This is a genomic window from Nonomuraea sp. NPDC050733 (genome assembly GCF_040654215.1).
Lineage (GTDB): Bacteria > Actinomycetota > Actinomycetes > Streptosporangiales > Streptosporangiaceae > Nonomuraea.
This window is the reverse complement of record NZ_JBFAHO010000012.1, coordinates 116,026-171,713: the sequence shown is the minus strand read 5'-3', so window position 1 is coordinate 171,713 and position 55,688 is coordinate 116,026. Positions and strand designations below refer to the sequence as shown.

General features: G+C 72.9%; 54 protein-coding genes and 2 pseudogenes (2 of these 56 only partly in view). 27 read left to right on the top strand and 29 right to left on the bottom strand.

Annotated elements, in window-relative coordinates; all coding sequences use genetic code 11:
* Positions 1–165: the final stretch of a histidine kinase gene (locus tag AB0H64_RS21545; protein ID WP_357627025.1), read on the top strand. The gene continues 1,047 nt to the left of window position 1, outside the view; only the last 165 of its 1,212 coding nucleotides appear in the window; its start codon lies off the left edge, out of view; the stop codon is at positions 163–165.
* Positions 162–845: a response regulator transcription factor gene (locus AB0H64_RS21540; protein ID WP_357627022.1), complete on the top strand. Its 684-nt coding sequence runs from the start codon at positions 162–164 to the stop codon at positions 843–845. The genes AB0H64_RS21545 and AB0H64_RS21540 overlap by 4 nt, the downstream gene beginning before the upstream one ends.
* A gap of 70 nt (positions 846–915) precedes the next feature.
* Here AB0H64_RS21540 and AB0H64_RS21535 read toward each other — a convergent pair whose 3' ends face one another.
* The 8 genes from AB0H64_RS21535 to metH form a co-directional block, all read right to left on the bottom strand.
* Positions 916–1,908, bottom strand: a complete 993-nt coding sequence (locus tag AB0H64_RS21535) for a dipeptide ABC transporter ATP-binding protein (RefSeq protein ID WP_357627096.1) — start codon at positions 1,906–1,908, stop codon at positions 916–918.
* 68 nt (positions 1,909–1,976) lie between these two features.
* Positions 1,977–3,011, bottom strand: coding sequence for an ABC transporter ATP-binding protein (locus AB0H64_RS21530; RefSeq protein WP_357627020.1), 1,035 nt, complete (start codon positions 3,009–3,011; stop codon positions 1,977–1,979).
* Positions 3,008–4,027, bottom strand: coding sequence for an ABC transporter permease (locus AB0H64_RS21525; protein WP_357627017.1), 1,020 nt, complete (start codon positions 4,025–4,027; stop codon positions 3,008–3,010). Before AB0H64_RS21525 ends, AB0H64_RS21530 begins: the two co-directional genes overlap by 4 nt.
* Positions 4,028–4,120: 93 nt before the next feature.
* Positions 4,121–5,884, bottom strand: coding sequence for an ABC transporter substrate-binding protein (locus tag AB0H64_RS21520; RefSeq protein ID WP_357627014.1), 1,764 nt, complete (start codon positions 5,882–5,884; stop codon positions 4,121–4,123).
* A gap of 56 nt (positions 5,885–5,940) precedes the next feature.
* Positions 5,941–6,939 (bottom strand): ABC transporter permease, encoded by a 999-nt coding sequence (locus AB0H64_RS21515; protein ID WP_357627012.1) that lies wholly within the window; start codon positions 6,937–6,939, stop codon positions 5,941–5,943.
* A 312-nt stretch (positions 6,940–7,251) separates the two neighbouring features.
* A complete protein-coding gene (locus AB0H64_RS21510) occupies positions 7,252–7,764 on the bottom strand; it encodes a cellulose synthase (RefSeq protein ID WP_357627010.1) in 513 nt (170 codons plus the stop codon).
* 151 nt (positions 7,765–7,915) lie between these two features.
* Complete coding sequence (locus AB0H64_RS21505; RefSeq protein ID WP_357627009.1) at positions 7,916–8,560, bottom strand: HAD family phosphatase; 645 nt, start codon at positions 8,558–8,560, stop codon at positions 7,916–7,918.
* Between the two features lie 67 nt (positions 8,561–8,627).
* On the bottom strand, positions 8,628–12,095 hold the full coding sequence (gene metH / locus AB0H64_RS21500) for a methionine synthase (RefSeq protein WP_357627006.1): 3,468 nt from the start codon (positions 12,093–12,095) through the stop codon (positions 8,628–8,630).
* Between the two features lie 226 nt (positions 12,096–12,321).
* Between metH and AB0H64_RS21495 the strand changes: the two genes are divergently transcribed.
* Positions 12,322–13,176 (top strand): PAC2 family protein, encoded by an 855-nt coding sequence (locus tag AB0H64_RS21495; protein WP_357627003.1) that lies wholly within the window; start codon positions 12,322–12,324, stop codon positions 13,174–13,176.
* 251 nt (positions 13,177–13,427) lie between these two features.
* Complete coding sequence (locus AB0H64_RS21490) at positions 13,428–13,916, top strand: hypothetical protein (RefSeq protein WP_357627000.1); 489 nt, start codon at positions 13,428–13,430, stop codon at positions 13,914–13,916.
* Between the two features lie 104 nt (positions 13,917–14,020).
* Here the strand turns inward: AB0H64_RS21490 and AB0H64_RS21485 are convergent, their stop codons facing one another.
* Entirely contained in the window at positions 14,021–14,767 is a 747-nt protein-coding gene (locus AB0H64_RS21485; RefSeq protein WP_357626999.1) for a CbiX/SirB N-terminal domain-containing protein, read from the bottom strand.
* A 47-nt stretch (positions 14,768–14,814) separates the two neighbouring features.
* Entirely contained in the window at positions 14,815–15,984 is a 1,170-nt protein-coding gene (locus AB0H64_RS21480; protein ID WP_357626996.1) for a uroporphyrinogen-III synthase, read from the bottom strand.
* A gap of 294 nt (positions 15,985–16,278) precedes the next feature.
* On the opposite strand from AB0H64_RS21480, the gene AB0H64_RS21475 reads away from it, so the two are divergent.
* Complete coding sequence (locus AB0H64_RS21475) at positions 16,279–16,764, top strand: peptide deformylase (protein WP_357626994.1); 486 nt, start codon at positions 16,279–16,281, stop codon at positions 16,762–16,764.
* Here the strand turns inward: AB0H64_RS21475 and AB0H64_RS21470 are convergent.
* The 3 genes from AB0H64_RS21470 to AB0H64_RS21460 are packed head-to-tail and all read right to left on the bottom strand — an operon-like array spanning position 16,700 to position 18,528.
* The gene (locus AB0H64_RS21470) at positions 16,700–16,984 is read right to left on the bottom strand and encodes a WhiB family transcriptional regulator (protein ID WP_310709023.1); all 285 of its coding nucleotides are present in this window, start codon (positions 16,982–16,984) and stop codon (positions 16,700–16,702) included. The two genes, AB0H64_RS21475 and AB0H64_RS21470, sit on opposite strands and share 65 nt — an antisense overlap.
* 30 nt (positions 16,985–17,014) lie before the next feature.
* A complete protein-coding gene (locus AB0H64_RS21465; RefSeq protein ID WP_357626992.1) occupies positions 17,015–17,938 on the bottom strand; it encodes a glycosyltransferase in 924 nt (307 codons plus the stop codon).
* Positions 17,935–18,528 (bottom strand): HAD-IIIA family hydrolase, encoded by a 594-nt coding sequence (locus AB0H64_RS21460; protein ID WP_357626990.1) that lies wholly within the window; start codon positions 18,526–18,528, stop codon positions 17,935–17,937. The genes AB0H64_RS21465 and AB0H64_RS21460 overlap by 4 nt, the downstream gene beginning before the upstream one ends.
* Before the next feature lie 172 nt (positions 18,529–18,700).
* Here AB0H64_RS21460 and AB0H64_RS21455 point away from each other — a divergent pair, with 172 nt between their 5' ends.
* From AB0H64_RS21455 to AB0H64_RS21410, 10 genes are all read left to right on the top strand, one after another.
* On the top strand, positions 18,701–20,332 hold the full coding sequence (locus AB0H64_RS21455) for a carbamoyltransferase C-terminal domain-containing protein (RefSeq protein WP_357626987.1): 1,632 nt from the start codon (positions 18,701–18,703) through the stop codon (positions 20,330–20,332).
* On the top strand, positions 20,329–21,339 hold the full coding sequence (locus AB0H64_RS21450; RefSeq protein ID WP_357626985.1) for a glycosyltransferase: 1,011 nt from the start codon (positions 20,329–20,331) through the stop codon (positions 21,337–21,339). Before AB0H64_RS21455 ends, AB0H64_RS21450 begins: the two co-directional genes overlap by 4 nt.
* Positions 21,336–22,349 (top strand): glycosyltransferase family 9 protein, encoded by a 1,014-nt coding sequence (locus tag AB0H64_RS21445; protein ID WP_357626983.1) that lies wholly within the window; start codon positions 21,336–21,338, stop codon positions 22,347–22,349. Before AB0H64_RS21450 ends, AB0H64_RS21445 begins: the two co-directional genes overlap by 4 nt.
* Positions 22,346–23,578, top strand: a complete 1,233-nt coding sequence (locus AB0H64_RS21440; protein WP_357626981.1) for a glycosyltransferase — start codon at positions 22,346–22,348, stop codon at positions 23,576–23,578. The genes AB0H64_RS21445 and AB0H64_RS21440 overlap by 4 nt, the downstream gene beginning before the upstream one ends.
* Positions 23,579–23,581: 3 nt before the next feature.
* On the top strand, positions 23,582–24,130 hold the full coding sequence (locus AB0H64_RS21435) for an SIS domain-containing protein (protein WP_357626978.1): 549 nt from the start codon (positions 23,582–23,584) through the stop codon (positions 24,128–24,130).
* Positions 24,127–25,461 carry a PfkB family carbohydrate kinase gene (locus tag AB0H64_RS21430; protein WP_357626975.1) on the top strand — a complete coding sequence of 445 codons (1,335 nt, stop codon included), beginning with the start codon at positions 24,127–24,129 and terminating at the stop codon, positions 25,459–25,461. The genes AB0H64_RS21435 and AB0H64_RS21430 overlap by 4 nt, the downstream gene beginning before the upstream one ends.
* Positions 25,462–25,536: 75 nt before the next feature.
* Positions 25,537–26,211, top strand: coding sequence for an SDR family oxidoreductase (locus AB0H64_RS21425; protein WP_357626972.1), 675 nt, complete (start codon positions 25,537–25,539; stop codon positions 26,209–26,211).
* Positions 26,202–27,086, top strand: a complete 885-nt coding sequence (locus AB0H64_RS21420; protein ID WP_357626969.1) for a glycosyltransferase family 9 protein — start codon at positions 26,202–26,204, stop codon at positions 27,084–27,086. The genes AB0H64_RS21425 and AB0H64_RS21420 overlap by 10 nt, the downstream gene beginning before the upstream one ends.
* Positions 27,083–28,045, top strand: a complete 963-nt coding sequence (locus tag AB0H64_RS21415) for a UDP-glucuronic acid decarboxylase family protein (RefSeq protein WP_357626966.1) — start codon at positions 27,083–27,085, stop codon at positions 28,043–28,045. Before AB0H64_RS21420 ends, AB0H64_RS21415 begins: the two co-directional genes overlap by 4 nt.
* 29 nt (positions 28,046–28,074) lie before the next feature.
* A complete protein-coding gene (locus AB0H64_RS21410) occupies positions 28,075–28,614 on the top strand; it encodes an isochorismatase family cysteine hydrolase (RefSeq protein WP_357626963.1) in 540 nt (179 codons plus the stop codon).
* Between the two features lie 28 nt (positions 28,615–28,642).
* On the opposite strand, the gene mshC is transcribed toward AB0H64_RS21410, so the two are convergent.
* The 5 genes from mshC to AB0H64_RS21385 are packed head-to-tail and all read right to left on the bottom strand — an operon-like array spanning position 28,643 to position 32,604.
* Positions 28,643–29,866 (bottom strand): cysteine--1-D-myo-inosityl 2-amino-2-deoxy-alpha-D-glucopyranoside ligase, encoded by a 1,224-nt coding sequence (gene mshC / locus AB0H64_RS21405; RefSeq protein ID WP_357626960.1) that lies wholly within the window; start codon positions 29,864–29,866, stop codon positions 28,643–28,645.
* A gap of 10 nt (positions 29,867–29,876) precedes the next feature.
* Positions 29,877–30,575, bottom strand: coding sequence for an NRDE family protein (locus AB0H64_RS21400; protein WP_357626957.1), 699 nt, complete (start codon positions 30,573–30,575; stop codon positions 29,877–29,879).
* 23 nt (positions 30,576–30,598) lie between these two features.
* Entirely contained in the window at positions 30,599–31,363 is a 765-nt protein-coding gene (locus AB0H64_RS21395; RefSeq protein ID WP_357626954.1) for an SCO1664 family protein, read from the bottom strand.
* Positions 31,360–31,908: a DUF3090 domain-containing protein gene (locus AB0H64_RS21390; protein ID WP_310709007.1), complete on the bottom strand. Its 549-nt coding sequence runs from the start codon at positions 31,906–31,908 to the stop codon at positions 31,360–31,362. The genes AB0H64_RS21395 and AB0H64_RS21390 overlap by 4 nt, the downstream gene beginning before the upstream one ends.
* A 9-nt stretch (positions 31,909–31,917) precedes the next feature.
* Positions 31,918–32,604, bottom strand: a complete 687-nt coding sequence (locus tag AB0H64_RS21385; protein ID WP_357626952.1) for an MSMEG_4193 family putative phosphomutase — start codon at positions 32,602–32,604, stop codon at positions 31,918–31,920.
* Between the two features lie 64 nt (positions 32,605–32,668).
* On the opposite strand from AB0H64_RS21385, the gene AB0H64_RS21380 reads away from it, so the two are divergent.
* Complete coding sequence (locus AB0H64_RS21380) at positions 32,669–33,616, top strand: aldo/keto reductase (protein ID WP_310709005.1); 948 nt, start codon at positions 32,669–32,671, stop codon at positions 33,614–33,616.
* A 132-nt stretch (positions 33,617–33,748) separates the two neighbouring features.
* Entirely contained in the window at positions 33,749–34,642 is an 894-nt protein-coding gene (locus tag AB0H64_RS21375; RefSeq protein ID WP_357626949.1) for a hypothetical protein, read from the top strand.
* An 89-nt stretch (positions 34,643–34,731) separates the two neighbouring features.
* Here AB0H64_RS21375 and fabI read toward each other — a convergent pair whose 3' ends face one another.
* Positions 34,732–35,496, bottom strand: coding sequence for an enoyl-ACP reductase FabI (gene fabI / locus AB0H64_RS21370; protein ID WP_357626948.1), 765 nt, complete (start codon positions 35,494–35,496; stop codon positions 34,732–34,734).
* A 1-nt stretch (position 35,497) separates the two neighbouring features.
* Entirely contained in the window at positions 35,498–36,193 is a 696-nt protein-coding gene (gene fabG / locus AB0H64_RS21365) for a 3-oxoacyl-ACP reductase FabG (protein ID WP_310709002.1), read from the bottom strand.
* Between the two features lie 77 nt (positions 36,194–36,270).
* Between fabG and AB0H64_RS21360 the strand changes: the two genes are divergently transcribed.
* Both AB0H64_RS21360 and AB0H64_RS21355 read left to right on the top strand, forming a co-directional pair.
* Positions 36,271–37,767, top strand: a complete 1,497-nt coding sequence (locus AB0H64_RS21360; protein ID WP_357626944.1) for a TldD/PmbA family protein — start codon at positions 36,271–36,273, stop codon at positions 37,765–37,767.
* A gap of 68 nt (positions 37,768–37,835) precedes the next feature.
* Positions 37,836–39,191 carry a metallopeptidase TldD-related protein gene (locus AB0H64_RS21355; RefSeq protein ID WP_357627094.1) on the top strand — a complete coding sequence of 452 codons (1,356 nt, stop codon included), beginning with the start codon at positions 37,836–37,838 and terminating at the stop codon, positions 39,189–39,191.
* 67 nt (positions 39,192–39,258) lie between these two features.
* Here AB0H64_RS21355 and AB0H64_RS21350 read toward each other — a convergent pair whose 3' ends face one another.
* Entirely contained in the window at positions 39,259–39,471 is a 213-nt protein-coding gene (locus AB0H64_RS21350; protein WP_310709000.1) for a dodecin, read from the bottom strand.
* A gap of 99 nt (positions 39,472–39,570) precedes the next feature.
* On the opposite strand from AB0H64_RS21350, the gene AB0H64_RS21345 reads away from it, so the two are divergent.
* Positions 39,571–39,885, top strand: coding sequence for a DUF3099 domain-containing protein (locus AB0H64_RS21345; protein ID WP_310708999.1), 315 nt, complete (start codon positions 39,571–39,573; stop codon positions 39,883–39,885).
* A 314-nt stretch (positions 39,886–40,199) separates the two neighbouring features.
* On the opposite strand, the gene AB0H64_RS21340 is transcribed toward AB0H64_RS21345, so the two are convergent.
* The gene (locus AB0H64_RS21340) at positions 40,200–40,457 is read right to left on the bottom strand and encodes a DUF6457 domain-containing protein (RefSeq protein ID WP_357626941.1); all 258 of its coding nucleotides are present in this window, start codon (positions 40,455–40,457) and stop codon (positions 40,200–40,202) included.
* Positions 40,458–41,132: 675 nt separating this feature from the next.
* Positions 41,133–41,456 (bottom strand): annotated as a pseudogene (locus AB0H64_RS21335) (NTP transferase domain-containing protein); the annotation flags it as partial.
* A 41-nt stretch (positions 41,457–41,497) separates the two neighbouring features.
* On the opposite strand from AB0H64_RS21335, the pseudogene AB0H64_RS21330 reads away from it, so the two are divergent.
* Positions 41,498–41,791 (top strand): annotated as a pseudogene (locus AB0H64_RS21330) (LysE family transporter); the annotation flags it as partial.
* Positions 41,792–41,794: 3 nt separating this feature from the next.
* On the opposite strand, the gene moaA reads toward AB0H64_RS21330, so the two are convergent.
* Complete coding sequence (moaA, locus tag AB0H64_RS21325; RefSeq protein WP_357626937.1) at positions 41,795–42,784, bottom strand: GTP 3',8-cyclase MoaA; 990 nt, start codon at positions 42,782–42,784, stop codon at positions 41,795–41,797.
* Between the two features lie 182 nt (positions 42,785–42,966).
* Here moaA and AB0H64_RS21320 point away from each other — a divergent pair, with 182 nt between their 5' ends.
* Together AB0H64_RS21320 and AB0H64_RS21315 are read left to right on the top strand one after the other, a co-directional pair.
* Positions 42,967–43,644 (top strand): GNAT family N-acetyltransferase, encoded by a 678-nt coding sequence (locus tag AB0H64_RS21320; RefSeq protein ID WP_357626935.1) that lies wholly within the window; start codon positions 42,967–42,969, stop codon positions 43,642–43,644.
* 43 nt (positions 43,645–43,687) lie between these two features.
* Positions 43,688–44,842 carry an RtcB family protein gene (locus AB0H64_RS21315; protein WP_357626932.1) on the top strand — a complete coding sequence of 385 codons (1,155 nt, stop codon included), beginning with the start codon at positions 43,688–43,690 and terminating at the stop codon, positions 44,840–44,842.
* A 162-nt stretch (positions 44,843–45,004) separates the two neighbouring features.
* Here AB0H64_RS21315 and AB0H64_RS21310 read toward each other — a convergent pair whose 3' ends face one another.
* Positions 45,005–47,944 carry a CBM35 domain-containing protein gene (locus tag AB0H64_RS21310; protein WP_357626930.1) on the bottom strand — a complete coding sequence of 980 codons (2,940 nt, stop codon included), beginning with the start codon at positions 47,942–47,944 and terminating at the stop codon, positions 45,005–45,007.
* Between the two features lie 203 nt (positions 47,945–48,147).
* Between AB0H64_RS21310 and AB0H64_RS21305 the strand changes: the two genes are divergently transcribed.
* Positions 48,148–48,720: a hypothetical protein gene (locus AB0H64_RS21305; protein WP_357626928.1), complete on the top strand. Its 573-nt coding sequence runs from the start codon at positions 48,148–48,150 to the stop codon at positions 48,718–48,720.
* 188 nt (positions 48,721–48,908) lie between these two features.
* Positions 48,909–50,417: an alpha-N-arabinofuranosidase gene (locus AB0H64_RS21300; RefSeq protein WP_357626925.1), complete on the top strand. Its 1,509-nt coding sequence runs from the start codon at positions 48,909–48,911 to the stop codon at positions 50,415–50,417.
* A 4-nt stretch (positions 50,418–50,421) separates the two neighbouring features.
* On the opposite strand, the gene AB0H64_RS21295 is transcribed toward AB0H64_RS21300, so the two are convergent.
* The gene (locus AB0H64_RS21295; protein WP_357626922.1) at positions 50,422–51,462 is read right to left on the bottom strand and encodes a LacI family DNA-binding transcriptional regulator; all 1,041 of its coding nucleotides are present in this window, start codon (positions 51,460–51,462) and stop codon (positions 50,422–50,424) included.
* A 205-nt stretch (positions 51,463–51,667) separates the two neighbouring features.
* On the opposite strand from AB0H64_RS21295, the gene AB0H64_RS21290 reads away from it, so the two are divergent.
* Together AB0H64_RS21290 and AB0H64_RS21285 are read left to right on the top strand one after the other, a co-directional pair.
* On the top strand, positions 51,668–52,333 hold the full coding sequence (locus AB0H64_RS21290; protein ID WP_357626919.1) for an AAA family ATPase: 666 nt from the start codon (positions 51,668–51,670) through the stop codon (positions 52,331–52,333).
* Entirely contained in the window at positions 52,330–52,866 is a 537-nt protein-coding gene (locus tag AB0H64_RS21285) for an NUDIX hydrolase family protein (RefSeq protein WP_253776635.1), read from the top strand. Before AB0H64_RS21290 ends, AB0H64_RS21285 begins: the two co-directional genes overlap by 4 nt.
* 106 nt (positions 52,867–52,972) lie before the next feature.
* Here AB0H64_RS21285 and AB0H64_RS21280 read toward each other — a convergent pair whose 3' ends face one another.
* The 3 genes from AB0H64_RS21280 to AB0H64_RS21270 all read right to left on the bottom strand — a co-directional run.
* A complete protein-coding gene (locus tag AB0H64_RS21280) occupies positions 52,973–53,452 on the bottom strand; it encodes a hypothetical protein (protein ID WP_357626916.1) in 480 nt (159 codons plus the stop codon).
* A 162-nt stretch (positions 53,453–53,614) separates the two neighbouring features.
* Entirely contained in the window at positions 53,615–54,892 is a 1,278-nt protein-coding gene (locus tag AB0H64_RS21275; RefSeq protein WP_357626914.1) for a hypothetical protein, read from the bottom strand.
* Between the two features lie 69 nt (positions 54,893–54,961).
* Positions 54,962–55,688: the 3' end of an AMP-dependent synthetase/ligase gene (locus AB0H64_RS21270; RefSeq protein WP_357626912.1), read on the bottom strand. Its footprint extends 1,109 nt past the window's final position; 727 of the gene's 1,836 nt are visible here — the last part of the coding sequence; its start codon lies beyond the right edge, outside the window — the gene reads right to left on this strand; its stop codon occupies positions 54,962–54,964.

The following is a 55,688-nucleotide window of genomic DNA, read 5'->3' as shown; positions in this document are numbered from 1 at the left end:
GGCGGATCGGGAGCGGACGGCGGACGGGGCGCGGACGGGAGCGGGCATGGATTGGTGGGGATTCGCGAGCGTGTGGCGCTCTATGGTGGAATCCTCAGCATCGGCCCGAGGCCAGGGGGCGGTTTCGAGGTGCGGGCGAGGTTCCCGCTGAAGGACGGACAATGACGATCAGAGTGCTGCTGGTGGACGACCAGCCGCTGCTGCGCACAGGGTTCCGCCTGATCCTCGAGGCCGAGCCGGACATCACGGTCGTGGGGCAGGCCGGTGACGGCAAGGACGCCCAGGACCAGACGCGGGCCCTGCTGCCGGACGTGGTCCTGATGGACATCCGGATGCCGGGGGTCGACGGGATCGAGGCGACCCGGCGGATCGTGCGGGAGGCGGCGCCGGGGGCGCACGTGCCGAAGGTGCTGGTGCTGACGACGTTCGACCTCGACGAGTACATCGTGGAGGCGCTGCGGTCGGGGGCGTCCGGGTTCCTGCTGAAGGACGTGCCGCCGGACGAGCTGGTGCAGGCGATCCGCGTGGTGGCGGCGGGCGACGCGATCGTCGCGCCGAGCGTGACGCGGCGGCTGCTGGACCGGTTCGCGGCGCGGCTGCCCCCGGCCTACGAGCAGCCGGCCCCGGCGCGGGTGGACCGGCTGACGGAGCGCGAGCTGGAGGTGCTGCGGCTGATCGCCAAGGGCATGTCCAACGCGGAGATCGCGGCCAAGCTCGTGGTGAGCGAGACGACGGTGAAGACGCACGTGGGCAACGTGCTGACGAAGCTCGGGCTGCGCGACCGGGTGCAGGCCGTGGTGCTCGCGTACGAGACCGGGCTGATCACTCCCGGGGCCCTGTCCTAGCGGGCGTGGACGACCGCCCGCCCCCGTCGGGCGGGGAGGCGGCCGGGGAGGCGGGCGGTGCGGCCGTGGGTCAGGCCGTGACCGGATCGTCCTTGCCGGCGGCGGGCACGTCCGGGGCGTTCTCCGGGAAGTGGCAGGCGACGCGGTGTCCGGTGGCCAGCTCCGCCAGCGGCGGCTCGACCTTCTTGCAGATGTCCTGCGCCTTCCAGCAGCGGGTGTGGAAGCGGCAGGCGGGCGGCGGGTTGAGCGGGCTGGGCACGTCGCCGGTCAGGCGGATGCGCTCGCGCCGGGCGCGTCCGCGCGGGTCGGGCACGGGCACGGCCGACATCAGGGCGTTGGTGTACGGGTGCATGGGCGCCGCGTACAGGCTCTTGCGGTCGGCGATCTCGACGAGCTTGCCGAGGTACATGACGGCCACGCGGTCGCTGATGTGGCGGACCACCGACAGGTCGTGCGCGATGACCACGTAGGTGAGGTCCAGCTCGTTCTGCAGGTCCTCCAGCAGGTTGACGACCTGGGCCTGGATGGACACGTCCAGGGCCGACACCGGCTCGTCGGCGATGATGAGCTTCGGCTTGAGCGCGAGCGTGCGGGCGATGCCGATGCGCTGCCGCTGACCGCCGGAGAACTCGTGCGGGTAGCGGTTGTAGTGCTCGGGGTTGAGGCCGACGAGTTCGAGGATCTCCTGGACGGCCTTCTTGATGCCGTTGTCGGTCTGGACGCCCTGGATGCGGAACGGGGCGCCGACGATGGCGCCGACCGTGTGGCGGGGGTTCAGCGACGAGTACGGGTCCTGGAAGATCATCTGCATGTCGCGCCGGAGCGGGCGCAGCCTGCCCTGGCTCATGTGCGTGATGTCGCGGCCCTCGAACAGGACCTGGCCGGCCGTGGGCTCCAGCAGCCGGGTCACCAGGCGGCCCGTGGTGGACTTGCCGCAGCCGGACTCCCCCACCAGGCCGAGCGTCTCGCCCTTGTAGACGTCGAAGCTGATGCCGTCGACGGCCTTGACGGCGCCGACCTGCCGCTTGAGCAGGCCTTTGGTGATGGGGAAGTGCTTCTCCATGTCCCGGACGGACAGGAGCGGGTCGCCCTGCCGGGCGGGCTCGGTCGCGGGCAGGGTCTGTGGCTCGCTCACTGGGTCTCCAGCACTGGCTTGATCTCGGTCTCCCACAGGGTGCGCCGCTCGGCCGGGCTCATGTGGCAGCGCACGAGGTGGCCGCCCTCGGTCTCGGCGAGCGCCGGCACCTCCGTGTCGGCCCTGCCGCCGGTCCGCTCCGCGTACGGGCAGCGCGGGTGGAAGGCGCAGCCGGGCGGCACGTTGATGAGCGACGGCGGGCTGCCCTTGATCGGGAGGAGCCGCTCGGTGGGCTCGCGGTCGAGGCGGGGCATGGATCCCAGCAGACCCCAGGTGTAGGGGTGCTCGGGACGGTAGAAGATGTCGTCGGCCGTGCCGTACTCGATGCACTTGCCGCCGTACATGACGAGGATGTCGTCGGACAGCTCGGCGACCACGCCCAGGTCGTGGGTGATGATGATGAGCGCGGAGTCGAACTCCCGCTGCAGGTCGCGCATGAGGTCGAGGATCTGGGCCTGCACGGTGACGTCGAGCGCGGTGGTCGGCTCGTCGGCGATGAGCAGCTCGGGGTCGCACGAGAGCGCCATGGCGATCATGGCGCGCTGGCGCATGCCGCCGGAGAACTCGTGCGGGTAGGCGTCGACCCGGCGGGACGGCTCGGGGATGCCGACGCGGCCCAGCATGTCGATGGCGTGCTTCCTGGCCACGGACTTGGAGACGCTGTGGTGGATGCGGTACGCCTCGATGATCTGGTTGCCCACGGTGTAGAAGGGGTGCATCGCCGACAGCGGATCCTGGAAGATCATCGCCATCTTCTTGCCGCGCAGGCCGCGCACGTGCTCCTGGGAGGCGCCGACCAGCTCCTCGCCGTCGAGCCAGATCTCGCCGGAGATGTTCGCGCCCCTGCCCTTGTGCAGGCCGAGGATGCCGAGGCTGGTGACCGACTTGCCGGAGCCGGACTCGCCGACGATGCCGAGCGTCTTGCCGCGTTCGAGGCTGAAGGTCAGCCCGTCCACGGACCTGACCAGGCCGTCGTCGGTCGGGAAGTGGATCTTCAGGTCCTTGACGTCGAGGAAGCTCTGGGGGCTCACGACAGCCTCACTCTCGGGTCGACGACCGCGTACAGAAGGTCGACGATCAGGTTGGCCAGGATGACGAACAGCGCGGCCAGGAGGGTGACCCCCATGACCTTGGGCAGGTCCTGGTTGGTGATGGCGTCGATGGCGTACTTGCCGAGGCCGTTGAGCGAGTAGGCGCTCTCGGTGAGGACGGCGCCGCCGATGAGCAGGCCGAAGTCCAGACCGAAGATCGTGATGATCGGGGTGAGCGCGGCGCGCAGGCCGTGCTTGGTGATGACCTTGCGCTCGATCAGGCCCTTGGCGCGGGCCGTGCGGATGTAGTCCTCGTTCATCGTCTCGAGCATGCCCGCCCGGGTGAGCCGCGCGTACCCGGCGGCGAACAGGAAGGCCAGCGTGATCCACGGCAGCAGCAGGCCGTAGGCCCACAGCACCGGCGAGTCGTTGAACGTGACGTAGTAGCCGCCCTGCGCCGCCCAGGCGAACGGGTTGCCGTAGGAGAAGAACTGCAGCGACAGCAGCGCCGTGAAGAAGATGGGCAGCGAGACGCCCGCCAGGGCGATGACCATGGCCGCCCGGTCGAACAGGGTGCCTCTTCGCAGGGCCGACAGCACGCCGATGCCGACGCCGAGCAGCACCCAGATGACGGCGGCGCCGACGGCCAGCGACAGCGTGATCGGCAGGCGGTCCATCAGATCGGGGAAGACGGGCTGGCGGGTGATGAACGAGTAGCCGAGGCAGGGGGCCGGGCACCGCTCGACGCCGGCGCCGTAGTCGTAGTCGGCTCCGGCGACGATGCCCTTGACGTACCTGCCGTACTGCACGATCAGGGGATCGTTGAAGCCGAGGCGCTCGGCGGCCAGCTTGGCGGTCTCCTCCGTGGCGGTGCGGCCGACGTAGCGGCTGGCCATGCTCTCGGGGGTCGCGCCGGCCAGGCGCGGCACGAGGAAGAAGATCGCGAAGGTGGCCATGCTCACGATCGCGAGCATGATCACCGCGCCGATCAGGCGCCTGATGATGTATGTGAACACAGTGCCCGGCCCGGTGGCCGCCCGGAGGTTCTCTCCGGACGGCCACCTGCGGCCTTCACCTGCCTTACTACTCGGTATCCGGCACGAAGGTGACTACTGGACGCCCATCGCCACGTAGTCGTACATCTGCTGACCGTCGTTGATCAAGACGTTGGTGAGACCCTTGCCCCGGACGAGCAGCGACTTGGCCACGATGCCAGGCAGGATGACCGACTCCTCCATGACGCGCTTGTCGATGGCGGCGTAGATCTGCTCACGCTTGGCCGGGTCGGCCTCCTGGAGCACCTGGTCGAACATCTTGTCGACCTCGGGGATGCGGACCGAGAGGTTGGACGAGCCACCGCCCTCGCGGATGACGCGGCTGTCGGTCATCTGCTGGAGGAAGCCGTAGCCGTCAGGCCAGTCGGAGCCCCAGCCGTTGATGGCCAGGCCCAGGTTCTCCTTCACCACGAACGACGGCTTGCCGGCGTAGAGGGAGAAGTAGTCCTTCAGCGGGTACGGCTTGAGCGTCACGTTGATGCCGACGCGGGCCAGCGACTCCTTGAGGCCCTCCGCCGTCTTCTTCTCCTTGTCACGCTCGGCGCGGTAGGAGATGTTCGTCTCGAAGCCGTTCGGCTGACCGCACTTGGCCAGGTACTCCTTGGCCTTGGCCAGGTCGCCCTTGCCCTCGGGGCTCGGGTACAGGTCGAACTTCTGCGAGCCGGGGATGCCCGGGGGCAGCAGGTGGGTCGCGATCTCGCCACCCGTGGTGCCGCCGTAGGCCGCCACGTAGCCGGTCTTGTCCGCCGCGTACTGCACGGCGATGCGGCAGTCCTTGTTGTCGAACGGCTTGACCGTCGGGTTGATCGAGGTGTACCAGAGCCGCTGGATCGTCGGGTTGTCCGTACGGGCCTTCAGCGCCGGGTCCGGGAGGATCTTGCTGAGCGCCGCCGGCTGGACGCCGGTGCCCTCGACGGCGACGTGCAGGTCGCCGGAGATCACCCGGTTGTCGATGTCGTCGGCGTTGACGTTGGTCGACACCTCGTAGCGGTCGGGCAGGGCCGGCCGGTTCGGGTCGGTCGCCGCGTCCCACTGGTCGTTGCGGACCAGGGTGAAGCCCTTGCCGATCTCGTTCTTCTCGAACTTGTACGGGCCCGAGGAGATCACGTGCTCCTGGTACTTGGTGCCCGTGTCCTTGGCCTGCGGCACCGGCATGGTGACCGACATCTGGGTCAGGTAGTCGAAGCCGCTGAAGGGCTGCTTCAGGTGGAAGACCACGGTCTTGTCGTCCGGGGTCTCGACCGCCGAGCTGAAGTCGGCGCCCTTCGACTTGTACGGGCCCTTGTAGTCCTTCGGCCAGTCGAGCAGATCGTTGAGGTACGTCGGGCCGTTCGGGAAGGTCTCGCGGTCGAAGGAGCGGGCCACGCCGTAGGCCACGTCCTTGGACGTGATCGGGGTGCCGTCCTCGTACTTGAGGCCGTCGCGCAGGGTGTAGGTCCAGGTCTTGAAGTCAGCGCTCGGCTTGCCCAGCTCCTTGGCCAGGTCCGGCACCGGCTTGGCGCCCTCGGCGCCCGGCTTGCCGGGGAACATCGTCAGCGCCCGGCCGTACAGGCGGATGAAGTTCCACGAGTAGCCGTAGTAGGTGTCGGCCGGGTCCAGCGAGTCCCAGTCGCCGGAGTTGGCCAGCTTGATGGTGCCGCCCTTCTTGGTGGAAGGGTTGAACACCCCCGTCAGCGCGGCGTCGGCCTTGTCGGCGGCGGCGGGCTGGCCTGGCTCACCGGACGACTGAGGCGTGGTGCTGGTGCCTCCGCAGGCCGCCAGGCCCATGGCGAGTGCCACGGTGACCGCGGACACCCCCAGTGCGGGCTTTCTTCTCATCTCTTACAACACCCCTTGTTGTTCGGAGCCAGGGAAACAGCGGTTGGTCAGCGGGCTCATCGGCTGCCGCGCGGGTCGAGTGCGTCGCGCAGCCCGTCGCCGAAGAGGTTGAAGGCCAGCACGGTGATGAAGATGGCCAGGCCGGGGAAGATCGCGTAGTGCGGGACGGTGTAGATGCGCGCCGCCTCGGCGAGCATCCCGCCCCAGGTCGGCGTCGGGGGCCGCACGCCCACGCCGAGGAACGACAGCGCCGCCTCGAACAGGATGTTCGTGGGGATCAGCAGCGTCGCGTAGATGAGGATGGGGGCCATCAGGTTCGGCAGCAGCTCGCGGAAGATGATGTACGGGCCGCGCGCGCCGAGGCTGCGGGAGGCGTCGATGAACTCGCGCTCGCGCAGCGACAGCGTCTGGCCGCGGATGATGCGCCCGATGTACGGCCAGTTGAAGAAGCCGATGATGAAGATCAGCAGCGAGACGCGCAGCGTGTCACCGGTGAGCCCGAACGCCTTGTCGGGCACCACGCCGGCCAGCGCGATGGCGAACACCAGCAGCGGGAAGGCGAGGAAGACGTCCATGGCCCGGCTGATGAGGCTGTCGACCCAGCCGCCGAAGTAACCGGCGACGACGCCGAGGACGGTGCCGATGCCCACCGACAGCAGGGTCGCGAGGAAGGCGATGAGCAGCGAGATGCGGGCGCCGTAGAGGATGCGGCTGAAGATGTCGCGTCCCCAGACGGGGTCGACGCCGAACGGGTACTCCCAGCTGATCCCGCCGAACTTGTCCTTGGGGATCTGCGTGGTCTGGTCGATCATGTCGCGGTGGAACTCGAGCGGCGGGTGACCGAACCAGGCCACGAGCACCGGCGCGAAGACGGCGACCAGGATGAGGAAGACGATGACGCCCGCGCCCACCATGGCGATCTTGTCGCGTTTGAGGCGCAACCAGGCGATCTGACCGAGCGATCGGCCCTGGATGGCCCTGCGCTCCGTGCCGGCCAGGACCGCTTCGGGCGAGGCCTGTGCGGCGGATTCGGGCACGTCGAGCGGTGCGGTCATGCGCCCTCCCGACGTCGCGCCGGGCGGCGCTCCGAGAATCGCGTGGCCGAGGAACTGCGCATGCGGTTCATGCCCCCTGGGTTGCAGACGACGAGGTCCGAGCCGGACACCGTCCGGTCTGGTGGCATCCGTGACATGAGACCGCACGTCGCGGCCCCAGGGTGCAGAATCTATGCCTTGAGCTGCGCTGACCAGCCCCCCGCGGGCCTATGTGGCTCAACTGTGATTGACGCGAAACTCATTCGTATTGATCTTGAATGGAATGTCAGCGCGCCATCGCGATTCTGTCGCGGATCTGTGACACAAGCCTAGTCACTTGATGCCGCGGCGCCGAAGGATGTCCTCGATGTCAGAGAAGTCGTCGTCGCTCTTGCGCTTCGCGGGGGCCTCGACCGCGGGCTTGCCCGCCTGCGCGGGCCGCCCTCCGGCGACCTCCGGGGCCTCCGCCGGGCCCGTCGCGGCCCGCCCCGTCACCTCTTCCTGGCGTGCCTTGCGGCCCTTGCGCGCGCCGCCCTCACGGGCCAGCACACGGCCCCTCATCACGCCGGAGACCACGAACAGCACCACGGACAGCCCGGCCACCGCGACACCGGCCCATACCAGCGGGTTGAGCACCAGGCTCGTGACGAACCCGACGACCGTCGCGCCGATCGTCCACAACGCCTGCAACGCGCCGGTCAGGTACGCGGCCAGGGGCAGCAGCGCCCACGCCGCCGCGCGCATGCCCGCCGCCGCGCCCCTGCGCCGGAAGGCCAGGAAGCTGAGCACCAGCCCCGCGATGGTCAGTCCGGCGCACAGCGCCATCCACGGGATCTGTTCAAACATTCCGGCCGCCGCCCCTCGTCTCGACTACGCCTTCCATCCTGGCACGCGGACACCGGCCGGGCGCTCCTCCGCGAGGACCACTTCCCCCTTAGGGGAAGGGGCCGGAGATCTCAGGGACACCCCTCGGGGCCCCCGTGGCGGCCGGGGAGGCTCAGGCGGGGACGAGGGCGCGCAGGTCGGCGATCGTGACCTGGGTCAGCGAGGAGACCACCAGGCGGCCCGGGGCGGGCTCGACGGGCAGGACGCTCGGCACGGCGACCACCGCGCAGCCGGCCGCCGTGGCGGCCGCGACGCCCGTGGGAGAGTCCTCCAGCACCACGCACCGCACCGGCTGCACCCCGAGCAGCCGCGCGGCCGTCAGGTACGGCTCCGGGTCGGGCTTGGTACGGGTCACGTCGTCGGCCGTGACGACGGCGTCGAAGCGGTCGCGGCCGACGGCCTTGAGCACGGCGTCCGCGATGTCCTTGAGCGACGAGGTGACCAGCGCCACCGGGACGCCCTCGGCGCGCAGTCCGTCGAGCAGCTCGGCCGCCCCCGGCATGACGTGCACGCCCTCGGCCAGCGCGCCGACCATGCCGTCGACCATCCACTGCCACAGGGTCTCGGGCGGGACGTCCGCCCCCGAGACCTCCAGCATGTAGGCGACCGTGCGCTCCATGGAGCCGCCCACGAGGTGCGCCTGGTGCTCGGCGGTCCAGACGGCGCCGAGCCGGGCCATCACGCCGGTCTCGATCTCCAGCCACACCTTCTCGGTGTCGACGAGGAGGCCGTCCATGTCGAAGAAGGCGGCTTGCATGCGGCTCCGATCGGTCGCTGACGGGCGCCGGCCGGCCCGGCGCGGGGCCGGGCCGCCGGCTGGGGCGTCAGACGTTGAAGTACTTGGCCTCGGGGTGGTGGGCGACGAGGGCGGAGGTGGCCTGCTCGGGGTGGAGCTGGAACTCCTCCGACAGCGTGACCCCGATGCGCTCCGGCGAGAGCAGCTCGAAGAGCTGCACCTGGTCCTCCAGGTTGGGGCAGGCCGGGTAGCCGAACGAGTAGCGGCAGCCCTCGATGTTGACCTTGAGCATGTCGTCCAGCGACTCCTCGCCGCCGATGCCCAGCTCCGCCCGGACCCGGGCGTGCCAGTACTCGGCCAGCGCCTCGGTGAGCTGGACCGATAGGCCGTGCAGCTCCAGGTAGTCGCGGTAGGCGTCCTTGGCGAACAGCTCGGCCGTCGCCTCGGAGATCTTGCCGCCCATCGTGGCCACCTGGAACGCCACCACGTCCGTCTCGCCCGACTCGCGCGAGCGGAAGAAGTCGGACAGGCACAGGTGACGGTCACGGCGCTGGCGCGGGAAGGTGAAGCGGGTGCGCTCATTGCCGGCGTCGTCCAGGATGATCAGCGAGTCGCCGTCGCTGACGCACGGGAAGTACCCGTAGACGACGGCCGCCTCCAGCAGGCCCTCGGTCTGGATGCGGTCGAGCCACATGCGCAGCCGGGGCCGGCCCTCGGTCTCGACCAGCTCCTCGTAGTCGGGGCCGTCGCCGCCGCGGGTCGGCTTGAGCCCCCACTGGCCCAGGAACAGCGCGCGCTCGTCGAGGAAGGCGGCGTACTCGGTCAGCGAGATGCCCTTGACGATGCGGTCGCCGTGGAAGGGCGCCGTCGGCACGCGGTTGTCGGCGGCCACGTCGGAGCGGGCGGGCAGCTCCTCGACGGGGGTGCGCTGGAGCACGGCGCCGGTCTTGACGCGGCGCTCGCGCAGCGGCGGCAGCGTCGCGCCGGCCACGCCGCGCTTGACGGCCATGAACGAGTCCATGAGCCGCAGCCCCTCGAAGGCGTCGCGGGCGTAGCGCACCTCGCCCTCGAACAGCTCGGCGAGGTCCTGCTCGACGTAGGCGCGGGTGAGCGCGGCGCCGCCCAGCAGCACCGGGTACTTCTCGGCCAGGCCCCTGGAGTTCATCTCCTCCAGGTTCTCCTTCATGATGACCGTCGACTTCACCAGCAGGCCGGACATGCCGATGACGTCGGCCTTGCTGTCGTCGGCGGCCTCCAGGATCGCGGAGACGGGCTGCTTGATGCCGAGGTTGACGACCTGGTAGCCGTTGTTGGACAGGATGATGTCGACGAGGTTCTTGCCGATGTCGTGGACGTCGCCCTTGACGGTGGCCAGCACGATGCGGCCCTTCGTCTCGCCCTCCACCCGGTCCATGTGCGGCTCCAGGTAGGCGACGGCGGCCTTCATCACCTCGGCCGACTGGAGCACGAACGGCAGCTGCATCTGGCCGGAGCCGAACAGCTCGCCGACGGTCTTCATGCCGTCGAGCAGCACCTCGTTGATGATCTCCAGGGCGGGCCGCTGGTCCAGGCCGGCGTCGAGGTCGGCCTCCAGGCCCTTGCGCTCGCCGTCGATGATGCGCCGCTTGAGCCGCTCCCACAGCGGCAGCGCGGCCAGCTCCTCGGCCTTGCCGGCGCGCACGGCGGCGGCGTCGACGCCCTCGAACAGGTCCATGAACCGCTGCAGCGGGTCGTAGCCCTCGCGGCGCCGGTCGTAGACCATGTCGAGCGCGACCTGGCGCTGCTCGTCGGGGATGCGGGCCATCGGCACGATCTTGGAGGCGTGGACGATGGCCGAGTCGAGGCCGGCGTTGACGCACTCGTTGAGGAACACCGAGTTGAGCACCATGCGCGCGGCCGGGTTGAGGCCGAAGGAGATGTTGGACAGGCCCAGCGTGGTCTGCACGCCCGGGTAGCGGCGCTTGAGCTCGCGGATGGCCTCGATGGTCTCCAGGCCGTCGCGGCGGGTCTCCTCCTGGCCGGTGGCGATGGGGAAGGTCAGGCAGTCGACGATGATGTCCTCGACCCGCATGCCCCAGTTGCCGACGAGGTCCTCGATGAGGCGGGTGGCGATGCCGACCTTCCGCTCGGCGGTGCGGGCCTGGCCCTCCTCGTCGATGGTGAGCGCGACCACGGCCGCGCCGTGCTCGCGGACCAGCCGCATGATCTTCTGGAAGCGGGAGTCGGGGCCGGCGCCGTCCTCGTAGTTGACGGAGTTGACGGCGGCGCGCCCGCCGAGCATCTCCAGGCCGGCCTGGAGCACGGCCGGCTCGGTGGAGTCGAGCATGATCGGCAGCGTGGAGGCGGTGGCGAAGCGGAAGGCCAGCTCCCGCATGTCGCCGGCGCCGTCGCGGCCGACGTAGTCGACGCACAGGTCGAGCATGTGGGCGCCGTCGCGGGCCTGGTCGCGCGCCATCTCGACGCAGTCGTCCCAGTGGCCCGCCAGCATGGCCTCGCGGAACGCCTTGGAGCCGTTGGTGTTGCACCGCTCGCCGATCGCGAGGTAGGAGGTGTCCTGCCGGAACGGGACGCTCTGGTACAGCGAGGAGGCGCCGGGCTCCGGGTGGGGGCGGCGGGTCACGGGCTCGCGGCCGCGCACCCGCTCGACGACCTGGCGCAGGTGCTCGGGCGTGGTGCCGCAGCAGCCGCCGACCATCGACAGGCCGTAGTCGCGGGTGAAGGCGTCGTGGGCGTCGGCCAGCTCCTGGGCGCTCAGCGGGTAGTAGGCGCCGTCGGAGGTCAGCACCGGCAGGCCGGCGTTGGGCATGCAGGACAGCTTCAGGCGGGAGTGGCGGGCGAGGTAGCGCAGGTGCTCGCTCATCTCGGCGGGGCCGGTGGCGCAGTTGAGGCCGATCACGTCGACGCCGAGCGGCTCGATCGCGGTCAGCGCGGCGCCGATCTCGGAGCCGAGCAGCATCGCGCCGTTGGTCTCGATCGTCACCTGGGCGATGACCGGCACGTCGCGGCCGGAGTCCTCGGCGGCCCGCTTGGCGCCGACGACGGCCGCCTTGACCTGGAGGAGGTCCTGGCAGGTCTCGATGATGATCGCGTCGGCGCCGCCCGCGATGAGGCCGGCGGCGTTGTCGCGGTAGGCGTCGCGCAGGCTGGAGTACGGCAGGTGGCCCAGGGTGGGCAGCTTGGTGCCGGGGCCCATCGAGCCGAGCACGAAGCGCGGCCGGTCGGGGGTTGACCAGTGGTCGGCCCGCTCCCGGGCGATGCGCGCGCCCGCCTCGGAGTACTCGAAGACCCGGTCGGAGATGTCGTACTCGCCGAGGGCCGCGAGGTTGGCGCCGAAGGTGTTGGTCTCGACGCAGTCGACGCCGACGGCGAAGTACGCGTCGTGGACGCCGGCGACGATGTCGGGCCGGGTGACGTTGAGCACCTCGTTGCAGCCCTCGTGCCCCTCGAAGTCGTCGAGGGTGGGGTCCTGCGCCTGCAGCATCGTCCCCATGGCGCCGTCGGCGACGATGACTCGCTGGGACAGGGCTTCACGGAAGGAGGACGCGGAGCTGCTCATGGCGCTCAGCTTATCGGCTGTGCCCGCCGCGGGTTCTCGGGGACACGGCAATTGGATCATCAGCGCTCCCATCCTGCACCGGCGTCACCGCGGTACCGGGATCTCGCCGCCCGAGGATGGTGCGGAGCCGGGCCCGCGTCTGGTAAAGGTGATCATCAGCACTCGGTGACATGAGCGGCTCCTCACCGCATAGGCTTAGCGGGACGGAGGAGAGAGGAGGCGACACATGATCGAGCTCGAAGGGCTCCCCGAGCTCGTCGACCCGGTGCTCATCGCCGCGTTCGAGGGGTGGAACGACGCGGGCGAGGCTTCCAGCGGTGTGATCGCCCACCTCGAGTCCGCGTGGAAGGCCGAGCCGCTGATCGCGCTCGACCCCGACGACTACTACGACTTCCAGGTCACCCGGCCCGTCGTGGAGATGGGCGACGGGCTGACGCGCTCGATCGTGTGGCCGACGACCCGGCTCTTCCACGCGCGCCCGCCGGGGCTGGAGCGCGACGTGGTGCTGCTGCGCGGCATCGAGCCCAACATGCGCTGGCGCTCGTTCTGCGCCGACATCATCGAGGTCTGCCGCGAGCTGGGCGTGGAGCTGGCCGTCATGCTGGGCGCGCTGCTCAACGACTCCCCGCACACCCGGCCGGTGCCGATCCTGGGCGGCGCGACGGACGAGACGCTGGCCCGCTCGACCAACCTGGAGCTGAGCCGCTACGAGGGCCCGACGGGCATCGTGGGCGTGCTCCAGCACGCCTTCGGCGAGGCCGGGCTGAAGGCCGTGTCGCTGTGGGCGTCGGTGCCCCACTACGTCGCCCAGCCGCCCAACCCGAAGGCGACGCTGGCGCTGCTGCGCCGCATGGAGGACGTCCTCAACATCCCGATGCCGCTCGGCGACCTCGACGAGGAGGCCCGCGCGTGGGAGCGCGGCGTGGACGAGCTGGCGTCCCAGGACAGCGAGGTGGCCGAATACGTCAAGGAGCTGGAGGACCGCAAGGACGCGGCGGAGCTCCCCGAGGCCAGCGGTGACGCGATCGCGGCCGAGTTCGAGCGGTACCTGCGGCATCGCGACACCGATACTGACAGCTAACTTCCAGCATTTCGGGCGCGCTTCCCGCGCGCCGTTCGGGTCATAATCGGGCCGTACGACGGCGAGGCCGACCGGGGTTCCAGCCCGGTCAGGGCCTGGCCGAGGCTGAGCCAGGAGAGTCGGGCGTGCGCCGGTCACAGGGGCGTCACGCCGCCCTGTTCCACGTGACCGCCCACGTAAGGCCCCCCATGGTGACATCTCACGTAGACCCGCATCAGCGAAGCCAGGACGCCAGGCGACGTGTCCTGGAGATGGCGCTGTCCCTGCGCGACGGGCCGCCGGGCGGCTCGGTCGACCACTTCCTCGCGCTGTTGCAGTACCGCCTGCCGTTCTGGCTGAGCGTCCTGCACGACCTGTCGAACCACGCCGGCCGTGACACGGTCCGCGGCAATCTGGTGCCGGTGGCGCGGGCGGGCGTCGAGTACCACCTGGAGGTGCAGTCGGCCGCGCTGCCCGCGTTCAGCTCGCCCGCCGTGACCGTGCGCGTCCGCGAGGCCCTCCGCGCCGCGGGGCTCGGGCCGGACGCGGAGGTGACGCCGCTGGCCGCCTACCTGGAGGAGGAGCGGCGGCTCGGCCGGGTGGCGGCGGGCGTGGACCCGGAGGCGAGCGCCCGGCTGCTGCTCGCGGGATGCTTCCACCGGGCCTACCTTGAGCTGTTCGTCGGGGCGGACGCGGTACCGTCACGGGACGTGAGCGCCGAGGAGATCGTCCGCGAGTTGCGCCTGGATCCCCCCGCCTGACCGCCCGCCCCCGCTGCGGTGGGCGGGAACGCGGGTCACGCGGTTTCCGGTGCGCCACGGGCCGGGGTCAGGCCGTCGCGGCGCGGGCCTCGGCGCGCCGCGGGTCAGGCTGTCGCGGCGCGGGCGGTCAGGGCGGCCTCGTCGTAGCGGGCCCACACCAGCGACGCCACGTCCGGGTCCGCGCCCAGGGGGTCGGTGACGAGGTCGGCCCCCGCGGCCAGGAGGCGCCCGTGGAAGTGACCGGGCGCCAGCACGTACGACGCGACGGCCACCCGCCGGGCCGGACCGGACCGGACCCGTTCCAGCGCGTCGGAGAGCGTCGGCGTGCCGGCCGAGGCGAACGCCGCGGTGACCGGCCGGCCGAGCCGTACCGCGAGGCGGTGGGCGGCGGCGCGCACGTCGGCCAGCGCCGCCGGGTCGGACGAGCCGGCCGCGCCGAGGATGACCGCGTCGGTGCGGCGCAGCCCCGCGCGGGTGAGCGAGCGGGTCAGCGCGGAGGTGAGCAGCCCGTGCGGGCCGAGCGGCGCCGCCATGAGCGCCCCCGGCCGGTGCTCGGCGAGCACGGCGGGCAGGTCGACGTGGACGTGGTAGCCGCCGGCGAGCAGCAGCGGCGCCACGACCACGGGCCCGGGCACGGCCGGCAGGACGTCGCGCAGCAGCGGTCCGCTGATCTCCAGGTAGGCCAGCTCGACGCGGCGCCCCGGCCGTCGCCGGCGGACGGCGGCGGCCAGCTCGGCGAGGGTCCGCTCCCCCTCGGCGCTGCGCGTGCCGTGCGCCGCCAGCACCAGCGTGGGCGCGCCGCCCCGGGACACCGCCGGGGAAAGCCCCCGGGACGGCCCTTTCGGCGACACCCGGGACGGATGCGGGGACGGGCTCCGGGGCGGGCCCGGACGCACGCTCACTGGTGGGCCTCGTGGGTGCAGGCCAGGCGGTAGCCGCGCTTGACCACCGTCTCGACGATGCCGCCCGGCCCGAGCGCCCGCCGCAGCCGGGTGATCGCCATCTCGACCGCGTGCTCGGCCGAGTCGCGGGCCAGGCTGCCGGGCAGCACCGTGCGCAGCTCCGTACGGGACACCACGTGGCCGGGCTTGTCGGCCAGCCGCTTGAGCACGGCCATCGGCGCGGGCGGCAACGGCCGCAGCTCGCCGTCCACGACGACGGCGTGGCCGCGGATCTCCAGGTGGTGCCCGCCGGCGAGGACGCGGGTGACGCCGTGCTCGGGAAGGTGCCGGGCCAGGGCGCGGGCGAGCGCGCCGAGCCGGGAGCGTTCCGGCTGGAGGGTGGGGATGCCGCGGGAGACGAGCGGGTCGGCGGTGACGGGGCCGACGCAGGCCGCGACGACCCGGCCGCCGAAGGCGGCCAGCAGCGGCTCCTCCAGCCCTTCGGCGCGGGCGGCGGCGAACATGGCGTGGACGGCGGGCGCGCTGGTGAAGGCGACGGCGTCGACGGCCCCGGAGATCGCCTGGGTGATGAGGCGGCGCAGGGGTGAGGGGTCGCGGTAGGGCAGCCACCGGTAGACGGGGATCTCGATCACCTCGGCGCCCGCCGCGCGCAGGTCGGCGACGAAGTCGGCCAGCGGCTCGCCGTGGAGCTGCACGGCGATGCGCCGGCCCCGCAGGTCCTGGGCGAGCAGGTGCTCCTTGACCTCCTGGCAGGAGTCGGTGGCGGGCGTCCAGTGGTCGTCCAGGCCGGCGGCGCGGACCGCTCCCCTGGCCTTGGGGCCGCGGGTGAGCAGGCGGGCGCGGCCGAGCTGGGCGACGAGGTCGCCGGACAGGCCCCAGCCCTCGGCGGCGGCCACCCAGCCCCGGAAGCCCACGCCGGTGGTGACCACCACGTCGTCGAGGGGTGCTTCCAGGCTGAGGCGGGTGGCGGCCAGCAGGTCGGAGTCCTCGGCGAGCGGCACGAGGCGGATCGCCGGCGCGCTCACCACGCGGGCGCCTCTCCGTTCGAGCAACGCGCCGAACTCCTCGCGCCGGCGGGTCGCGGTGACGCCGACGGTGAAGCCGGACAGGGCGTTGGGCGCCGTCTCGTGGGTACGCGACGGGTCCTCGTCGGGGAGCGTGCTCACGCGGACACCTCCTGATGGATCGGGGGAACCGGTGTGCCCGGCCGGGCCCCGAGCACCCGGCCGGGCATCACAGGCACGTGAACCAGAAGTGAGATCACGGGTCCATGGTGCTTTCGTGCCGTTTCGCCGCTGGGTCCCTTCTGTTACCGCTGTGCTACAAGCGTTCCGGCACCGGGTGCGGCGGGAACGGCAGGCAGTTGTCACCGCGGTGCCACATCCGCCGCCGTCCGGGATTGATCGCGAGCGGGCGCGGGAAGCCTTCCGGGTGACCAAGCGACCTTTCGGGGAGGTTCGGTGACGGTCCGGCCCATCCGCCTGTTCGACGACCCGGTGCTGCGCTCGGTGGCGGCGCCGGTGCGCGACTTCGACCGCGAGCTGCGCGGCGTGGTCAAGGCGCTGATCGCGACGATGCGCGCCGGCCCGGGGCGGGCGGGGCTGGCGGCGCCCCAGCTCGGGGTGCCGCTGCGGGTGGTCGCCTACGCGTACGAGGGCCGGTCAGGCCACCTCGTCAACCCCCGCCTGGAGCTGTCGGAACGACGCGTGACGGCGGACGAGGCGTGCCTGTCGGCGCCGGGGGTGTGGTGGCCGCTGGAGCGCTCGTACATGGTGGTCGCGCGCGGCCGTGACATGTTCGGCAAGCCCGCGACGGTACGCGCGCTGGGCGTGCTGGCGAGGGTGCTGCAGCACGAGGTGGACCATCTGGACGGCGTGCTGTTCAGCGATCACCTGGAAGCAGGCGAGCGGGAACGGTTTCTGGCCGTCGCACGACCATCGGGATGAGGGAGCGGCGCTGGTCGGGGTCGGTGCCGCCCCAGACGCCGTTGACCTGGCGGGTGTCGATCGCGTAGTCCAGGCAGGGCTGGCGCACCGGGCATCCCCGGCACACCGACTTGGCCTGCTCCACCTGCTCACGGCCCGGCCCCTCCATCGTGATCGGGAAGAACAGTTCCGGGTCCATGGCCTGGCAGGCAGCCCTGCGTGACCAGTCGAGCATCATCATGCTCACGGCGCCTACCCCTTTCCCGGCGGGTCACACCACTTCGTCGAGCAGCCTGTCCCAGTCGGCGAGGAACCGGCCGAGCCCGTAGCGGGCCAGGGCCGCGGCGCGGGCGGCCTTCCCGGCCTGGGCGGCCCGCTCCGGGTCGGCGGCGAACTCCTTCAGCGCTCGGACCAGCACGTCCATCTTGGTGGAGATCACGCCGGCCTCCGGCGGGACGGCCTCGATGGCCTCGGTGGCGGCCAGCGCCACGACCGGCATGCCGATCGTCATCGCCTCGATGAGGGCCAGCCCGAGCGAGGTCCACCGGTACGGGTGCAGGTAGACGCGCCGCCGGGCCAGCTCCCGGTGCATGAGGTGCTGCGGCAGGTCCTCGTACGTCCCGTACGGCAGTTCGCTGACCTTCATGCCGAACACGTCGAGCGGCACGACCTCGTGGAAGCGGGGCAGCAGGTCGGTGCCGGCGACGCGGGTGCGCCGCACCGGCTCGTTGACCACCACGCCGGCCCGGGGCAGCTCGCCGGTGTAGAGGTGGCCGGGGTCGGGGACGCCGTGCTCGATCACCCGGGTGGGGGCCCTGCCGTTGTCCCAGTACAGCTCGTTGAAGTGGGTCACGTGGACGAGCGTGACGTCGTCGCGGCCGGCGAGCAGGTGGCGGGTGCGGGGCACGTCGCCCGCGGGCGTGTTGTGCTCGACGTAGACGCCGGGCAGGTCGCGGCCGAGCCACTCGCGGGCCAGGTCGAGGTCGCGGGGGCGCTGGTGGACGACGACGTCGATCGGCTCGTGGCGCAGCCGGTCCCATCTGACCTCGCGGGCGCTCTCGGGCCAGTCGTAGGTCTCGGCGCGGCCCAGCCCGTCGGGGCCGCGATCGGGGACGAGCGGCAGGACGTACTCGTGCCGCCCGCGGATGAACGCGTTGGTCCACGCGCCGTGGACGTGCCACAGGAGGATCCTCACCAGCGGCTCCAGCCGATCACGCGGGCCCGGCGCGAGTGACCGGCGGGGACGGGGGCGGCCTCCAGGTCGCCGAGCAGCCGGTCGGTCACCTCGGTGAGGTCGGCGGCCACCTCGGCGGCCTCCAGGACCTCCTGGTGCAGCGTCTGCGGGGTGGGCACGAGGATGCCGCGGGCGCCCGCCGCGCGCGCCGCCTCCATGTCCCTGCCGATGTCGCCGACCACCACGCAGTCGCGCGGGCTCACGTCCAGCACGGCCGCGGCCCGGATGACCAGGCCGGGCGCGGGCTTGCGGCAGGTGCAGCAGTCGCCGTCGTCGTGGACACAGATCGCCCACGCGTCGAACGGCCCCATGAGCTCCTCGACCCGGGCGTTGACCTGCCCCATCTCGTCGGGCGTGATGAGCCCCTTGGCCACCCCCGACTGGTTGGTCACCACGGCCACCGGGATCTCCGCCCTCCGCAGCCGTGACAGCGCCTCGACCGCCCCCGGCATCGGCTGCACCTTGCGGGGGTCTCCGTTGTACGGGACGTCCCTGATCAGGGTCCCGTCACGGTCGAAGAGCACGGCCCCGGGACCTCGCTGTACGAACACCGCTCACCTCCGTCACGCCGGCCGGTCAGCTACCCGGCGAGGTCCCCCACAAACAACTACTCTGCGTGACCAAAGGCAGCGTTCGCAGGTTGTTTCCCCACCTCCACGCGATGCCTCATGTTTGAGAGTCGCTTCTCTCGGTAGCGGTTCTCCATCCGGTGGGAGGAGCCAGATGAGATTTCTCGGCATCAACGCGATCTTTCACGACCCTGCCGCGGCGGTCGTCGCCGACGGCCGCATCGTCGCCGCCGCGGAGGAGGAGCGGTTCAGCCGCCGCAAGCACGGCAAGCGGCCGCTCGCCTTCTCGGCCTGGGAGCTGCCGGAGCTGGCTGCCGCATGGTGCCTGGAGGAGGCCGGGCTGTCCCCGGAGGACATCGACGCGGTCGCCTACTCCTACGATCCGTCCCTGGTCGTCCAGCGTCCCGAGGGTGACTGGGAGGACCTGCGCACGAAGTACGCGGTGCGCGCGCCGAACTTCCTCGCCACGGCCCTGCCCGGCCTGGACCCGGCGCAGGTGCGCTTCGTCCCGCACCACGTGGCGCACGCCGCCTCGGCCGGGCTGGCCGCGCCGTTCCGGGACTGCGCGGTGCTCGTGTGCGACGGCCGCGGCGAGAACGTCTCCCATCTGGCGGGCCGCTACCGCGACGGCGAGCTGGAGGTGCTCGCCGCGCAGGAGCTGCCGCACTCGCTCGGGCTGATGTACGAGGACGTGACCCAGCACCTGGGCTTCCTGCGCTCCAGCGACGAGTACAAGGTCATGGCGCTGGCCTCCTACGGCCGGCCGCGGCACCTGGAGTCGCTGCGCGAGCTGATCTACACCACGGAGGACGGCGGGTTCCGGGTCGAGCCGATCGACTGGAACTCCTACGCCAAGGCCCTGTCCAAGGGCGCCCCGTGGACTCCGGAGCACGCCGACCTCGCCGCGAGCGTGCAGGCGCGGCTGGAGGAGGTGCTGCTGGAGCTGGTCCGCTGGCTGCACGAGCGCACCGGGGAGCGGCGCCTGGCGCTGGCCGGCGGGGTGGCGCTCAACTGCGTCGCCAACACCCGCCTGCTGGACGAGGGGCCGTTCGAGGAGGTGTGGGTGCAGCCCGCCGCGGGCGACTCCGGCACCGCGCTGGGCGGCGCCCTGCACCTGGCGCAGGCGTACGGCGAGCGGGCCACTCCCATGATCGGCGCCGACCTGGGCCGCGGCTTCACCGACGAGGAGCTGGGCGCCTGGCTGGACGTGGCGCGGGTGCCGTACACGCGGCCGGCCGACCTGGCCGACGCGGTGGCGGCCGAGCTGGCCGCCGACCGGATCGTCGCCTGGTTCCAGGGCCGCTCCGAGTACGGCCCGCGGGCGCTCGGCCGGCGGTCGCTGCTCGCCCACCCGGGGCACGCCCGCAACACCGAGCGGCTCAACGACGTCAAGGGGCGCGAGCAGTTCCGGCCGATCGCGCCGATGGTGCTGGAGTCGCGGGCCCGCGACATCTTCACGCGGGGGCCGGTGCCCTCGCCGTACATGCTGTTCGTGCACGAGGTCGACCCGGCGTGGCGGGAGCGGATCCCGGCCGTGGTCCACGTGGACGGGACGGCGCGGGTGCAGACGGTGTCGCCGCGCTCGGAGCCGCTGCTGGCCCGGATGCTGTCGTCGTTCGAGGCCCGCACCGGGCTTCCGGTCGTGGTCAACACGAGCCTCAACACCGCCGGGCGGCCCATGGTGGACGACCCGCGCGACGCGCTGGAGTGTTTCGGCTCCTCACCGGTGGACGTGCTCGCCCTCGGGCCGTACCTGGTGCGGCGGCGGGAGGTGTTCGCTCAGTGATCACGGTGGTGGTCCCCACGGTGGGGCGGCCGAGCCTGCGCGCGACGCTCGCGGCGCTCGGGCCGGACGTGCCGGTGATCGTGGTGGACGATCGGCCGGCCGGACATGACGGGGCGCCGCTGGTGACACCCGGGCACGTGACGGTCGTGCGGTCCGGCGGGCGGGGGCCCGCCGCCGCGCGCAACGCGGGCTGGCGGGCGGCCTCGACGCCGTGGGTGGCCTTCCTCGACGACGACGTGGTGCCGGGGCCCGGCTGGTACGAGGCGCTGTGGAAGGACCTGGCCGGGCTGCCGCCGCAGGTCGCGGGCAGCCAGGGGCGGATCAGGGTGCCGCTGCCCGCCGACCGGAGACCGACCGACGCCGAGCGGAACACGGCGGGTCTGGCCGGGGCGTTGTGGATCACCGCCGACATCGCCTACCGGCGGGCCGCGCTGGAGGAGGTCGGCGGGTTCGACGAGCGTTTCCCCCGGGCCTACCGCGAGGACGCGGACCTGGCGCTGCGGCTGACCAACCGGGGGCACCGGCTGGTGCGGGGCGAGCGGGTGACCGTGCATCCGGTGCGCGAGGACGGGTTCTGGGCCAGCGTGCGCTTCCAGCGGGGCAACGCCGACGACGCGCTGATGCGGCGCCTGCACGGGCCGGGGTGGCGGGAGGCGATCGGCGGGGCGCGGGGACGGCTGCGCCGCCACGCCGCGACCACGGCACTCGGCCTGGCCGCCACGGGCCTCGGCGTGGCCCGTCTGCTGGGCGCCCGCCGGCGGGACACCGCCTCGCTGAGCGACCGGCTGCCGGGTGCCCGGCCCTCCCCCGCCAGGGGTGTGCCCGCGTGGCCCGCGATGGCGGCGGCCGCGGGGTGGGCGGCGTTGACCGCCGAGTTCGCCTGGGCGCGGATCGCGCCCGGACCGCGGACGCCGCGCGAGGTGCTGCGGATGGCCGTCACCAGCGTGCTGATCCCGCCGGTCGCCTGCGCGCACCGGCTGCGGGGGGAATGGAAGGTGCGGCGATGAGCGGACGGGTGCTCGTGGCGCGGCTGGACGACGCCGGGGACGTGCTGCTGGCCGGTCCCGCCGTGCGGGCCGTGAGCGCGCACGCGCGCGAGGTGACCGTGCTCGCCGGGCCGCGCGGCCGGGCCGCGGCCGAGCTGCTGCCCGGCGTGGACCGGGTGATCGTGTGGCAGGCGCCGTGGATCGACCACCGGCCGCCGCCCGTGTCCCCGGAGGACGTGGACGACCTGATCGGCCGGATCCGCGGCGTCGACGAGGCGGTGATCCTCACCTCGTTCCACCAGTCGGCGCTGCCGCTGGCGCTGCTGCTGCGGTTGGCCGGGGTGGGCCGGATCTCGGCCATCAGCAACGACTACCCCGGCTCGCTGCTCGACGTGCGGCACGTCGTCGACGAGGGGCTGGACGTCCCCGAGGCGGAGCGGATGCTCGCCGTGGCCCGCGCCGCCGGCTTCGACCTGCCGCCCGGCGACGACGGCCGGCTCGCCGTCCGCCGCCCGCTGCCGGACGTGTCCCGGTTCGGCCTGGGTCCTGGCCCGTATGTCGTCGTCCACCCCGGCACGTCGGCGCCCGCGCGGACCTGGCCGCCCGAGCGCAACCGCGAGGCGGTACGGGAGCTGGCCGACGACGGCCACCGGATCGTCGTGACCGGCATGGAGCGTGAGCTGACCGCCCATGTCGCGGCCGGAGCCCCGGAGGCCGCCGTGGATCTCGGCGGCGCGACCACGCTGGCGGAGCTCGCTGCCGTCATCGAGGGCGCCGCCGTGCTCGTCGCCGGCAACACCGGCCCAGCCCACCTGGCGGCGGCGGTCGGCACGCCGGTCGTCAGCCTGTTCGCCCCGGTCGTCCCGGCCGCGCGGTGGGCCCCGTACCGGGTCCCGACGGTCCTGCTCGGCGACCAGGAAGCACCATGCCGGGACTCCCGGGCGCGCGTGTGCCCGGTGCCCGGCCATCCCTGTCTGGCGCAGGTGACCAGTGAGCAGGTGGTCAAGGCAGTGAGGGAGCTGAACCAGTGAGAATCGCCCTGGTCTCGGAACACGCGGACCCGCTCGCGGCCATCGGCGGCGTCGACGCCGGCGGGCAGAACGTCCACGTCGCCGCCCTGGCCACCGCCCTCGGGGCGCGCGGCCACGAGGTGGTCGTCCACACCCGGCGCTGGGGGCCGGACCAGCCGGACCGCGTGGTGATCGCGCCGGGCGTGTGCGTGGAGTACGTCACCGCGGGCCCGGCCGCGCCGGTCCCGAAGGACGAGCTGCCGCCGTACATGCCGGAGTTCACCGCGCGCCTGGCGACACGGTGGGACGAGGACCCGCCCGACGTCGTCCACTCGCACTTCTGGATGAGCGGGCAGGCCGCGCTGCGGGCCGCCGGGAACGTGCCGGTGGTGCACACCTTCCACGCGCTCGGCACCGTCAAGCGGCGCTGGCAGGGCGCCGCCGACACCAGCCCGGCGCACCGGGTGGACACCGAGCGGCAGATCGGCCGCAGCGCCGACGCCGTGCTGGCGACCTGCCGCGACGAGGTGAACGAGCTGCGCGCGATGGGCGTGCCCGAGCAGCGGATCGCGATCGTGCCGTGCGGCGTGGACACCGGCACGTTCCGCCCCGACGGCCCGGCCGCGCCGAGCCCCGGCGCCTCCTGGGCCTGGAACGGCGCGAGCGCTCCGGGCGGCGGGCGGACGGCGCGGGTGCTCAGCATCGGCCGGCTGGTGCCGCGCAAGGGCGTCGACACCGTCGTGCAGGCCATGCGGCTGCTGCCGCGCGCCGAGCTGGTGATCGCCGGCGGGCGCGTGGACGACGAGGAGGCGGTACGGCTGCGCGAGCTGGCCGACGGGTGCGGCCTCGGCGACCGGGTGCGGGTCGTCGGCAGCGTCCCGCGCGACGAGGTGCCCGCGCTGATGCGCTCGGCCGACGTGCTGGTGACGGTGCCGTGGTACGAGCCGTTCGGGATGGTGCCGGTCGAGGCGATGGCGTGCGGCGTGCCGGTGATCGCCTCGGCCGTCGGGGGCCACCTCGACACCGTCGCCGGGTGCGGCCTGCTCGTGCCGCCCCGCCGCCCGCGCGCCCTGGCCAGGGCGCTCAAGGACGTGCTGGAGGATCCGGCCCGGCGCCGCGCGATGGGCGCGGCCGGGGCGCGCAGGGCGCGCGAACGGTACGGCTGGCCGCGTGTCGCCGAGCGCACGGAGGCCGTGTACACGCAGGTCATCGACGGCAGGATGTGCCGTCTCACGGCGCTGGGAGGGTGAGCCATGGACGCGCATCTGGAGAAGCTGTGCGCCACCCTGGCGCGCGTCGACGGCCACACGGCCGTCGTCCGCGCGTGGGGCGGCAAACTGGCCGGGGTCCTCGGCTCCGGCGGCAGGCTGCTGGCCTGCGGCAACGGCGGCTCGGCGGCCGAGGCGCAGCACCTGACGGCCGAGCTGGTGGGCCGCTTCCGTGCCGACCGCCCGCCGTACGCGGCGATCCCGCTGCACGCCGACACCTCGTCGCTGACGGCGATCGTGAACGACTACGGCCCCGAGGAGGCGTACGCGCGGCAGGTGCGCGCCCACGGCCGCGAGGGCGACGTGCTCGTGTGCCTGTCCACCAGCGGCGGCAGCGCGAACGTGCTGGCCGCCGCGAAGGCCGCCCGCGAGTGCGGGATGCTCGCCTGGGCGCTGACCGGGCCCGGCCCCAACCCGCTGGCGGGGCTGTGCGACGAGGCCGTCACCGTGCCCGCCGAGGAGACCGCGACGGTCCAGGAGGTGCATCTCGCCCTCATCCATCTGCTCTGCGACGCGGTCGAGGAGGCACTGTGAGCGGTCCGCTCGTCGTCATCGGCGACACCTTGCTGGACGTGGACGTCGAGGGCGTGGCGGACCGGTTGTGCCCGGACGCGCCCGTCCCCGTGGTCGACGTCGAGGCCGAGCACTCCCGGCCGGGAGGAGCGGGCCTGGCGGCGCTGCTGGCCGCCCGCGACGGCGCCGACGTGGTGCTCGTCACCGCGATCGGCGACGACCAGGACGGGCGGCGCCTGTGCGGTCTGCTGGCCGGCGAGGTCGAGCTGGTGCGGCTGCCGCTGCGCGGCGGCACCGTGCGCAAGACCCGCGTCCGGGCGCGGGGGCAGACGCTGGTCCGTGTCGACTCCGGCGACGGCCGGGCCCGGCACGCGGCGGGCGAGGAGGTCGCCGCGGCGCTGCGCCAGGCCGGGGCCGTGCTCGTGTCCGACTACGGCCGGGGCGTCGCCCGGGCGGCGCGCGAGGCGCTGCGCGGGCTGGACGTGCCGGTCGTGTGGGACCCGCACCCGCGCGGCCAGGAGCCGGTGCCCGGGTGCGCGCTGCTGACCCCGAGCGAGGCCGAGGCCCGCCTCATGTGCGACGTCCCGTACGAGGGCCCCGACCAGGCGGCCCGCCACCTCGTGCGCTCGCTGCGGGCGCGGGCCGTGGCCGTCACGCTCGGCGTGCGCGGCGCGGCGCTGGCCCGCCAGGGCGGCGCGCTCACCCAGGTGCCGGCGCCGGTGTCCGCCTCCGGGCAGGACGTGTGCGGCGCCGGGGACCGGCTGGCCGCCGCCTCCGCGCTCGCGCTGCGCGACGGCTCCGGCGTGGAGGAGGCGGTCACCATCGGCGTCGGCGAGGCGTCGCGCTTCGTCGAGCGGGGCGGCGCCGCCTCCATCCGCACCCAGGAGCAGGAGCTCGGCGACCGGCCGCGCACCGCGCTGGAGGTTGCCGAGCTGACCCGCGCGTACGGCGGGCGGCTCATCGCCACCGGCGGCTGCTTCGACCTGCTGCACGCCGGCCACGTCAGCCTGCTGCGGCGGGCCCGCGCGCTCGGCGACGCGCTGGTGGTGTGCGTCAACTCCGACGACTCCGTCCGCCGGCTCAAGGGCCCGACCCGGCCCATCGTGGACGTCCGCGACCGGGTCGAGGTGCTGCGGGCGCTGGCCTGCGTGGACGCGGTGCTGGTGTTCGACGAGGACACCCCGGCCGCGGCCATCGAGCGGCTCAGGCCGGACGTGTGGGTGAAGGGCGGCGACTACGAGGGCGACGTGCTGCCCGAGGCCGAGATCCTCGACCGGCTCGGCGCCGAGATCGTCGTCCTCAGCAGCCTGCCGGGCCGCTCCACGACCAACCTCATCAGGGAGATCCGCTGAACCGCGTCGGCTGAGCCACCTCAGCTGGGGCTCCCGGGGTGCGCGGGAGCCGTACCGCCACGAGAAGGAGAACACATGAACGTACTCATCACCGGAGGCGCCTCGGGCCTGGGCCTGGCCACCGCCGAGGCCGTGGCCAAGGAGGGCTGGCGGCCGCTGGTCGTCGACGTGCGCGAGCCCGGGCAGGGCGTCGATCACGTGGTCGCCGACCTGTCCGACCGGGCCGAGGCCGAGCGGGCCGTGCGCGAGCTGGCCGAGCGGGCCGGCGGGCTCGACGCCGTGGTCACCGCCGCGGGCGTCGACGCCTGCGGGCGGCTGGAGGACGTGGCCGCCGACGACTGGGACCGCGTGATCATGGTCAACCTGCTGGGCACCGCCTCCGTCGTGCGCGCGGCGCTGCCGTACCTGAGGACGTCGCGCGGCAAGGTCGTCACCTGCGCCTCCACGCTGGGGCTGCGGCCGCTGAGCGACGCCACCGCGTACTGCGCGTCGAAGTTCGGCGTGGTGGGCTTCACCCGGGCGCTGGCCATCGAGCTGGCCGGGCAGGTGGGCGTGACGCTGCTGGTGCCCGGCGGCATGCGGACCGCGTTCTTCGACGGCCGGCCGGAGCAGTACAAACCCGGTCCCGACGCGGGCCTGAACGATCCGGCCGACGTGGCGCGGACCATCGTGTTCGCGCTCGGGCAGCCCGCCGGGTGCGAGGTCAGGGAAATGGTCGTGTGCCCCTCGACGGAGACGTCATGGCCCTAGAGCTCGTCGCGCTGCGCGGGCTCGGCCTGGGCGACATGCTCACGGCCGTGCCCGCGCTGCGCGCGCTGCGCCAGGAGTTCCCCGTCCACCGGATCACGGTCGCGGCGCCGGCCGCGCTGGAGCCGCTCATGCCGCTGACCGGGGCCGTCGACGACCTGATCGATGTGCGGGGTCCCGGCCCGGTGCCGGTCGAGCGGCCGGACGTGGCCGTCAACCTGCACGGCAAGGGCCCGCAGAGCGTCGAGGCGCTGCGCCGTACCCGGCCCGGCCGGCTGCTGAGCCACACCGACGGCCCGCCGTGGCGGGAGGGCGTGCACGAGGTGCGGCGCTGGTGCGACATGCTGGAGTGGTACGGCGTCAAGGCCGACCCGTCGGACCTGACGCTGGGCGTGTCGGACCGGACCGGGCCCGTGGTCGTCCACCCGGGCGCCGCCTTCCCGTCGCGCCGCTGGCCGCCCGAGCGGTTCGCGCAGGTGGCCGCGGCCCTGGAGGGCTCCGTGGGCGAGGTCGTCGTCACCGGCAACGCCGAGGAGGAGGCCATCGCCGCGCGCGTGGCGGAGCTGGCCGGGCTGCCCGCCGGGCGGGTGCTCGCCGGCCGTACGGACCTGGCCGGGCTGATCGACCTGGTGGGCCGGGCCCGGCTCGTCGTGTGCGGCGACACGGGCGTGGGGCACCTGGCGACCGCGTTCTGCGTGCCGTCGGTGGTGCTGTTCGGGCCGGTGCCGCCCGCGTGGTGGGGGCCGCCGCCCGGCTGGCGGCACGTCGCGCTGTGGGCCGGGCTGACCGGCGACCCGCACGGCGACCGGGTCGACCCCGGCCTGCTGAGGATCGAAGTCTCCGAAGTCGTCGAGGCCGTGATGGAGGTCACGTCATGAGGGCTCTGGTTACCGGTGGAGCGGGTTTTCTCGGCTCCCACCTGTGCGAACGCCTGCTCGGCCAGGGAGCCGAGGTCATCTGCATGGACAGCTTCCTCACCGGCGGGCCGCGCAACGTCGAGCATCTGATCGACCGCCCCCAGTTCCGCATCATCGAGTGTGACCTGACCGGGTACGTCCACGTGCCCGACCGGCTGGACCTGGTGCTGCACTTCGCCTCGGCCGCCTCCCCCGCCGACTACCTCCGCTACCCCATCGAGACGCTGCGGGTGGGCAGCGTCGGCACGCTGCACGCGCTGGGGCTCGCCCGGGAGAAGGGCGCCCGGTTCGTTCTGGCCTCCACCAGCGAGGTGTACGGCGACCCGCTGGAGCACCCGCAGAAGGAGACGTACTGGGGAAACGTCAACCCGGTCGGGCCGCGCAGCGTGTACGACGAAGCCAAGCGCTTCGCCGAGTCGCTGACGACCGCCTACCGGCACTCCCGTGACACCGACACCGGCATCGTGCGGATCTTCAACACGTACGGCCCGCGCATGCGGCCCTTCGACGGCCGGGCGATCCCGACCTTCATCCGGCAGGCGCTGCTGGGCGAGCCGATCACGATCACCGGCGACGGCGGGCAGACCCGGTCCATCTGCTACGTCGACGACACGGTCACGGGCATCCTGGCCATGGCCGGGAGCGACTTCGCCGGCCCGGTGAACATCGGCAACCCCGACGAGCTGACCATGCTGGAGCTGGCCACGCTGATCAAGGAGCTGACCGGGTCGTCGTCGCCGATCGAGTTCATCGAACGGCCGGCCGACGACCCGATGGTGCGCCGGCCGGACACGACGCTGGCGGCCGAGCGGCTCGGCTGGCGGGCCGCGGTGCCCGCCGCGGAGGGGCTGCGCCGGACCATCGACTGGTTCGCCGCCGAGCTGGCGGGCCACGGCAAGCTGGAGCGGCTGGGCGCCTGAGCGTGGCGTCGGGGGGTGGTGGTCCGAGGATGCCGGGAATCGCGATGATCGTGCTCGACATGCTGAACCCGTACGAGCACGAGGACGCCGACCGGCTCGTGCACGGGGTGGAGCCGATCGTGCCCAAGCTCGCCGAGCTGGCAGGGCGGGCGCACCGGCGCGACGACGTGGAGCTGATCTACGTCAACGACAACTACGGCGACTTCGCCGCCACCCGGGAGGATCTCGTGACGCGGGCGCTGAAGGGGCGCCGGCCCGACCTGGTGCGGCCGATCGTGCCGCCGAGCGACTGCGCGTTCCTGGCCAAGGTGCGCCACAGCGCCTTCTACGGCACCGCCCTGGAGCACATGCTGCGGCAGCGCGGGATCGGCACCGTGCTGCTGACCGGGCAGGTCACCGAGCAGTGCGTGCTCTACAGCGCGCTGGACGCGTACGTGCGGGAGTTCGACGTGGTGGTGCCGCCGGACTGCGTGGCGCCGGTCCACGGGGATCTCGGCCGGGCCGCGCTGCGCATGATGGAGCGCAACATGTCGGCCGAGATCATCCCGTCGCGCCGCCTGCTGGTGTGACCCCCCGTCCGAGCCGGACGGGCCTGCGCTAGAGGGCGACGCCGAGGAGGGCGTCGGACAGGTCACGGACCAGGGCCGGCGCTCCGGCGTCGGCCCCCTCCCCCGCGAGCGCCCGCTCCGCCCAGGCGTCGATCGCGGCCAGCGCGCCCGGCGCGTCGAGGTCGTCGGCGAGCCGCTCCCGCACCAGCGCCAGCAGCTCGTCGGCGGGCGGTCCCGACGGCAGCGCCGCCGCCTCGCGCCAGCGGGCCAGCCGCCGCTCCGCCCGCTCCATCAGCTCCGGAATGTACTCCCAGTCGGCGCGGTAGTGGTGGGCCAGCAGGACCAGCCGGACGGCCATCGGGTCGTGCTCCCGGCGCAGCCGCGACACGAACACCAGGTTGCCCTTGGACTTCGACATCTTCTCGCCGTCGAGGGCGACCATGCCGGCGTGGGTGTAGAACTTGGCGAAGGGCCACTCGCCGGTCGCCGCGTGCCCCTCCGAGGCGCCGCACTCGTGGTGCGGGAAGATCAAATCCGTGCCACCGCCGGCCACGTCGTAGCCGGCGCCCAGGTGGTCGAGCGCGATCGCGGTGCACTCGATGTGCCAGCCGGGCCGGCCCCGGCCCAGCGGCGAGTCCCACGCCGGCTCGCCCGGCCGCTCGGCCCGCCACAGCAGCCAGTCGAGCGGGTGGCGCTTGCCCGGCCGGTCGGGGTCACCGCCCCGCTCGCCGAACAGCTCCAGCATCTCGTTCTCGCCGTAACCGGACACCTGACCGAACTTGGGGGCGTCGGCCGAGCTGAAGTAGACGTCGCCGTCCAGCTCGTAGGTGACGCCCTTGGCGGCCAGGGACGTGATCAGCTCGGCCACGCGGCCGACGACCTCGGTGACGCCCACGTACTCGCGGGGCGGCACGATGCGCAGCGCCTCCATGTCCGTGCGGAACAGCTCGATCTCCCGCTCGGCCAGGTCCTGCCAGGCGACGCCGGTCTGCTCGGCGCGCTCCAGGAGCGGGTCGTCGACGTCGGTGGTGTTCTGCGTGTAGTGGACGTCGTGGCCGCCGTCACGCCACACGCGGCCGACCAGGTCGAAGGCGAGGTAGGTGTTGGCGTGACCCAGGTGGGTGGCGTCGTAGGGGGTGATGCCGCACACGTACATCCGGGCCGTGGGGCCGGGATCGGTCGGGCGGACCTGCCCGGTGGCCGTGTCGTGGAGCCGCAGCGGGACGCTCTGACCGGGCAGCTTGGGGACGTTCGGGGCGGACCACGATCTCATAGCTTCGAGCCTATCTGTCCCGTTCGGCGGTCAAGTCCGTGAAGTCGTACGTCACCTCTCCGGCGGCCAGCGTGACCCGCATGGCCGACAGCGACGTGAGGATCTTGCCCTCGGGCGTCTCGTGGCGGACGAGGAAGGCCTCGGGGTCGGCGGACGGCGCCTCCTCCCCCGGGACGCGCCAGTCACCGGCCCGGAAGCGCGGCAGGTTGGCGACGACACGGGGGTGGGCGGGGTCGAGCCCCGCCGCGTTGACGATCATGTTGGTGCCGTCGGGCACGGGGGTGACGGTCAGCCGCTCACCGTCCCAGCCGGCCAGCCGCGCTCCCGGCGGCTCGGCGAGGAGGAGGAAGAAGGGGTCGTACACGGTGAGGTCCGCCTCGGCCAGGCTCTCCTCCGCCGGGACGTCCGCACGGGGCGGGTCGCCCGGCAGGGTGCCGGTGGCGGCGGCGCGCAGGGCCAGGTCGCCGCGGGAGACCCGGGTGGCCTCGGGAGCCGTGACACCGCGCCCGTTGAGCAGGGCGGCCGCGCGGTGTGCCGTGGGGTGGAGCGCCAGCCAGGTGCCGCCCGCCTTGAGGTCGCGGCCGCCGATCACGCCGGGGTAGCGGTCGGGCCAGTGCTCGCCCGGCCCCTCCCAGGGCCGGTCGGCGTACTCGTCGCGCACGAACAGGAGCGTCAGTGGCCACCCTGTCCTCACGATCACGGTGCACATGAGGCAAAGAGTAGTAAACGCCGCTAGATCGGCGGCCAGGGGATGGCGGGCCAGTCCTCCGACGGCGACGGGTGGACGCCGGTGTCGAGCAGCCGCCTGACCCGCTGCCAGGTCGCCTCCACCTCGGCCGGCGTGAGCAGCTCGCGCAGCCTGCGCCCGAGCGCGCCCGCCTCCAGGTCGCGCTCCAGCTTGGCCAGCACGGCGACGGCCTCGCGCGCCAGCGGCTTGCCGCGCCACTGCCACAGCACGGTGCGCAGCTTGTCCTCGGCGGCGAAGCAGACGCCGTGGTCGACGCCGTACACGTGGCCGGTGGGCAGCGGCAGCAGGTGGCCGCCCTTGCGGTCGGCGTTGTTGACCACGGCGTCGAACACCGCCATCCGCCGCACCACCGGGTTGCGGCTGCGCACCAGCCGCATGAGGTCGATCTCGCGCTCGGTGTCGATCCAGAGCTGGCACATGCCGGGGCCGAACGGCCCGTCGCGGTAGACGGTCGGCGGAACGATCTGCCAGCCGGTCATCTGGGACACCTCGAAGGCCGCCACCTCGCGGGCCGCGAGGGTGCCGTCGGGGAAGTCCCACAGCGGGCGCTCCCCGCGCACGGGCTTGTAGACGCAGGCGACGGTCTGCCCGGCGAGCGTGACGGAGCAGTAGAGCGTCAGGTTGGTCGCCTCGACCAGGCGGCCGACCACGTCGAGGCGCCCGTCACGGAGGAGCTTCAGCGCGCTCTCCTCGTCCATGACCGGCGTGTGCGAGTGCCTGACGGCGGGCTCGCTCTCCGGGGCGCTCATGAAGCCGCCTCACCCCCGCGGTAGCCGTTGAGCCGGACACAGATGTGCCCCTCGGCGTCGAGGGGCTGGCCGCACAGGGGACAGGGTGGCCTCCCCGCGGCGACGAGCCGCAGGGCGCGCGCGGTGAAGGCCCGCGCGGCCCCGGCGCTGATGTGGACCCGCAGCACCGCGGGATCGGGCACGTCGAGGTCCTCCTCTTCGACCATCTCCTGCGCCTCGATGACCACCTGCGAGGTCTCGGGGTCCCAGGCGAGCGCCATGGTGCCCACCCGGAAGTCCTCGGAGAGCGGAACGTCGAGGGGGTCGTCGTCGGCGAGGTCGGCGGGTGCGAGGGCCGGCACGTGCGCGGTGCCCCCGCTGCGCCGCAGCACCTCGTCGAGCAGCTCGTCGAGCCTGCCCGCGAGCGCGGCGACCTGCAGCTTCTCCAGCGCGACCGTGGTCAGTCTGCCCTCGGCTCTGGCCTGCAGAAAGAAGGCTCGGGCGCCCGGTTGCCCCAGGGCACCGGCCACGAACCTCTCTGGTGGGTCGTAGTCGAAGACCGGCATAGCCTGACCTTACGTGGTCCCGGGTCCGCCGCCGACGGCGGCATCGCTCCCGGTGATGTTTTCTCCCCCGTCTTTCTCCTCCGAATCCTCGGGAAGCCGCAATTCCCCCACATCGTTAAGCCTGAGTAGAAAGGGACGCAAGGGGGCATAGCGAATCACAGTGAGCGCGGCCGGATCAGCGGTTATCCGCTGGAACTGGTCGAGATGGAGGCCCAGCGCGTCGGCCACGATCGCCTTGATCACGTCGCCGTGGCTGCACACGAGGTAGACGCCCTTCTCCCCCAGCCGCGCGTTCCACTCCCGCACCGCCGCCACCGCCCGGTGCTGCACGTCGGACAGCGGCTCTCCGTCGGGGAAGACGGCCGCGCTCGGGTGGGCCTGCACGACCCGCCACAGCGGCTCCTTGGCCAGCTCCTCCAGCGGGCGGCCGGTCCACGTGCCGTAGCCGCACTCCACGAACCGGTCGTCGGTCTTCACGGCCATCGCGCGGTCCGCGGCCACGGCCGTCGCGGTCTCCACGCACCGCTCCAGCGGGCTGGAGACGACCGCGTCCAGCCGCACGCCCGCGATGCGGCCGGCCAGCGCCTCGGCCTGCCGCCGGCCCTCGTCGCTCAGGTGGACCCCCGGGGTGCGGCCGGCCAGGACGGGCCCCGTGAGGGCGGTGAGGCCGTGGCGGGCCAGAAGCAGCGTGGTCACGAACCAAGTGTCGCAGGCCGGGATCACGGTTTTTCCCCGGCCCGGACGGTAACCTGGCGGGATCATGCAGCAGCGCTATGTCGGCCGTAGCGGCCTGTCGGTGTCCCGGGTGGGGCTCGGCACGATGACCTGGGGGCGTGACACCGACGCCGACGAGGCCTCGGCACAGCTCCGCACCTTCATGGACGCGGGAGGCACGCTCGTCGACACGGCCGACGTCTACACCGGCGGCGACGCCGAGCGGCTGCTCGGCCGGCTGGTGCGCGACACGGTGCCGCGCTCCGAGCTGGTGATCTCCACCAAGGCCGTGGTGACGCCGCTCGGCCGCCGGCCCCGCGACGCCTCCCGCCGTCACCTCGTGGCCGCCGTGGACGAGTCACTGGCCCGGCTCGGTGTCGACTACGTCGACCTGTGGCAGCTCCACACCTACGACGAGGAGGTGCCGCTGGAGGAGACCCTCGCCGCGCTCGACGCGATCGTCTCCTCCGGCCGGGCCGTCTACGCGGGGGTGTGCGACTACACCGGCTGGCAGCTCGCCGCCGCGGGCGTCGCCCAGCGCTCCGTCCCGGGCCGCGTGCCGATCACCTCCGCCCAGGCCGAGTACTCCCTGCTGGCCCGCGAGCCCGAGCGGGAGCTGCTGCCGGCCGCCGACCACGTGGGGGCCGGGGTGCTGGCCTGGTCGCCGCTGGGGCGGGGGGTGCTGACCGGCAAGTACCGCACCGGCATCCCGGCCGACTCGCGGGCCGCGACGCCGCACTTCGCCGACTTCGTCCGGCCGTACCTGGACGAGCGGAGCCGGCGGGTGGTGGAGTCGGTCATGACGGCCGCCGACGGACTCGGTGTGTCGCCGCTGGCGGTGGCGCTGTCGTGGGTGCGTGACCAGCCCGGGGTGGCCTCCGCGATCGTGGGGGCTCGCACCCGGGCGCAGCTCGCCGGGATACTGGCGGCCGAGGAGGTCGTGCTGCCCCGCGAGATCCGCGAGGCCCTGGACGACGTCTCGTCCCTGGACTGACCGGCTGAACGGGAGTCAGGCTCGCGTATCACTAGTCGATACCGAATCGCAACTTTGGCGGAAAACACCTGCGTCTCGGCGGCGATGTCCGTAAAGATTTCAATCCAAGGCGATGAGGGAGGGGACGGACCGATGGGGAGCAGGACCGTGACGGCGGCCGGTGTCCTGGCGACGGCACTGGCGGCGACCGCGGTCACCGTGGCCCTCACGGTCACGCTCGCGGGGCCGGCCGACGCGGACGACTGCCCCAAGGGGGGCGGCTTACTCGGCGGCGTGACCGGGACGCTCTGCGACACGGTGGGCAAGGTCACCGACACCGTCGACGCCGTGACCGGAGGCAAGTCGAAGGGCCTGACCGGCACGGTGGACGACACCACGGGCAAGGTGCTCGGCAAGGTCGGCGAGGCCGTGCCCACGGGCCGGCCAGGCCAGGCCAGGAAGGCCGGCCCGGAGCCGTCCGCCACCGCCACGCTGCTGCCCGAGAAGCTGGGAGACGTCTGCCTGCCGGTGCTGGCCTGCGACGACCAGAGCGTCCGCGACGACGGCGTGACGCCCGAGCCGCGCGTCACCACCCAGCCGCCCGCCGAGCGGCGCACCCGGCAGCCGGCGCAGCCGACGCGCTCCGGCACGGCCCGCCAGCGCAAGGACGACGAGCAGCACGCGGCGGTGCCCACGGCCGCGCCCACCCGCTCCGCGAGGCAGCCGGAGAGCCAGCCGTACCTGATGGACACCCGGGAGGAGCGGGTCGGCGACGAGCCGGAGGCCGACCCCGACGAGGCCCGCATCGACCTGCTGTGGCCGCAGCCCCTCGTGCGCGAGCTGACGGCGCCGATGCGCGACCAGCAGGTGGTACGGCCCAGCACCCCGGCCTCGGACGTGCTGGGCACGGCGCTGACGATCGCGCTGCTGCTGTCGGCCGTGGCGGCCACACGGGTGGTGCAGCAGCGGCGGCAGCGGGCGAACCGGGCCGACTCGATCCCGTTCGAGCCGTCGACGGCCGCCAACGGCCGCCACCGCCTGGCCTGACGCCGGGCCGGCCCGAGGATGAGCCGGCCTTGACAGGGGCCTCTCTGACAGGGGCCTCTCTGATGGGGGCCGGCCTGATGATGGGGCGGTCAGGCGCCGATCGCGTGGACGCCGCCGTCGACATGGACGATCTCGCCCGTCGTCGCCGGGAACCAGTCGGACATCAGCGCGACGCACGCCTTGGCCGCCGGCACCGTGTCGCCCAGGTCCCAGCCGAGCGGCGCCTTCTCCGGCCAGCTGTCCTCGAACTCCTTGAAGCCGGGGATCGACTTGGCCGCCATCGTCCGCAGCGGCCCGGCCGCGACGAGGTTGACCCGGATGCCCTGCTTGCCGAGGTCGCGGGCCAGGTAGCGGGAGGCGGACTCCAGGCCGGCCTTGGCGACGCCCATCCAGTCGTAGACGGGCCAGGCCTTGGTGGCGTCGAAGTCGAGGCCGACGACCGCGCCGCCCTCCTTCATCAGCGGCAGGCAGGCGACCGCCAGCGACTTGAACGAGTACGTGGACACGTGCAGGGCGGTGGAGACGTCCTCCCACGTGGTGTTGAGGAAGTTGCCGCCGAGCGCGGTCTGCGGGGCGAAGCCGATGGAGTGCACGACCCCGTCGAGGCCGTCGACGTGCTCACCGACCCGGTCGGCCAGGGTGTCGAGATGCTCGGTGCTCTGCACGTCGAGCTCCAGCACCGGGGCGGGCTTCGGCAGCCGCTTGGCGATGCGCTCGACCAGGCTGAGCCGGCCGAAGCCGGTGAGCACCACCGTGGCGCCCTCCTCCTGGGCCAGCTTGGCCACCGAGAACGCGATGGAGGCGTCGGTCAGGACCCCCGTCACGAGGATCCGCTTGCCTTCGAGAATGCCCACGTCAGTGCCCCATTCCAAGTCCGCCGTCGACCGGGATCACGGCCCCGGTGATGTAGGAGGCGTCGTCGCTCGCCAGGAAGCGGACGACGCGCGCGACCTCGCCCGGCGACGCCTGCCGGCCGAGCGGGATGTTCTTGATGATGGCCTCCTCGTCCAGGCCGGCCGTCATGTCGGTCCGCACGAAGCCGGGCGCGACCACGTTGACCGTGATGCCCCGGGAGCCGTACTCGCGGGCCATGGACCGGCCGAACCCGATGAGCCCGGCCTTGGAGGCGGCGTAGTTGGTCTGGCCGGCGGAGCCGGACAGGGCGACGACGGAGGAGACGAGGATGACCCGCCCGCGCTTGAGCTTCATCATCGGCCGGATGGCCCGCTTGGCGACCCGGTAGGCGCCGGTCAGGTTGGCGTCGATGACGTCGGTGAAGGTGTCCTCCTTCATCATCGCCAGCAGGGTGTCCTTGGTGACGCCGGCGTTGGCCACCAGCACCTCGACGGGCCCGTGCTCGGCCTCCACCTTGTCGAAGGCGGCCTCGACGTCGGCCATGACGGTCACGTCGCACCGGACGCCGAACAGCCCCTCCGGGGGCTCCCCCGAGCGGTAGGTGACCGCGACGGCGTCGCCGGCCGCGGCGAGTTCTCGGGCGATCGCGAGGCCGATGCCGCGATTGCCCCCGGTGACGAGTACAGAGCGTGCCATGAGACCTGACGCTATCTCCTACCGGCTGGTATGCGCTTGTCCGGGGCAGACAAGATCACGGGGTTAGGATCGTGGACATGCGCCAGATGGACCCCGATTTCCTGGAGCTGCCGCTGCGGCAGCTGGCGGACGCCGCCCTGCAACGCGCCCACGACCTGGGCGCCGAGCACGCCGACTTCCGGCTCGAACGCGTCAGGGCCGAGACAATGAGCCTCTACGACGCCCGGCTCGAAGGCGCGATGGACGCCGACGACCTGGGCTACGCCGTGCGCGTCGTCAAGGGCGGCACGTGGGGCTTCGCCTCCGGCATCCTCCTCACCCCGGAGGCGGCCGCGGCGGTGGCCGAGCAGGCGGTGCGCGTGGCGGAGGTGAGCGCGCCGATCAACAGGGAGCCGATCGAGCTGGCGCCCGAGCCCGCCCACCGCGAGGTGACGTGGGTCTCCTCGTACGAGGTGGACCCGTTCACGGTGCCGTCGGCCGAGAAGGTCGCGCTGCTGGCCGACTGGTCGGCGGGGCTGCTGAAGGGGGCCGACCACGTCTCGGCCCGGCTGCACCAGGTCAAGGAGCAGAAGTTCTACGCCGACTCGGCCGGCACGGTCACCACGCAGCAGCGGGTGCGCCTCCATCCCGTCCTGAACGCGATGAAGGCGGCCGACGGCGGCTTCGACGACATGTCGACGATCGCGCCGCCGGTGGGCCGGGGCTACGAGTACCTGACCGGCACCGGCTGGGACTGGGCGGCCGAGCTGGCGCAGCTTCCCGAGCTGCTGGCGGAGAAGCTGGCCGCGCCGTCGGTCGAGGCGGGCGAGCACGACCTGGTGATCGACCCGTCCAACCTGTGGCTGACGATCCACGAGTCGATCGGCCACGCCACCGAGCTGGACCGGGCGCTCGGCTACGAGGCGGCCTACGCGGGCACCAGCTTCGCCACCTTCGACCAGCTCGGCGAGCTGGTGTACGGGTCGCCGGTCATGAACGTGACCGGTGACCGCACGGTCGAGCACGGCCTGGCCACGGTCGGCTACGACGACGAGGGCGTGCAGGGGCAGTCGTTCGACATCGTGCGCGACGGGATCCTGGTCGGCTACCAGCTCGACCGGCGGATGGCGCTGATGAAGGGGTTCGGCCGCTCCAACGGCTGCGCCTTCGCCGACTCCCCCGGCCACATGCCGATCCAGCGCATGGCCAACGTCTCGCTCGCCCCCGCCCCGGACGGACCGTCCACGGAGGACCTGATCGCGGGCGTGGAGCACGGCCTCTACATCGTGGGCGACAAGAGCTGGTCGATCGACATGCAGCGCTACAACTTCCAGTTCACCGGGCAGCGGGCCTACCGCATCGTCGGCGGCCGGCTGGCCGGGCAGGTGCGCGACTTCGCCTACCAGGCGACGACGACCGACTTCTGGCAGTCCATGGAGGCGGTGGGCGGGCCGCGGACGTATGTGCTCGGCGGCGCCTTCAACTGCGGCAAGGGCCAGCCGGGGCAGGTCGCCCCGGTCAGCCACGGATGCCCCTCGGCGCTGTTCCGGGGCGTGCGGATCCTCAACACCGTGCAGGAGGGTGGCAAGAAGTGAGCGAGCGCATCACCGGCGGTTCGCCGCGGGACACGGTTTCGCTGCAGGACACGGTTTCGCCGCAGGACATGGTGGAGCGGGCCCTGGAGCTGTCGGGGGCCGACGGCTGCATGGTGCTCGCCGACGAGAGCTCCACAGCCAATCTGCGCTTCGCGGGCAACACCCTCACCACCAACGGCGTCGCCCGCTCGGCGCGGCTGACCGTGATCTCCGTCGTGGGCGAGGGCGTCGGCGTGGTCTCCCGCGCCGCCGTACGGCCCGACCAGCTCGCCGACGTGGTGGCGGCGGCCGACCGGGCGGCGCGTGAGGCGCGGCCGGCCGAGGACGCCCGGCCGCTGGTCGAGGGGGTGCCGGCCAGCCCGTCGTGGGGTGAGCCGGTGACTCCGACGGACATCGGGGTGTTCGAGGGGTTCGCGCCGGCGCTGGGCGAGGCGTTCGCCGCCGCCGAGTCGGGCGGCAGGAAGCTGTACGGCTTCGCCGAGCACTCCCGTACGACGACGTTCCTCGGCACGTCGGCGGGGCTGCGGCTGCGCCACGACCAGCCATCGGGCCGGCTGGAGCTGAACGCCAAGTCGGCCGACCTGAAGCGGTCGGCGTGGACGGGCGTGGCGACGCGCGACTTCTCCGACGTGGACGTGACGGGGCTCGACTCGTCGCTGGCCCGGCGGCTCGAATGGGCCAAGAACCGGATCGACCTGCCGGCGGGCCGTTACGAGACGCTGCTGCCGCCGAGCGCCGTGTCCGACCTCATGATCTACATGTACTGGTCGGCGGGCGCCAGGGACGCGCTCGACGGCCGCTCGGTGTTCTCCAAGCCGGGCGGCGGCACCCGGGTGGGCGAGCGGCTGGCCGAGCTGCCGGTCACGCTGGCGGGCGACCCGTCGGCGCCGGGGCTGGAGTGCGCGCCGTTCGTGGTGGCGCACGGGCCGAGCCGCGAGGCGTCGGTGTTCGACAACGGCCTGCCGCTGGAGCCCACCGCGTGGCTGCGGGACGGGCGGCTGGAGGCGCTGCCGCAGACCCGCTACTCCGCGCAGCTCAGCGACATGCCGGTGACGCCGTCGATCGGCAACCTGATCATGACCGGGGGCGAGGGCGGCCGGTCGCTGGAGGAGATGATCGCCTCCACGCGGCGCGGCCTGCTGCTGACCTGCCTGTGGTACATCCGCGAGGTGGACCCGCAGTCGCTGCTCGTGACGGGGCTGACCCGTGACGGCGTCTACCTCGTCGAGGACGGCGAGGTCGTGGGCGAGGTGAACAACTTCCGGTTCAACGAGAGCCCGGTGGACCTGCTCGGCCGCCTGTCGGAGGTGGGCTCCAGCGGGCAGACGCTGCCCCGGGAGTGGAACGACTACTGGACCCGGGCGGTCATGCCGGCCGTGCGGGTGCCCGACTTCAACATGTCGACGGTCAGCCAGGCGAGCTGACCCGCCGGCCCGCGCCCGCCTCCCCCGGCGGGCGCGGGCGTCGCCGTGCGACGTCGCCGGTGCGACGTCAGGTGTCCTCCAGCCGGAAGCCCACCTTCATGCCCACCTGGTAGTGGGCGACCTCTCCCCCTTCGATGTGCCCGCGCACCTCCGTCACCTCGAACCAGTCGAGGTGACGCAGCGTCTGCGAGGCGCGCCGGATGCCGTTGCGGATGGCCTCGTCGACACTTTCGGCCGAGGTCCCGACTATCTCGGTGACCCGGTACGTTCGGTCCGTCATCTCCACATCCTCCTTACTCGAAAGCCATGATCGCATGACCCGTCTTCCCAGGCCGGGCAGTCGTCGCCCGGCGCCCCTCCGAGGTCTACGGTGGGAGATATGAGGATCTGGCGCAGGAAGAACGACGTCCACCAAGTGACGGACGCCAGGCCCTCGCTGAGCGCGGACATCCAGCGCCGCGAGGTGAGCTACCTGATCAAGATGGGCATCCGGACGATCTGCCTGATCCTGGCCGTCGTGGTGCCCGTGCCGTGGCCGTACAGGCTGCTGTTCATCGCGGGCGCAGTCTTTTTGCCATACATAGCCGTAATCGGGGCCAATGAGAGGGGGATGGATGTCCCTCCTCCCACCTTTCAGACACCGGAAGCTAACCAAAGCGAGATACCGAGGCACCGACGCGAGATCGGGTCGTGACTAAGTCTTGACGCATCCCATGGGTTGTAGGTGTACGCTTTAGCCAAGCACTCCGGTCCCCCGTCGGAGTGCTGGTGCCGGCGTTCCGGGCCCCCGTCGGAACGCCGATGAAGCGAAGCCGGGTGGTTTGCCCCCGTAACCACCCGGCTTCGCCCTTTCCCGGGGAAATCCGCGCCGTAGATGATCAGTCCGGCGACGACGCCACCCGTGTGATAGGGCCCCTTTCCCGAAATCGTTTTCGCTCCGTCGCGTCCATAATTGCCAGGAAACTTTCAGGTTCGCGCAGCGCTTGACATGACGAGTTCGTCGGAGTGTCAGTCGCCGGTCAGCGTCCGGGGCGTGGCCTGCCCCCAGTCGCGGGCCAGAGCGGTGAGGCGGGCGACGGCGTCCTCGGGCGCGGTGCCGGCGCCCTCGGCGAGGCCGAGCAGGTAGGCCGTCAGCGGGGCTGCGGGGCGGGCCACGCCGTGCGCCACCTCCTTGGTCAACTCCAGGATCAGGTCGCGGTCGACGCGGGCCGGGTCGACGCCCAGCTCCTCGCAGGCCAGCGCGGTCCACTCGTTCAGCACGTTCATAGGTTGCGCGGCGCGGACGCCCCCGCACGCCACGGCCGCGCGGCACGTCGTGCCGCGTCACGGCCGTCACGGGGTGGGCGTCGCGCCTCCTCCTGTCGTCGGGAAGGGGACACGGGTCGTGTCACCGAGGCGGGCTTCGTCCAGGTCGTCCATTGTGTCGCAGTCGAACCAGGCCCGCTCGGGCAGCGCCACGCGGGCGGCGACGAGGGGGGCCAGCAGGCCGCGCAGGGACCGCCCGCCGTACCGGGCGAGCGCCGCCCGCAGCGGCGCGGTCTCCCATCCGCCCAGCAGCCACTGCTCCCGCCCGTCATTGTCGACCGCCACCACCCCGGCGGGCCGCGCCGCCTCCTCGCCGCCGTCGTCCCGGGCGCTCCCACGGCCGTTGTCCGCGTCCGGGGTCTCGGGGGCGCCGCCGGGCCCGGCCGCCGCCCCTCCGGGCATCAGGGACGAGCCTCGCGCCCGTGCGGCGCGGACGTCGGAGGCCGCAGGAGGACCGTCGGAGATCTCGGCGGCCGTGGAAGGGCCGCCGCTGACCGCGGGACGGCCGTCGGAGATCTCGGCAGCCATGGAAGGGCCGCCGGAGGTCTCAGCGGCCGTGCAAGGACCGTCGGAGGTCTCAGCGCCGTCGGAGGCCGTGGAAGGGCCGTCGGAGGGCTCGGCGGGGAGGCCGGGCATGGCGGACAGGAGGGTGGCGATGTGGGCCGGGGTCAGGAACGGGAGGTCGGCGGCCAGCAGGACCACCCTCGGCGCCGTGACCTCGCGCAGCCCGGCGCGGAGGGCGGGCACCGGGCCGCCGCCCGGAGGGTCCTCCCGGGTGAGGACCACGCCGGGCAGGTCCCGTTCGGGCCCGACGACCACCACGCGCCCGGCGTCGGGAACGGCGGCGACGACCCGCTCCAGCAGCGTCCGCCCGCCCACGACGAGCCCGGGCTTGTCGGCGCTGCCGAGCCGCCGCGCCTCTCCCCCGGCCAGCACCACCACGTCGTACCCACCGCTCATGCCTTCACCGTACGCACCCCGCGCCGCACCCGGCGGGCCGGGTCATCGCCTCCGGCGTGCTGGTGAACATTCTCAACCCCAAGCTGTCGATCTTCTTCTTCGCGTTCCTGCCGCAGTTCGTGAGCGCGGACGAGCCGGCGGCGTTCGCGCGCATGCTGGAGCTCAGCGGGGTGTTCATGCTGATGACGTTCGTGGTGTTCTGCGGGTACGGGTGGTTCGCGGCGGCCGTCCGCGGCCAGGTGATCTCGCGCCCCCGGGTGATGACGTGGCTGCGCCGGGTGTTCGCCGGCGCGTTCGTGGCGCTCGGCGTGAAGCTGGCGCTGACCGAGAACTGAGCCTCAGCCGCCGATCGCCGACATCGGGCGGGACGGCTGCAGGAACGACGGATCGTCGATGCCGTGTCCCGCGCGCTTGCGGGCCACGGCGGCGGTCCAGCGCGCTGCCAGCTCCTCGTCCGTGGCTCCGTCCCGCATCGGCGTCTTGAGGTCGGACTCCTCGGTGGCGAACAGGCAGTTGCGCACCTGGCCGTCGGCGGTGAGCCGGACGCGGTCGCAGGCGCCGCAGAACGGCCGCGTCACCGAGCCGATCACACCGACCCGGGCCGGCCCGCCGTCCACGAGGAACCGCTCGGCCGGGGCGCTGCCGCGCTCCTCCAGGTCGTCGGGGGTCAGGTCGAACGCGGCCGACAGCCGCTCGAGGATCTCGTCGGCGGTCACCATGCCCTCGCGGCTCCAGCCGTGCTGGGCGTCGAGCGGCATCTGCTCGATGAAGCGCAGCTCGTAGCCCTGGTCGAGGCAGAAGCGCAGCAGCGGCACGGCCTCGTGGTCGTTGACGTCGCGCATGAGCACGGTGTTGACCTTGACCGGGCGCAGGCCGGCCTCGTGGGCGGCGGCCATCCCCTCGACCACGTCGGCGAACCGGTCGCGGTGCGCCAGCCGCTTGAACGTGTCGCGGTCGAGGGTGTCGAGCGAGACGTTGACCCGGTCGAGCCCGGCCTCCGCCAGCGGCCGGGCGAGCCTGGACAGGCCGATGCCGTTGGTGGTCAGGGAGACCTGCGGCCGGGGGCGCAGCGCGGTGGTGCGGGCGACGATCTCCACCAGCTCGCGGCGCAGCAGCGGCTCCCCGCCGGTGTAGCGGACCTCGGTGACGCCGAGCCGCTCGACGCCGATCGTGACCAGCCGGACGATCTCGTCGGCGGTCAGGAGCTGGGCGTTGGGCAGCCAGTCGAGCCCTTCGGGCGGCATGCAGTACGTGCAGCGAAGGTTGCACTTGTCCGTGAGGGACACCCGCAGATCCGTCGCCACCCGTCCGAACGAGTCTCGCAACATGGGCGTCACCTCCTGTCAGATCACCGGCAAGCCTACGGCCCGGCCCGGCTGTTGCTCCAAACCGGCTGGTCACATGGTGCCGCATCTCATGACAACAGCCGCACACCACACCCGATTCCCCGGCTCCACGCTCCGGAAAATCACGTTCCGAGCATCTCGGACAGGATGCCATTATCCGGACCATGCATCACTGGCCTCTCTTCTCCCTGACGATCACGACGCCCCGGCTCGAGCTCAGGCTGCCCTCGCTCGCCGACCTGGACGAGCTGGCCGGACTGGCCGCCGAGGGCATCCACGACCCCGCGGTCATGCCGTTCCTCTTCCCCTGGTCGGACGCCGAACCGGAGGAGCGCGCCCGCAGCACCGTGCAGTACCACTTCCGGCAGTGGGCCGGCTGGACGCCCGCCGCCTGGAGCTGCCCGCTGGTCACCGTCTTCGAGGGACAGGTCGTGGGCGTGCAGGAGGTGGAGGCCGTGGACTTCGCGGTCACGAGGGAGGTGCGGACGGGCTCGTGGCTCGGGCGGCGCTTCCAGGGTCAGGGCATCGGCACGGAGATGCGCCGTGCCGTGCTGCATCTGGCGTTCGACGGGCTCGGGGCCGAGAGCGCCGTGTCGGGGGCGTACCTCGACAACCACGCGTCGCTGCGCGTCTCCCGCCGGCTCGGCTACCGGGACGACGGCCTGGTCCGCCACAGCCGCCGCGGCGAGCTGGCCCTGCAGCAGCGGCTGCGGCTGGACCGCGAGGAGTGGAGCACGCCGCCCGGCCACCGCATCGACGGGCTGGAGGCGTGCCTGCCGCTGTTCGGCCTGCCGACCGGCCCGGAGCGGGCCCCGGGAAAACGAGTGGGGTTCTCGTCATGATCGCGGCACACTGGGGCACGGACGAGTAAAGGAGACCTCGGACATGCCGAACCAGCCCGCACCCAACGTGCTCTCGTGGGCCAGCGAGATCGACGACGCCGCGATCATGCAGGCCGCACGCACCGCACGCCTGCCGTTCGTCGCCGGCCACGTCGCGCTGATGCCGGACGCGCACGTCGGCATCGGGGCCACGGTCGGCTCGGTCATCCCCACCGAGGGCGCGATCATCCCGGCCGCGGTGGGCGTCGACATCGGCTGCGGCATGGTCGCCACCGAGACGACCCTCACCGCGGCCGACCTGCCCGACAGCCTCGACGCGCTCATGCCGCTCGTGGAGCGGCGCATCCCCGCCGGCGTCGGCAAGGGCCACGACGACCCGTCCGTGGACCGCACGCTGAGCGCCCTCGGGCTGCCGCACACCGATCTGACGTCCAAGCAGGAGAAGACGGTGGCGGTGCAGTTCGGCACCCTCGGGTCGGGCAACCACTTCGTCGAGGTGTGCCTGGACGAGCGGGAGCGGGTGTGGACGGTGCTGCACTCGGGCTCGCGCGGCATCGGCAACCAGCTCGCCACCCAGCACATCTCCGGCGCCAAGGGCCTGATGCGCCGCCAGGCCATGGGCCTGGAGGATCCCGACCTGGCGTACTTCACCCAGGGCACCCCGGAGTTCGAGGCGTACGTCGAGGACATGCTGTGGGCGCAGAGCTACGCCATGGCCTCGCGCGCCCGGATGGACCGGGTGCTGGTGGACGCCCTGTTCCGGGTCGTCGGCAAGGGCTCACGCGTCCGTGTCATCAACTGTCACCACAACTTCACCCAGTTGGAGAGTCACGGCGGCAAGGAGCTGTGGATCACCCGGAAGGGCGCCATCAAGGCCGCCACCGGTGACGAGGGCGTGATCCCGGGGTCGATGGGCACGCGGTCGTACATCGTGCGCGGGCGCGGCAACCCCGCCTCGTACGACTCGTGCTCGCACGGCGCGGGGCGGCGGATGTCGCGCAGCAAGGCCAAGAAGCGGCTGACGGCCGGCTCGCTGGCCGAGGCGATGCGCGGCCGCACCTGGAACGCGGACCGGGCGGACGCCCTGGTGGACGAGCACCCGGAGGCGTACAAGCCGATCGACCAGGTCATGGCCGACCAGCGGGACCTGGTGGAGGTGCGGCACACGCTCAGCCAGGTGTTCAACTACAAGGGCTGAGCCTCACAGCCGCAGGTGCGCGCGCTGGGCGGCGTACAGGTCGGCGACCTGGGGCGCCGATCAGCGTCCTGCGGCTCACCGGGGAAGGGTCGTGACGCATGGTGCTCCCAAGAGTCCTTCAGGACGGCGGGGCCGCTCGGCGCGGCCCCGCCGTGGGTGGCGTTACGGCAGGCCCAGGGACACGCGGTCCAGGTCGGGGGCGGCCGCCGTGTCGTTGTAGACCTTGACGGTGTTGGCGCCGGCCTTCAGCGCGACGGGCACGGACGTGGTGTAGGGGGTGTTGTTGCCGACGCCGCTGACCTTGACCTCGACCGGCGCCCCGCCGTTGACGGCCACGTGGTACGAGCGCTCGCCGTTGACGGTGAAGTCGAGGTACAGCGTGTACTCCTTGGCCTGGTCGACGGTGACGTCCTCGAACAGCACGTACGCGTCCGGGGAGGCCCCGAGGTTGCGCACCTTCTGCCCGCCCGAGCACGGGGTGCAGCCGGTGATCCCGGCGTCGCCGATCTGGTTGCGCGAGTCCTCGGCCTCGCGCATGAACACCCGGTCGGCGGGGCGCGGCCGGACGCGGACCAGCTTGCTCGTCCCGGCGGGACGGCCCAGACTCCGGAACGACGCGGTGACCGGGATGTCGGCCTGTCCGGCGTCCTGGCCGGCCGGGGAGGTGACGGTCCAGGAGCCTTCGAGGGTCTGGCCGAGCCGCATGGACGCGGCCGTGGCCGGGGCGCCCTCCAGGGTCCAGCCGGCGGGCACGGCGGGTGCCAGCGTCACCTCGTCAACGGACTCGTCGGTGTCGAGCCGCAGCGTCGCCGTCACCTTGATCGACTGCCGGCCGGGGCCGGTCCACTGGATGCCTGAGGGAGAGACGGTCAGCGTGGTCCGGGGCACCTCCGACGCGGGCGGCATCGGCCCCACGGCGATACGGTCCACGCCGGGGCCCCTGGCGGCGGCGCTGGACAGGCGGATCGTGTTGGCGCCGGCGTTCAGCGGCACGGCCAGCGCCGTGCTCGCCACGACGCCCGCGTTGTCGCCGGGGACCGTGACCTGGACCGGCGCGGCGCCGTTGACGGTCACCGACAGCGGCGCGGGCGCGGCGGCGGTGTGGTCGATCTGCAGCCGGTACGTGCCCGCCGCGGCGGCGGTGACGTCGCGGAACGTCACCGCGTTGCGGTCACCTCCGCCGAGGCCGGTGACCTGGGCGAGCCCGGAGCACGCGGGGCAGACGGCGGCGCGGGCCGCGCCGTCCCGGCTCGCGCGCTCGGCCTCCAGCGGCGGCGGCGCGCTCAGGGAGGCGGGATGGCCGAAGCCGACCCCGATCTCGTCGATCTGGAGCTGCCGGTGGAAGCGGGGCGCCTGGGGGCCGCTCCACGTGCTGAGGATCTCCAGCTTGACGTGGCGGGTGGTGCGCAGGCCGAGGTCGATAAACTGGACGCCGCGGGCGCTGCGCAGGGCGGCGGCGCGCACGGGCTCACCCCATCGCTTGCCGTCGTCGCTGACGTAGACGCGGTAGTCCTTGATCCGGGCGGAGTCCTCGGGCCGGCCGAACGACTCGCGGGCGTACGCGGGCGACATCTCCCGCTGGTTGACGGCCAGGTAGGCGGCGGGGCGGCGCTTGCCCAGGTCGAGCGTCACCGACACGGGGAGCCGGGCGTCGCTGTCCCAGTAGTCCTGGAAGCTCCCGTCCACGAGCGCGGAGGCGGGGTGGCCGGCGCGGGAGGAGGTGGCGGTGGCCGTGAACCCGGAGGAGTCGTACACCAACGGGCGGCCCTTGGTCTCGACCTTGAAGACCGTGTCGTAGTCGTCCCACCTGGTGATGCCGAGGATCGTCAGGTGGCCGCCGGACTGGTGGAAGCGCATGCGCTCGCCGGTCCGCAGGTCGCTGACACCGGTGACGAGGTGGCCGTTGTCGCGCAGGCGGACGAAGTCCGTGCGCGGCCTGGTCACCACGTGGACGTACTGGGTGCCGGAACCCCGGGCGACGGTGACGACGCCGTGCGCGCCGTCGTTCCAGAAGCCGGGCTGCAGGCCGCCGTACATGTAGCCGCCGCCCTCGGTGCGCTCCAGCGAGGCCCGGATGGGCGGCACCCAGCCCGCCATGAACGCGTTGAACGCCTCCTGCTGCGGCGGGAAGCGGCCGTTGACCATCGGTGTCTCGGCCATGAGGGACTTCATGGAGGAGCCGGCGTTGGTGATGTAGCGGCCGGTGCTGAGCCGGACGTCCACGGGGTGGTCGCGGCCGTCGTACCACCAGTCGCCGGTGGTGGGCAGCTTGTAGTCGGCCTCGGTCAGGCGGGGCATGGGGGTGAAGGCGGCCTGCGGGTAGTCGTAGGCCGGGGTCATGCCGGTCTTCTGCTCGTTGCTGACCGTGTCCATGATCGGCGTGTCCTCGTTGTTGTTGCTCAGCAACCAGGACGGGCGCTTCTCGCGGATCTGCTCGTAGAGGTGGTTCTGCTCCCAGTACTCGTTGTCGTTGTCGATCCAGAACCCGGCGAGGTCGGGGTAGTTCCGCATGACCTCGAAGAACAGGTCGTAGCTGAACATGCCGAATCCGGGCCGGGTGGTGAGGTCCACCTGCCGGCCCTTGTAGGCGGAGTAGGCGGCCGAGTCGAGGGTCTGCACGCCCTGCTCGCTGTGCCACTGCGGGTCGTCGGTCATGTAGAGCAGGACGCGGACGTTCTTCGCCTTGCCGGCGGCGACCAGCTCGCCGAGGAGGTCACGCTGCGTGGAGCAGCTTCCGGGGATCTGGGACGGCCACGGGCGGGCGTAGCCCAGGCGGCTGTGGAAGGTGGCGAGCACGATGTACGAGGCGCCGAGCTTGCGTGCCTCGTCGACCCAGTAGTCGGCGCTCCAGCCGCCTTCCGTGACGTCGCGCTCCCACTGGGCGCAGTCGAGGTGGCGGGGGGCGGTGAACATGCCCCAGTGCAGGAACAGTCCGGCGGTGGAGTCGCGTAACCACTGCTGGCGGGGGTGCTCGACCTCGGCGGCGGCGGGGCGGGCGACGACGAGGGTGGTGAGGGCGGCGATCAGGGCGAGGACGAGCGCGGCGCGGGAGGCGCGCCGAGCGGGTCTCGCCCGGGTCCGGGGCTGCGGAGGAAGTCCCATGGCGGCGGCTCTTTCGTGGAGCTGTGGTGGAGACTCACGGATCAGAGATCCGATGATTACATCGACCTTTACCATGGTCAAGGCTTGACTCCGTGCGCACGCACCACATCCATCCGATGACTCGCCGGATGGTCGTGGGGATTCGACCTGGTGACGGTGGGTAACGGAAGAACCACCGGATATCAGGGGAGAGAGAGTTCGACATGCGCCGTACCGTCGCCGTCTCCGCCGTCGCGCTGACGCTCGCGACCGCGGGATGCAGCGGCCTGACGTACAACTCCGAGGACGTCACCCGCATCTTCACCCCCCAGAACGAGGGAGCCAACGCCAGCGGCAGGGGGGTCCACGTCCGCAACGCGTTCCTCCTCGGCGGCCGGCCGGGGGCGCGGCCGGCGACGCCGGCGGCCGGGCTGCCGCTGTACGCCGTGCTCGTCAACGACCGGGCCGAGCCGGTGCGCCTGGAGAAGGTGACGCTGCAGAAGGGCGGGCAGGCGCAGCTGACGGCCCCGGTGGTGGTGCCCGCGCGCGGGATCGTGGGGACCGACCGGCCGATCGGCACGGTCACGGGCGTGGCCGACACGGGCTCGGTCCCGATGACGTTCAGCTTCGACTCGGGGCGGGGCAGCATGCGGCTCATCGTGCCGGTCGAGGCGAGGAACGGCCTGTTCGCCACGCTGAACCCCAGCGGCCCCTCGACCCCCAGCGGCCCGGCGTCGCCAGGGGCGCCGGCTTCACCGGGCACCACGACGAGCCCGTCACCCGGCAGCACCCCGTGACCGTGCGGGCGTGACCCCCCGGCCACCCGGCCGGTCTGCGGTACGCCGCCGCACGACGACACGCGGGTGGCTCCGGGGCCTGACCTCGCGGGCACGCCCATCAGTGCACAGACCTTGACGTTGTTGGTGATAACGCTAACAATCAGGGCATTCCAGTCACACCTGCACCACAGGAGCGCGAGAGCAACGTGAGCAACGGCAGGGCCCCCGAGGCGCACCTCACCATCGACCCGGCGTTCCGAGTGGCCCCCGTGCGGCGGCGCACGTTCGGCACGTTCGTCGAGCATCTGGGCCGGTGCGTCTACACCGGCGTCTACGAACCCGGACACCCTTCCGCTGACGAGGACGGCTTCCGCCGTGACGTCCTGGACCTGACCCGCGAGCTGGGCGTGTCCACGGTGCGCTACCCGGGCGGCAACTTCGTCTCCGGCTACCGCTGGGAGGACGGCGTCGGCCCGCGTGAGAGCCGGCCGCGCCGGCTGGACCTGGCCTGGCACAGCACGGAGACCAACGAGGTCGGCGTGGACGAGTTCGTCCGCTGGTGCCGCAAGGCCGGGGTCGAGCCGATGATGGCGCTCAACCTGGGCACGCGGGGCGTCGCCGAGGCCCTCGACCTCCTGGAGTACTGCAACCACCCGTCCGGCACGGCCCTGTCGGACCAGCGGATCGCCAACGGCGCCAAGGAGCCGCACGACATCCGCATGTGGTGCCTGGGCAACGAGATGGACGGCTTCTGGCAGACCGGCCACAAGACGGCCCCCGAGTACGGCCGGCTGGCCGCCGAGACCGCCCGCGCCATGCGCATGGTCGACCCGGGCCTGGAGCTGGTGGCCTGCGGCAGCTCCGGCTCTTCCATGCCGACGTTCGGCGCCTGGGAGGCGCAGGTGCTGGAGGAGACCTACGACCTGGTCGACTTCGTCTCCTGCCACGCCTACTACGAGGAGAAGGACGGCGACCTGGGCAGCTTCCTGGCCTGCTCGACCGACATGGAGTGCTTCATCTCCTCCGTCGTGGCCACGGCCGACCACGTCGGCGCGAAGCTCAAGTCCCGCAAGAAGATCAACATCTCCTTCGACGAGTGGAACATCTGGTACATGTCACGCTTCCAGGCCGCCGAGCCGCCCCGCGACTGGCCGGTGGCGCCGCCGCTGCTGGAGGACCACTACCACCTGGCCGACGCCGTCGCCTTCGGCGGCCTGCTCATCACCCTGCTGCGCAACAGCGACCGGGTCACCGCCGCCTCCCTGGCCCAGCTCGTCAACGTCATCGCGCCGATCATGACCGAGCCGGGCGGGCGGGCCTGGCGCCAGACCACCTTCCACCCGTTCGCCCAGGCCTCCCGGTACGCGACGGGCGACGTGCTGCGGGTCGAGCCCGTCTCCCCCTCGTACGAGACGGCCGAGTACGGCGAGGTGCCGCTGCTGCACGCCGTGGCCACCCGGGCCGAGGACGGCGGCGTCACCCTGTTCGCCGTCAACCGCTCCACCGACGAACCGCTGTCCCTGCAGATCGACGCCCGCGCGCTCGGCGGCGCGCGGATCACCGAGGCGACCACGCTGACGGACGCGGACGTCTACGCCCGCAACACCGCCGACGATCCCGGCCGCGTCGCCCCCCGCCCCAACCCGGACGTCGAGCACGACCCCCTGCGGGTGCTGCTGCCGCCGGTCTCGTGGAACGTGATCCGGCTGAGCTGACCCCTCAGGGCCGCTGCGGGGTGCCCGTGCTCTCCCGCACCACCAGGTCGGGCTCGACCAGCCGGCGCCGCTCCCCCTCCTCATCGCCCGCCATGCGGTCGAGGAGGAGGTGGAAGGCGTGCCGGCCGACCTCGCGGAAGTCCTGCCGCACGGTGGTCAGCGGCGGCCAGAAGTACGCCGACTCGGGGATGTCGTCGAAGCCGACCACGCTGACGTCCTCCGGCACCCGCCGCCCGGACTCGCGCATGGCGCGCAGCACGCCCAGGGCCATCTGGTCGTTGCCGACGAACACGGCCGTCACGGACGGGTCGGCGGCCAGCCGGCGGCCGAGCTGGTGGCCCGAGCGCGGACTCCAGTCGCCGCGCAGCGGCTCGGGCACGGAGCGGCCCTCGGCCTCCAGGACGCCGCGCCAGCCCTCGATGCGGCCGCTGGCGTCGATCCAGTCGGCCGGGCCGCCGACGTGCCAGACGGTCTCGTGGCCGAGGCTCAGCAGGTGGCGGGTGGCGCGGATCGCGCCGGCCCGCTGGTCGACCATGGCGACCGGGACCGGGATGTCCTCGCCCGCGTCGACCGCGACCACCGGCAGGTCGGGCGGCAGGTGGCGCAGGCCGTCGGCGGCCGACTCGTGCGGGGCGACGATGATGACGCCGTCGACCGACTGGGAGCGCAGCCGGTGGACGCCCTCCTCGATGGAGCGGCGGTTGAGCGCGCTCAGGCTCGCGATGCTCACGGTGTAGCCGCTGAGCCGGGCGGTCTGCTCGATGCAGTACAGGGTGGAGGCCGGGCCGTACAGGGTGGTGTCGATGCTCACCACGCCGAGCACGCCCGAGCGGCCGGTGACGAGCTGCCGGGCCGCGGAGTTGGGCCAGTAGTCGAGCTCGCGCACGGCCGCCAGCACACGCGCCCGGGTCTCGGCGCGCACGCGGTGCGGCGTGTTGAGCACCCGGGAGACGGTCATCGCGGAGACGCCGGCGAGCGCGGCGACGTCGCCGAGCACCGCGGGCCGGCTGCGCGGCCTCGCTCCCCCGTCAGAAGCCGTCGCCATGCGCCTCACCCCTTTCGCGATAACGCTAACAGGAACGGTCCCGGACCGCGTGCCCAAAGGCGATCTCCTCTGCGTTGACTTCCTTTGCGCCGGCAGCGGGTTCCCTGCGACGGCCCACCCCTGGCGGAACCCTGTCAGCCGCGTCTTCGTTCGGTAGGCAGGCGGGAGCCCCCCGCGCGACAGGACAGACGCGGAGGTCCCCGATATGCCCGGACAAACCACCCAGACGGACCGGCCCCTTCCGGACGCCGCCGGAGACCGGGTGCTGCGGTACCCGGCCGGGGCGCTGGTGATCCTGACCGGGCTGCCGGGTGCCGGCAAGAGCACGATGCTGCGCCGCCTGTACGCGATGGACGGCGCCGAGGCGGCCCCCGTGGTCGTGGACGGGGTCACGGTCATCGACTCCGCGCAGTCGAAGCTGCGCTGGGCGGGCACCCTCGGCCGGGCGCCCAAGCGGGCGCGCACCGCGGTCGTCTTCGCCACCCACCTCCTGCGGATCCGGCGCGCGCTCGCCGCCGGCGGGCCGGTGATCGCGCACAACCGGGGCTGCGGGCCGGTGGTGCTGCGCGTCTTCGCCCGGATGGCCCGGCGCCGCGGCGCCGCCTTCCACCTGCTGCTGCTCGACGCCAGCCCCGAGGCGGCCCTGGCCGGCCAGCGGGCCCGCGCCCGGGTGGTGGGGGCGCGCACGTTCTCCTACCACCGCCGCCGCTGGGAGGCGCTGCTCGCGCGGGCCAGGGCCGGGACGGCCGCTCCCGCGGCGGGCGCGGTGGTGATCGACCGGAGCGCGGCGGGCCTGCTCCGCGGCATCGTCTTCGACGGGGAGCCCGCCTCCCCCTCCTCGCGCACGAAGCCCAGTACGATCTACAGATGACCGAAATGACCGAAACCACGCCCGGCTGGCTCGCACCCGAGGAGCTGGAGTCGCTGCGCGGCCGGATGCCGATCCTGTACGTCGACGCGGTGCCGGTGCGGGTGGACGACATGGGCATCGTCACCCACGTGGGCCTGCTGCTGCGCATCGCCCCCGACGGCACCGTGAGCCGGGCGCTGGTCTCCGGGCGGGTGCTCTACCAGGAGCGGGTCCGCGACGCGCTGCTGCGCCACCTGGAGAAGGACCTCGGGCCGGTCGCCCTGCCCAGCCTGCCGGCCTCCCTCGCGCCGTTCACCGTGGCGGAGTACTTCCCCTCCCCCGACGTCACGCCGTACCACGACCCGCGCCAGCACGCGGTGTCGCTGGCCTACATCGTGCCGGTGCGGGGCGACTGCCGGCCGCGCCAGGACGCGCTGGACCTGGTGTGGTTCACGCCGGAGGAGGCGGCCTCGCCGATGGTGCAGCAGGAGATGACGGGCGGCCAGGGAGTCCTGCTCAAGCAGGCGCTGGCGCATGTGGGCCGGCTCACCTGACACCCCGGGCCGGCCGCGCCCGGCCCCGCGAGGGTCAGGCGGCGGAACGGCGACCGCCCGGCCCCCAGGAGGGAGCCGGGCGGTGCCGCGCGAAGGGCCGGGCGGGTCAGCGGCGGTGGCCGACGACCTTGACCCAGTCCGTGGCCTCCACCGGGTCGAGGCGGCGCGAGCCCTCGAAGACCGCGCGCCACGTGCCCGAGGTGTAGGCCGGGACCCTGGTGTGGAAGGAGCCGTCACGACCGGTCGTGACCGTCTCGACGTGCTCCCAGTCCCCGCCGCGGTCCGGGCGGAAGAGGATCACGATCCGCTTCCAGCCGAGCCGGTGCCACGACTCCGACTCCTTGCAGTAGTCGGCGTGGTGGACGGAGACGAAGCCGCTGATGTAGTCGTCCTCGCACTCCACCGAGAGCCGGCCGTCCAGCGAGAGGCTCCTGCCCTGCCAGACGGGCTCGGGGCCCGCGTCGAACCGGAGCGCGGTGTGGCCGCCGTCGACGTCCGGGTCCGCCAGCGCGGGGGCGGCGGCCGCCCCCACCATGGTGACGCCCAGGGCGGCCGCCGCCAGGCCGGCGGCGAGTCGTCGCATCATTGGGTGAACTTCCTTCCCCGTGTGGAACGCGCGTCCGGACGGGCGCGCGTCATCGCGAATGACGCGACGCGGTAAAGGAAAGTTGCGATCCGCCGATCACAATCATGCAACGACTCTTCATTTCATAGCCCGAAATATGCCTTTCTCAGGCCGTTTATCGTGCTATTCGGCTGTTTGGTAAATTTTTGAGAGGATCGGGGCGTAGCGGGGGGTCCCCTCGTAGCGCAGGCGCCAGGAGCCGCCGGTACGGCCCTCCACCGACGTGGTGAAGGCGCCGGTGTCCCCCGTGGTGGCCTCGGCCACCTCCTCCCACGTCTCGCCGCCCTCGGGTCGCCAGAGGACGTCGACCGGCTGCGCGGCGAACGGGGCATAGTCGGCCAGGCCCCGCGGCCCCACGCGGGTCAGCGAGCCGGTGAACCGCACGGCCGAGCCGTCCGGGGCGGGAGCCACGCGCACGGCGTCCAGCCTGGTCTCGCGGCGCAGCTGGAACGTGGTGTACTTCGTCGCCGTGGACCCGTCGGCGCCGACGGCGGTCGCGGTGATCGTCCACGTGCCTGCCGGGTATGTGCGGTTCAGCGCCTTGTCCGGCAGGAAGCGCCACGTCTGCCAGTCGCCCTCGAACCGCATCCAGCCGGGCGTCGGACGCCAGGACACCGTCGCGTCGCGCTTGTCGCGTCCCGTGCCCTGATCGGAGGCGGAGCCCCGCTTGTGGTCGCGCTCCGGGGAGCGCGGGGCCAGGCGGGCCGCGCCGTGGATCTCCCGGGCCGTCTCGGGCGACGCGGACGAGGAGTGACTGTGGGACACCACCACGCCCGGCTGGTGGTCGCGCGTGGGCAGCAGCGGACGGCCCGCGGGCCGGATGGCGTGGCCGGACGGCGTCGGCGCGCCCCGGTCGTCGAAGGCTACGGCGGGCGCCACGGCGGGTGAGCCGGCGGGCGGCGTCTGGGCCTGCGTCCCGGGTCCGGTGGCGGCCGAACCGGGCCGGCCCGTGCCGGGAAGGGCGGGGCGGGGAGCCGGAGCGGCCGGGCGGGGAGCCTGGGCGGCGTGGTCGCCGGGGGCGGCTCCCGTGGCCGGTGCCGTCCCGTCGGACGTTCCGGAAGAGCCGGGGGGCGACTGGGGGGGTGCGCCGGGCTCGACCTTGACGGTCACCCCGTTCCTTCCCTTGACGTCCTTGGCGACGACGTCGATCACCATGCGGACGGAGTCCCCGGCGCCGACGACGGGAGACGCCGGCCGCAGGTTGATCTCGCGGATGGTCGGGACACGGGCGGCGCGCGCGGCGGCGGCGAGCCCGTGGCCGGAGGCGGAGGCGGAGGCGGAGGCGGAGACGACCCCGGCGGGACTCGCGGCCCCGGGCAGGGCCGTGGCGGCGGAGGACGCCGGCGCGGGCACCGTGAGGGCCCCCGCCGCGAGCGAGACGAGAACGAGTCTTCTGGTCATGATCCAGACCGTAGGAAGCGGCCGGTCATGGCAGTGACCACGACACACGCCCCGGAGGGCAAAGACTCGTCAGCCGGAGTACAGCTCCTCGATCAGGTCCGCGTACTTGGCGTGGATGACCCGCCGCTTCAGCTTCAGGCTGGGCGTCAGCTCCTCGGTCTCGGCCGTCCATTCGGCGCCGAGCAGCGCCCACCGCTTGACCTGCTGGACCCGGGCGAGCCGCTGGTTGGCGGCGGCGACGGCGGCCTCGACCTCCTTGAGCACCTCGGGGTGGGCGGCCAGCTCGGCGAGGGTGCCCTCGATGCCGCGGGCCCGCGCCCAGCCGGGCGCCGTGTCCGCGTCGAGCGTGAGGAGGGCGACCGGGTAGGGGCGGTTGTCGCCGTAGGCCAGGGCCTGGCCGACGAGGGGGTGCTCCTTGAGGTGGTTCTCGATCGCGGCGGGTGAGATGTTCTCGCCGCCGGAGGTGATGATGAGCTCCTTCTTGCGGTCCACGACCCGGTAGAAGCCGTCGTCGTCGACCGTGCCGATGTCGCCGGTGTGCAGCCAGCCGCCGGCGTCGACGAGCGCGGCGGTGCCGTCGGGCCGGTTGAGGTAGCCGCGGGTGTTGAGCGGGCTGCGGGTGAGGATCTCGCCGTCCTCGGCGATGCGCACCTCGACGCCGGGCTCGGCCCGGCCGACGGTGCCGAGGCGGTAGCAGCCGGGGCCGTTGCCGGTGAACGCGCCGGTCGTCTCCGTCATGCCGTACACGTCGATGACCTTGAGGCCGAGACCGGCGTAGAAGCGCTGCACCTCGGCG

Bases quoted from the DNA above. Each gene is read 5' to 3' on its own strand.
- AB0H64_RS21400 (WP_357626957.1), bottom strand. From the start codon at position 30,575: ATGTGCACCGTGATCGTGAGGACAGGGTGGCCACTGACGCTCCTGTTC.
- AB0H64_RS21285 (WP_253776635.1), top strand. From the start codon at position 52,330: ATGACCGAAATGACCGAAACCACGCCCGGCTGGCTCGCACCCGAGGAG.
- mshC (WP_357626960.1), bottom strand. From the start codon at position 29,866: ATGAGATCGTGGTCCGCCCCGAACGTCCCCAAGCTGCCCGGTCAGAGC.
- AB0H64_RS21515 (WP_357627012.1), bottom strand. From the start codon at position 6,939: ATGACCGCACCGCTCGACGTGCCCGAATCCGCCGCACAGGCCTCGCCC.
- AB0H64_RS21295 (WP_357626922.1), bottom strand. From the start codon at position 51,462: ATGGCGACGGCTTCTGACGGGGGAGCGAGGCCGCGCAGCCGGCCCGCG.
- AB0H64_RS21495 (WP_357627003.1), top strand. From the start codon at position 12,322: ATGATCGAGCTCGAAGGGCTCCCCGAGCTCGTCGACCCGGTGCTCATC.
- AB0H64_RS21380 (WP_310709005.1), top strand. From the start codon at position 32,669: ATGCAGCAGCGCTATGTCGGCCGTAGCGGCCTGTCGGTGTCCCGGGTG.
- AB0H64_RS21310 (WP_357626930.1), bottom strand. From the start codon at position 47,944: ATGGGACTTCCTCCGCAGCCCCGGACCCGGGCGAGACCCGCTCGGCGC.
- AB0H64_RS21395 (WP_357626954.1), bottom strand. From the start codon at position 31,363: ATGAGCGCCCCGGAGAGCGAGCCCGCCGTCAGGCACTCGCACACGCCG.
- AB0H64_RS21320 (WP_357626935.1), top strand. From the start codon at position 42,967: ATGCATCACTGGCCTCTCTTCTCCCTGACGATCACGACGCCCCGGCTC.
- metH (WP_357627006.1), bottom strand. From the start codon at position 12,095: ATGAGCAGCTCCGCGTCCTCCTTCCGTGAAGCCCTGTCCCAGCGAGTC.
- AB0H64_RS21305 (WP_357626928.1), top strand. From the start codon at position 48,148: ATGCGCCGTACCGTCGCCGTCTCCGCCGTCGCGCTGACGCTCGCGACC.
- AB0H64_RS21505 (WP_357627009.1), bottom strand. From the start codon at position 8,560: ATGCAAGCCGCCTTCTTCGACATGGACGGCCTCCTCGTCGACACCGAG.
- AB0H64_RS21470 (WP_310709023.1), bottom strand. From the start codon at position 16,984: ATGATGATGCTCGACTGGTCACGCAGGGCTGCCTGCCAGGCCATGGAC.
- AB0H64_RS21390 (WP_310709007.1), bottom strand. From the start codon at position 31,908: ATGCCGGTCTTCGACTACGACCCACCAGAGAGGTTCGTGGCCGGTGCC.
- AB0H64_RS21490 (WP_357627000.1), top strand. From the start codon at position 13,428: ATGGCGCTGTCCCTGCGCGACGGGCCGCCGGGCGGCTCGGTCGACCAC.
- AB0H64_RS21410 (WP_357626963.1), top strand. From the start codon at position 28,075: ATGCCGGGAATCGCGATGATCGTGCTCGACATGCTGAACCCGTACGAG.
- AB0H64_RS21520 (WP_357627014.1), bottom strand. From the start codon at position 5,884: ATGAGAAGAAAGCCCGCACTGGGGGTGTCCGCGGTCACCGTGGCACTC.
- AB0H64_RS21340 (WP_357626941.1), bottom strand. From the start codon at position 40,457: ATGAACGTGCTGAACGAGTGGACCGCGCTGGCCTGCGAGGAGCTGGGC.
- AB0H64_RS21435 (WP_357626978.1), top strand. From the start codon at position 23,582: ATGGACGCGCATCTGGAGAAGCTGTGCGCCACCCTGGCGCGCGTCGAC.
- moaA (WP_357626937.1), bottom strand. From the start codon at position 42,784: ATGTTGCGAGACTCGTTCGGACGGGTGGCGACGGATCTGCGGGTGTCC.
- AB0H64_RS21345 (WP_310708999.1), top strand. From the start codon at position 39,571: ATGAGGATCTGGCGCAGGAAGAACGACGTCCACCAAGTGACGGACGCC.
- AB0H64_RS21290 (WP_357626919.1), top strand. From the start codon at position 51,668: ATGCCCGGACAAACCACCCAGACGGACCGGCCCCTTCCGGACGCCGCC.
- AB0H64_RS21315 (WP_357626932.1), top strand. From the start codon at position 43,688: ATGCCGAACCAGCCCGCACCCAACGTGCTCTCGTGGGCCAGCGAGATC.
- AB0H64_RS21420 (WP_357626969.1), top strand. From the start codon at position 26,202: ATGGCCCTAGAGCTCGTCGCGCTGCGCGGGCTCGGCCTGGGCGACATG.
- AB0H64_RS21375 (WP_357626949.1), top strand. From the start codon at position 33,749: ATGGGGAGCAGGACCGTGACGGCGGCCGGTGTCCTGGCGACGGCACTG.
- AB0H64_RS21275 (WP_357626914.1), bottom strand. From the start codon at position 54,892: ATGACCAGAAGACTCGTTCTCGTCTCGCTCGCGGCGGGGGCCCTCACG.
- AB0H64_RS21360 (WP_357626944.1), top strand. From the start codon at position 36,271: ATGCGCCAGATGGACCCCGATTTCCTGGAGCTGCCGCTGCGGCAGCTG.
- AB0H64_RS21280 (WP_357626916.1), bottom strand. From the start codon at position 53,452: ATGATGCGACGACTCGCCGCCGGCCTGGCGGCGGCCGCCCTGGGCGTC.
- AB0H64_RS21425 (WP_357626972.1), top strand. From the start codon at position 25,537: ATGAACGTACTCATCACCGGAGGCGCCTCGGGCCTGGGCCTGGCCACC.
- fabG (WP_310709002.1), bottom strand. From the start codon at position 36,193: ATGGCACGCTCTGTACTCGTCACCGGGGGCAATCGCGGCATCGGCCTC.
- AB0H64_RS21350 (WP_310709000.1), bottom strand. From the start codon at position 39,471: ATGACGGACCGAACGTACCGGGTCACCGAGATAGTCGGGACCTCGGCC.
- AB0H64_RS21355 (WP_357627094.1), top strand. From the start codon at position 37,836: ATGGTGGAGCGGGCCCTGGAGCTGTCGGGGGCCGACGGCTGCATGGTG.
- AB0H64_RS21540 (WP_357627022.1), top strand. From the start codon at position 162: ATGACGATCAGAGTGCTGCTGGTGGACGACCAGCCGCTGCTGCGCACA.
- AB0H64_RS21535 (WP_357627096.1), bottom strand. From the start codon at position 1,908: ATGGAGAAGCACTTCCCCATCACCAAAGGCCTGCTCAAGCGGCAGGTC.
- AB0H64_RS21510 (WP_357627010.1), bottom strand. From the start codon at position 7,764: ATGTTTGAACAGATCCCGTGGATGGCGCTGTGCGCCGGACTGACCATC.
- AB0H64_RS21455 (WP_357626987.1), top strand. From the start codon at position 18,701: ATGAGATTTCTCGGCATCAACGCGATCTTTCACGACCCTGCCGCGGCG.
- AB0H64_RS21445 (WP_357626983.1), top strand. From the start codon at position 21,336: ATGAGCGGACGGGTGCTCGTGGCGCGGCTGGACGACGCCGGGGACGTG.
- AB0H64_RS21415 (WP_357626966.1), top strand. From the start codon at position 27,083: ATGAGGGCTCTGGTTACCGGTGGAGCGGGTTTTCTCGGCTCCCACCTG.